The sequence below is a fragment of the Variovorax sp. OK212 genome, from assembly GCF_900112425.1.
Classification (GTDB): Bacteria; Pseudomonadota; Gammaproteobacteria; order Burkholderiales; family Burkholderiaceae_C; genus Variovorax.
This window is the reverse complement of the sequence record NZ_FOLP01000026.1, coordinates 1-55429: the sequence shown is the minus strand read 5'-3', so window position 1 is coordinate 55429 and position 55429 is coordinate 1. Positions and strand designations below refer to the sequence as shown.

59 protein-coding genes (1 of these 59 cut by a window edge) are annotated in these 55429 nt (G+C 68.1%); 32 read left to right on the top strand and 27 right to left on the bottom strand.

From position 1 onward, the window contains the following. Both BM004_RS36170 and BM004_RS36165 read right to left on the bottom strand, forming a co-directional pair. Positions 1–29: the beginning of a UxaA family hydrolase gene (locus BM004_RS36170; RefSeq protein ID WP_093221008.1), read on the bottom strand. It extends 1147 nt beyond the left edge of the window; only the first 29 of its 1176 coding nucleotides appear in the window; it begins with the start codon at positions 27–29; the stop codon falls past the left edge of the window. Between the two features lie 53 nt (positions 30–82). Then, positions 83–364, bottom strand: a complete 282-nt coding sequence (locus tag BM004_RS36165) for a UxaA family hydrolase (RefSeq protein ID WP_093135268.1) — start codon at positions 362–364, stop codon at positions 83–85. 126 nt (positions 365–490) lie between these two features. On the opposite strand from BM004_RS36165, the gene BM004_RS36160 reads away from it, so the two are divergent. Continuing rightward, on the top strand, positions 491–1270 hold the full coding sequence (locus BM004_RS36160) for a GntR family transcriptional regulator (RefSeq protein ID WP_093135271.1): 780 nt from the start codon (positions 491–493) through the stop codon (positions 1268–1270). Positions 1271–1302: 32 nt separating this feature from the next. Here the strand turns inward: BM004_RS36160 and BM004_RS36155 are convergent, their stop codons facing one another. Next, positions 1303–2235 (bottom strand): LysR family transcriptional regulator, encoded by a 933-nt coding sequence (locus tag BM004_RS36155; protein ID WP_093221006.1) that lies wholly within the window; start codon positions 2233–2235, stop codon positions 1303–1305. An 82-nt stretch (positions 2236–2317) separates the two neighbouring features. Here BM004_RS36155 and BM004_RS36150 point away from each other — a divergent pair, with 82 nt between their 5' ends. Genes BM004_RS36150 through BM004_RS36140 form a run of 3 tightly spaced genes read left to right on the top strand, consistent with a single transcriptional unit; the run spans position 2318 to position 7051 of the window. Further along, positions 2318–5272 (top strand): molybdopterin oxidoreductase family protein, encoded by a 2955-nt coding sequence (locus BM004_RS36150; protein WP_093221003.1) that lies wholly within the window; start codon positions 2318–2320, stop codon positions 5270–5272. Then, a complete protein-coding gene (locus BM004_RS36145) occupies positions 5269–6114 on the top strand; it encodes a 4Fe-4S dicluster domain-containing protein (RefSeq protein WP_371271198.1) in 846 nt (281 codons plus the stop codon). The genes BM004_RS36150 and BM004_RS36145 overlap by 4 nt, the downstream gene beginning before the upstream one ends. A 4-nt stretch (positions 6115–6118) precedes the next feature. Continuing rightward, positions 6119–7051, top strand: a complete 933-nt coding sequence (locus BM004_RS36140; RefSeq protein WP_093221001.1) for a dimethyl sulfoxide reductase anchor subunit family protein — start codon at positions 6119–6121, stop codon at positions 7049–7051. Between the two features lie 22 nt (positions 7052–7073). Here the strand turns inward: BM004_RS36140 and BM004_RS36135 are convergent, their stop codons facing one another. From BM004_RS36135 to BM004_RS36125, 3 genes are all read right to left on the bottom strand, one after another. Continuing rightward, positions 7074–8408 carry an MFS transporter gene (locus BM004_RS36135; RefSeq protein ID WP_093135280.1) on the bottom strand — a complete coding sequence of 445 codons (1335 nt, stop codon included), beginning with the start codon at positions 8406–8408 and terminating at the stop codon, positions 7074–7076. Positions 8409–8507: 99 nt separating this feature from the next. Further along, positions 8508–9629, bottom strand: a complete 1122-nt coding sequence (locus BM004_RS36130; RefSeq protein WP_256220217.1) for a M14 family metallopeptidase — start codon at positions 9627–9629, stop codon at positions 8508–8510. Between the two features lie 23 nt (positions 9630–9652). After that, entirely contained in the window at positions 9653–10450 is a 798-nt protein-coding gene (locus BM004_RS36125; protein ID WP_093220994.1) for a gamma-glutamyl-gamma-aminobutyrate hydrolase family protein, read from the bottom strand. Between the two features lie 101 nt (positions 10451–10551). Between BM004_RS36125 and BM004_RS36120 the strand changes: the two genes are divergently transcribed. The 15 genes from BM004_RS36120 to BM004_RS36055 all read left to right on the top strand — a co-directional run bounded on the left by BM004_RS36120 (position 10552) and on the right by BM004_RS36055 (position 22648). Then, positions 10552–11517: a LysR family transcriptional regulator gene (locus tag BM004_RS36120; RefSeq protein WP_093220991.1), complete on the top strand. Its 966-nt coding sequence runs from the start codon at positions 10552–10554 to the stop codon at positions 11515–11517. A 267-nt stretch (positions 11518–11784) separates the two neighbouring features. Continuing rightward, positions 11785–11931: a hypothetical protein gene (locus BM004_RS41685; protein ID WP_177206726.1), complete on the top strand. Its 147-nt coding sequence runs from the start codon at positions 11785–11787 to the stop codon at positions 11929–11931. A 16-nt stretch (positions 11932–11947) separates the two neighbouring features. Further along, positions 11948–12532 (top strand): A24 family peptidase, encoded by a 585-nt coding sequence (locus BM004_RS36115; RefSeq protein ID WP_093220989.1) that lies wholly within the window; start codon positions 11948–11950, stop codon positions 12530–12532. 39 nt (positions 12533–12571) lie between these two features. Then, a complete protein-coding gene (gene cpaB, locus BM004_RS36110) occupies positions 12572–13414 on the top strand; it encodes a Flp pilus assembly protein CpaB (RefSeq protein ID WP_093220986.1) in 843 nt (280 codons plus the stop codon). Positions 13415–13440: 26 nt separating this feature from the next. Next, entirely contained in the window at positions 13441–14970 is a 1530-nt protein-coding gene (locus BM004_RS36105) for a type II and III secretion system protein family protein (RefSeq protein WP_093220984.1), read from the top strand. 11 nt (positions 14971–14981) lie between these two features. Beyond that, positions 14982–15278 (top strand): hypothetical protein, encoded by a 297-nt coding sequence (locus BM004_RS36100; RefSeq protein WP_093220981.1) that lies wholly within the window; start codon positions 14982–14984, stop codon positions 15276–15278. A gap of 140 nt (positions 15279–15418) precedes the next feature. Then, positions 15419–15628, top strand: a complete 210-nt coding sequence (locus BM004_RS36095; protein WP_093220978.1) for a Flp family type IVb pilin — start codon at positions 15419–15421, stop codon at positions 15626–15628. Between the two features lie 106 nt (positions 15629–15734). Then, entirely contained in the window at positions 15735–15914 is a 180-nt protein-coding gene (locus BM004_RS36090) for a Flp family type IVb pilin (RefSeq protein ID WP_093221062.1), read from the top strand. A 73-nt stretch (positions 15915–15987) separates the two neighbouring features. Then, a complete protein-coding gene (locus tag BM004_RS36085) occupies positions 15988–17256 on the top strand; it encodes a pilus assembly protein TadG-related protein (RefSeq protein WP_093220976.1) in 1269 nt (422 codons plus the stop codon). 10 nt (positions 17257–17266) lie between these two features. Continuing rightward, positions 17267–17725 (top strand): TadE/TadG family type IV pilus assembly protein, encoded by a 459-nt coding sequence (locus BM004_RS36080; RefSeq protein ID WP_093220973.1) that lies wholly within the window; start codon positions 17267–17269, stop codon positions 17723–17725. Then, complete coding sequence (locus BM004_RS36075) at positions 17722–18150, top strand: TadE/TadG family type IV pilus assembly protein (RefSeq protein WP_093220971.1); 429 nt, start codon at positions 17722–17724, stop codon at positions 18148–18150. Before BM004_RS36080 ends, BM004_RS36075 begins: the two co-directional genes overlap by 4 nt. A gap of 19 nt (positions 18151–18169) precedes the next feature. Next, positions 18170–19321, top strand: coding sequence for a CpaE/TadZ family protein (locus BM004_RS36070; protein ID WP_093220969.1), 1152 nt, complete (start codon positions 18170–18172; stop codon positions 19319–19321). 36 nt (positions 19322–19357) lie between these two features. Continuing rightward, positions 19358–20728, top strand: a complete 1371-nt coding sequence (locus BM004_RS36065; RefSeq protein ID WP_093220967.1) for a TadA family conjugal transfer-associated ATPase — start codon at positions 19358–19360, stop codon at positions 20726–20728. Between the two features lie 9 nt (positions 20729–20737). Next, positions 20738–21730, top strand: coding sequence for a type II secretion system F family protein (locus tag BM004_RS36060; protein ID WP_093220964.1), 993 nt, complete (start codon positions 20738–20740; stop codon positions 21728–21730). 12 nt (positions 21731–21742) lie between these two features. After that, positions 21743–22648: a type II secretion system F family protein gene (locus BM004_RS36055; RefSeq protein ID WP_093220962.1), complete on the top strand. Its 906-nt coding sequence runs from the start codon at positions 21743–21745 to the stop codon at positions 22646–22648. A gap of 30 nt (positions 22649–22678) precedes the next feature. Here the strand turns inward: BM004_RS36055 and BM004_RS36050 are convergent, their stop codons facing one another. The 7 genes from BM004_RS36050 to BM004_RS36020 form a co-directional block, all read right to left on the bottom strand. Beyond that, positions 22679–23362, bottom strand: coding sequence for a response regulator transcription factor (locus BM004_RS36050; protein ID WP_093220960.1), 684 nt, complete (start codon positions 23360–23362; stop codon positions 22679–22681). Positions 23363–23429: 67 nt separating this feature from the next. Continuing rightward, entirely contained in the window at positions 23430–25130 is a 1701-nt protein-coding gene (locus tag BM004_RS36045; protein ID WP_093220958.1) for a sensor histidine kinase, read from the bottom strand. A gap of 338 nt (positions 25131–25468) precedes the next feature. After that, the gene (locus BM004_RS36040; protein WP_093220955.1) at positions 25469–25915 is read right to left on the bottom strand and encodes a hypothetical protein; all 447 of its coding nucleotides are present in this window, start codon (positions 25913–25915) and stop codon (positions 25469–25471) included. A gap of 62 nt (positions 25916–25977) precedes the next feature. Next, positions 25978–26457 carry a hypothetical protein gene (locus BM004_RS36035; protein ID WP_093220952.1) on the bottom strand — a complete coding sequence of 160 codons (480 nt, stop codon included), beginning with the start codon at positions 26455–26457 and terminating at the stop codon, positions 25978–25980. A gap of 261 nt (positions 26458–26718) precedes the next feature. Further along, positions 26719–28077 carry a DUF5666 domain-containing protein gene (locus tag BM004_RS36030; RefSeq protein ID WP_256220216.1) on the bottom strand — a complete coding sequence of 453 codons (1359 nt, stop codon included), beginning with the start codon at positions 28075–28077 and terminating at the stop codon, positions 26719–26721. A 5-nt stretch (positions 28078–28082) separates the two neighbouring features. Beyond that, positions 28083–28916: a DUF6502 family protein gene (locus BM004_RS36025; RefSeq protein WP_093220947.1), complete on the bottom strand. Its 834-nt coding sequence runs from the start codon at positions 28914–28916 to the stop codon at positions 28083–28085. 248 nt (positions 28917–29164) lie between these two features. Continuing rightward, positions 29165–30094, bottom strand: coding sequence for an SMP-30/gluconolactonase/LRE family protein (locus tag BM004_RS36020; protein ID WP_093220945.1), 930 nt, complete (start codon positions 30092–30094; stop codon positions 29165–29167). Between the two features lie 150 nt (positions 30095–30244). Here BM004_RS36020 and BM004_RS36015 point away from each other — a divergent pair, with 150 nt between their 5' ends. Continuing rightward, positions 30245–30685 (top strand): hypothetical protein, encoded by a 441-nt coding sequence (locus tag BM004_RS36015; protein WP_143072622.1) that lies wholly within the window; start codon positions 30245–30247, stop codon positions 30683–30685. Between the two features lie 30 nt (positions 30686–30715). Here the strand turns inward: BM004_RS36015 and BM004_RS36010 are convergent, their stop codons facing one another. After that, positions 30716–30937, bottom strand: a complete 222-nt coding sequence (locus tag BM004_RS36010; RefSeq protein ID WP_093135298.1) for a hypothetical protein — start codon at positions 30935–30937, stop codon at positions 30716–30718. Positions 30938–31352: 415 nt separating this feature from the next. Between BM004_RS36010 and BM004_RS36005 the strand changes: the two genes are divergently transcribed. The 7 genes from BM004_RS36005 (at position 31353) to fetB (ending at position 40336) form a co-directional block, all read left to right on the top strand. Continuing rightward, a complete protein-coding gene (locus BM004_RS36005; RefSeq protein WP_093221061.1) occupies positions 31353–31859 on the top strand; it encodes a sigma-70 family RNA polymerase sigma factor in 507 nt (168 codons plus the stop codon). Then, positions 31856–32863 (top strand): FecR domain-containing protein, encoded by a 1008-nt coding sequence (locus BM004_RS36000; protein ID WP_256220215.1) that lies wholly within the window; start codon positions 31856–31858, stop codon positions 32861–32863. The genes BM004_RS36005 and BM004_RS36000 overlap by 4 nt, the downstream gene beginning before the upstream one ends. A gap of 163 nt (positions 32864–33026) precedes the next feature. Next, the gene (locus BM004_RS35995) at positions 33027–35543 is read left to right on the top strand and encodes a TonB-dependent siderophore receptor (protein ID WP_371271195.1); all 2517 of its coding nucleotides are present in this window, start codon (positions 33027–33029) and stop codon (positions 35541–35543) included. Between the two features lies 1 nt (position 35544). Beyond that, positions 35545–36294 (top strand): hypothetical protein, encoded by a 750-nt coding sequence (locus BM004_RS35990; RefSeq protein WP_256220214.1) that lies wholly within the window; start codon positions 35545–35547, stop codon positions 36292–36294. 13 nt (positions 36295–36307) lie between these two features. Then, a complete protein-coding gene (locus BM004_RS35985) occupies positions 36308–38821 on the top strand; it encodes a PepSY domain-containing protein (RefSeq protein WP_093220933.1) in 2514 nt (837 codons plus the stop codon). 112 nt (positions 38822–38933) lie between these two features. Beyond that, on the top strand, positions 38934–39548 hold the full coding sequence (locus BM004_RS35980; RefSeq protein ID WP_093220931.1) for an ABC transporter ATP-binding protein: 615 nt from the start codon (positions 38934–38936) through the stop codon (positions 39546–39548). Then, positions 39545–40336, top strand: coding sequence for an ABC transporter permease (gene fetB, locus BM004_RS35975; protein ID WP_093220929.1), 792 nt, complete (start codon positions 39545–39547; stop codon positions 40334–40336). Before BM004_RS35980 ends, fetB begins: the two co-directional genes overlap by 4 nt. Before the next feature lie 32 nt (positions 40337–40368). On the opposite strand, the gene BM004_RS35970 is transcribed toward fetB, so the two are convergent. Continuing rightward, positions 40369–40611, bottom strand: a complete 243-nt coding sequence (locus BM004_RS35970) for a hypothetical protein (protein WP_093220926.1) — start codon at positions 40609–40611, stop codon at positions 40369–40371. Between the two features lie 180 nt (positions 40612–40791). Between BM004_RS35970 and BM004_RS35965 the strand changes: the two genes are divergently transcribed. Then, positions 40792–41997: a PDDEXK nuclease domain-containing protein gene (locus BM004_RS35965; RefSeq protein WP_093220924.1), complete on the top strand. Its 1206-nt coding sequence runs from the start codon at positions 40792–40794 to the stop codon at positions 41995–41997. A 30-nt stretch (positions 41998–42027) separates the two neighbouring features. On the opposite strand, the gene BM004_RS35960 is transcribed toward BM004_RS35965, so the two are convergent. The 4 genes from BM004_RS35960 to BM004_RS35945 all read right to left on the bottom strand — a co-directional run bounded on the left by BM004_RS35960 (position 42028) and on the right by BM004_RS35945 (position 44475). Further along, entirely contained in the window at positions 42028–42297 is a 270-nt protein-coding gene (locus tag BM004_RS35960; protein WP_093220922.1) for a hypothetical protein, read from the bottom strand. 68 nt (positions 42298–42365) lie between these two features. Beyond that, positions 42366–42803 carry a hypothetical protein gene (locus tag BM004_RS35955; protein WP_256220213.1) on the bottom strand — a complete coding sequence of 146 codons (438 nt, stop codon included), beginning with the start codon at positions 42801–42803 and terminating at the stop codon, positions 42366–42368. Positions 42804–42959: 156 nt separating this feature from the next. Next, the gene (locus tag BM004_RS35950) at positions 42960–43985 is read right to left on the bottom strand and encodes a tyrosine-type recombinase/integrase (RefSeq protein ID WP_093220917.1); all 1026 of its coding nucleotides are present in this window, start codon (positions 43983–43985) and stop codon (positions 42960–42962) included. A 109-nt stretch (positions 43986–44094) separates the two neighbouring features. Continuing rightward, on the bottom strand, positions 44095–44475 hold the full coding sequence (locus BM004_RS35945; RefSeq protein WP_093220914.1) for a polyketide cyclase: 381 nt from the start codon (positions 44473–44475) through the stop codon (positions 44095–44097). Between the two features lie 134 nt (positions 44476–44609). On the opposite strand from BM004_RS35945, the gene BM004_RS42205 reads away from it, so the two are divergent. Continuing rightward, positions 44610–44864 (top strand): helix-turn-helix domain-containing protein, encoded by a 255-nt coding sequence (locus BM004_RS42205; RefSeq protein WP_256220212.1) that lies wholly within the window; start codon positions 44610–44612, stop codon positions 44862–44864. 30 nt (positions 44865–44894) lie between these two features. Continuing rightward, a complete protein-coding gene (locus tag BM004_RS35940) occupies positions 44895–45431 on the top strand; it encodes an MmyB family transcriptional regulator (protein WP_256220211.1) in 537 nt (178 codons plus the stop codon). On the opposite strand, the gene BM004_RS35935 is transcribed toward BM004_RS35940, so the two are convergent. From BM004_RS35935 to BM004_RS35900, 8 genes are all read right to left on the bottom strand, one after another. Further along, complete coding sequence (locus BM004_RS35935) at positions 45415–45903, bottom strand: RidA family protein (protein ID WP_256220210.1); 489 nt, start codon at positions 45901–45903, stop codon at positions 45415–45417. The genes BM004_RS35940 and BM004_RS35935 overlap by 17 nt on opposite strands. Then, positions 45900–46808 (bottom strand): PhzF family phenazine biosynthesis protein, encoded by a 909-nt coding sequence (locus BM004_RS35930; protein ID WP_093220909.1) that lies wholly within the window; start codon positions 46806–46808, stop codon positions 45900–45902. The genes BM004_RS35935 and BM004_RS35930 overlap by 4 nt, the downstream gene beginning before the upstream one ends. Next, positions 46808–47800 carry a Bug family tripartite tricarboxylate transporter substrate binding protein gene (locus BM004_RS35925; protein ID WP_256220209.1) on the bottom strand — a complete coding sequence of 331 codons (993 nt, stop codon included), beginning with the start codon at positions 47798–47800 and terminating at the stop codon, positions 46808–46810. The genes BM004_RS35930 and BM004_RS35925 overlap by 1 nt, the downstream gene beginning before the upstream one ends. A 99-nt stretch (positions 47801–47899) precedes the next feature. Further along, a complete protein-coding gene (locus BM004_RS35920) occupies positions 47900–48676 on the bottom strand; it encodes a helix-turn-helix domain-containing protein (RefSeq protein WP_093135337.1) in 777 nt (258 codons plus the stop codon). A gap of 405 nt (positions 48677–49081) precedes the next feature. Beyond that, positions 49082–49558, bottom strand: coding sequence for a MarR family winged helix-turn-helix transcriptional regulator (locus BM004_RS35915; RefSeq protein ID WP_177206725.1), 477 nt, complete (start codon positions 49556–49558; stop codon positions 49082–49084). A gap of 25 nt (positions 49559–49583) precedes the next feature. After that, the gene (locus tag BM004_RS35910; protein WP_093220904.1) at positions 49584–50384 is read right to left on the bottom strand and encodes an SDR family NAD(P)-dependent oxidoreductase; all 801 of its coding nucleotides are present in this window, start codon (positions 50382–50384) and stop codon (positions 49584–49586) included. A gap of 41 nt (positions 50385–50425) precedes the next feature. After that, positions 50426–52309 (bottom strand): TRAP transporter large permease, encoded by a 1884-nt coding sequence (locus BM004_RS35905; protein WP_256220208.1) that lies wholly within the window; start codon positions 52307–52309, stop codon positions 50426–50428. Positions 52310–52324: 15 nt separating this feature from the next. After that, positions 52325–53359 (bottom strand): TRAP transporter substrate-binding protein, encoded by a 1035-nt coding sequence (locus tag BM004_RS35900; protein WP_218152770.1) that lies wholly within the window; start codon positions 53357–53359, stop codon positions 52325–52327. 110 nt (positions 53360–53469) lie between these two features. Here BM004_RS35900 and BM004_RS35895 point away from each other — a divergent pair, with 110 nt between their 5' ends. Next, a complete protein-coding gene (locus BM004_RS35895) occupies positions 53470–54267 on the top strand; it encodes a cupin domain-containing protein (protein WP_093220896.1) in 798 nt (265 codons plus the stop codon). Between the two features lie 11 nt (positions 54268–54278). Continuing rightward, on the top strand, positions 54279–55034 hold the full coding sequence (locus BM004_RS35890) for an SDR family NAD(P)-dependent oxidoreductase (RefSeq protein WP_093135387.1): 756 nt from the start codon (positions 54279–54281) through the stop codon (positions 55032–55034). The last annotated feature ends 395 nt before the right edge of the window (positions 55035–55429 follow it).

Here is a 55429-nt window from a genome sequence, read left to right as displayed (position 1 = left end):
AAGGTGGTGTCTTTGGAAATGATGGACATGCGGTGCTTTCGGGTTCGTGGGGAATGGACCTGGTGGTGCGCAGCGGGGGCGCCTACCAGCGCTTGGTCTTGATGTTCTGCACGTGCGCGTGTTCGCCCGCCTTGATCGGCGCGACCACCTTGCCCATGTCGATGCCGTACTTCCACACCGTGTCGCCGGGCGCCATGTCGCGCAGCGCGACCTTGTGGCCGATCGGGATGTCCTGGCGCGCGTCGACGCTGGTCATCCGGTCCTCGTCCATGATCCAGCCGCTGAGCGACATGCCGGCTTTCACGCCTTCCACCACCACCACCGCGACCGTGTCCTTCGCGTCGTGCAGAACGAAATGAATCATCGTTGTCTCCTGTTCGGACTCGCTGAAAATTTGCAGCGAGGGCAGTGTCCGAGCGCGTGTCTCCGAGTGTCAAACAGGTCATATGAATGACTTGTATGAATCGCGAGGCGGGCTCAACATCGCGGCATGCGCCGATCGAACACCCTGTCTTCGCTGTCAGCCTTCGAGCCGATTCCGGCCGACGCGGCCGGTGCGCCGCTCTACCGGCTGGTGCGTCGCTCGCTGTTGCGCGCCATCGAGTCGGGGCGTTGCGCGGCGGGCAGCGCGCTGCCCAGCGAGCGCGCGCTGGCGGGTGCGCTGGGCGTGTCGATCGGCACGCTGCGCCACGCCACCGACGACCTGGTGGCCGAGCACATCCTCGTGCGGCGGCAGGGGCGCGGCACCTTCGTTGCAGTGCACAACGCCGACCGCTTCATGTTCCAGTTCTTCCATGTGGAGCGCAGCGACGGCTTGCGCCAGGCGCCGCAGGTGGAGCTGGTGGCTTTCGAGCGCGTGCGCATGGACGAGGAGCCCGCGCAGGCGTTGGGCCTGAAGACCGGCGAACCCGCGATCCAGATCGACAACCGCCTGCTGCTGCAGGGCCGCGCGGTGATCCACGACCGGCTGACGCTGCCGGCGATGCTCTTCAAGGGCCTGACCGAGAAGCGCTTTCGCGAGCGGCCGAGCACCATCTACCACCTCTACCAGACCGAGTTCGGCATCACCGTGACGCTGGCGCGCGAACGCGCCCGCGCGATGACGGCCGACCGCAGCGTGGTGCGCATCCTGGGCGTGGCCGCGGGCTCGCCGGTGATGGAGGTGCGGCGCACCGCGCTGACCTTCGGCGACAAGCCGGTGGAGTACCGCGTGTCGACCATTCACACGGCGCACTACGAGTACGTGCACCAGCTGTCGCGGCCGGCTTAGGCGGCTGATGCACCGGCGGCGATGACGGGAGGCTAGCGGGGTGCAACCCCGCGCGGCACGCTCACGCCGCAATGGCGCAGGAAGTCCGCCGTGGCGCCGCCCAGCAGCTTGTCGCGGTGCATCACGGTCGCGAGCTTGCGCACGCCCGCGGGCAGCCGCGTGCGCAGTTCGACCAGGTGGCCGTCTTCCAGCGCCTGCGCCACCGTGTAGCGCGACAGGCAGGCCAGCCCGGTGCCCGCGGCCACCACGCGCTTGATGGCCTCGGTGCTGCCCAGCTCGAAGCCCACCTTCACCTGCTCCAGGTTCTGGATCAGCCAGGCATCGGTGACCTGGCGCGTGCCCGAGCCGTGCTCGCGCAGCACCCAGGTGGCTTGCGACAGCTGCCTGTGCGTGGCCACGCGTCCCGCCAGCGCATGGCCGGGCGCGGCCACGATCACCAGCTCGTCGCTGCGCCAGGCGCGCACCACCAGGTCGGGGTGCGTCTGCGGCCCTTCGATGAAGCCCACGTCGACGTCGAAGCCCGCCACCGCCTGGATCACGTCGTGCGTGTTGGCAATGTGCAGGTGCACCTGGCTCTGCGGGTGCAGCGCGGTCCATTGCGACACGCGCTCGGGCAGCAGGTACTCGCCGATGGTGAAGCTCGCCGCCACGCGCAGCGGCGCCGCATGCTCGCCGCTGAAGAGCGTCTGCACCTCGCTGGCCTGGTCGAGCAGCGCCTGTGCCTTGGGCAACAGGGCGCGGCCGTTCTCGTTGAGCACCAGCCGGCGGCCGATGCGGTCGAACAGCAGCACGCCGACCGACTCCTCGAGGTCGGCCAGCGCGCTGCTGGCGGCCGACTGCGAGCGCGCGATGCGGTCGGCCGCCGCGCGGGTGCTGCCGCCGCGCGCGGTGGCCACGAACACCTCGAGCTGGCGCAGGTTCAGGCGCAGGCGCTGGCTGGAGAGTTGATCTGTTTTTCCGGTCATGGTGAGCGATATTCTCCGCTTTTCCGATTGATCCAGGCTCCCTACCATCGACGCTGCCACGCATGAAAACAAAGGACCGCCAGTGTTCAGTTTCCTGTCCCGCGAGCCGGTGCACGACCCCCTCCGCGCGCCCACCCCCACGGTCGATACCACGGTCAAGACCACCACCTGCTACATGTGCGCCTGCCGCTGCGGCATTCGCGTGCATTTGCGCGAGGGCGAGGGCAAGGACGCCCGCCCCGAGGTGCGCTACATCGACGGCAACCCCGACCATCCGCTGAACAAGGGCGTGATCTGCGCCAAGGGTTCGTCGGGGATCATGAAGCAGGTGTCGCCCGCGCGCATCACGCAGCCGCTGCTGCGCAAGGCCGGCAGCGAGCGCGGCGCCGGCGAGTTCGAGCCCATCAGCTGGGAGCGCGCCTACGACATGCTGACCGAGCGGCTCGGCAAGATCCGCGCGACCGACCCGAAGAAGTTCGCGCTGTTCACCGGGCGCGACCAGATGCAGGCGCTCACCGGCCTGTTCGCGCGGCAGTTCGGCACGCCCAACTACGCGGCGCACGGCGGCTTCTGTTCGGTGAACATGGCCGCGGGAATGATCTACACCATCGGCGGCAGCTTCTGGGAGTTCGGCGGCCCCGACCTGGAGCGCGCCAAGCTGTTCGTGATGATCGGCACCGCCGAGGACCACCACAGCAACCCGATGAAGATCGCCATCAGCAAGTTCAAGCGCGATGGCGGGCGCTTCATCTCGATCAACCCGGTGCGCACGGGCTACTCGGCCATTGCGGACGAGTGGATCCCGATCAAGCCCGGCACCGACGGCGCGCTGTTCATGGCGCTGCTGCACGAACTCATTGCGAGCGACCTGGTCGACCATGCGTTCATGAAGCGCTTCACCAACGCACCGCAACTCGTGGTGCTGGACGACTGCGAGCGGCAGGGCCTGTTCGCCTTCGACCCGGACCCCGAGCGCGGCCCGCCCGGCGACGGCCGCAACCCGCACAACAAGCTGGTGTGGGACTTGAGCGACGGCAGCGTGAAGAACGCCTACCCCGAAGGCATTGCCGACGGCTGCGACCCGGCGCTCGAAGGCCACTACACGCTGGCCGACGGCACGCGCGTGGCGCCGTCGTTCCAGCTGCTGCGCGAACGCGTGGCGAGCTGCACGCCCGAGTGGGCGCAGGCCATCACCGGCATCGACGCGCAGCGCATCCGCAAGCTCGCGCGCGAGATGGGCGAGACGGCGCTGAAGCAGGCCTTCGAGCTGCCCATCCCGTGGACCGACGCGTGGGGCAAGAAGCACCCGGCCACGCAGGCGCGCCCCGTGGCCTTCCACGCGATGCGCGGGCTGGCGGCGCACTCCAACGGCTTCCAGACGGTGCGTGCGCTGGCCATTCTCATGAGCGTGCTGGGCACCATCGACGCGCCGGGGGGCTTCAGGCACAAGGCGCCGTACCCGCGCCACATCGTGCCGAACTACCGCGCCTTCAACGACCCCGGCATGATCCAGCCGAACACGCCGCTCAATGCGGCGCCGCTGGGTTTTCCGGCCAGCCCCGACGAGCTGGCGATCAACCCCGACGGCTCGCCGATCCGCATCGACCATGCGTTCTCGTGGGAGCACCCGCTGTCGGCGCACGGGCTCATGCACAACGTGATCACCAACGCGGTGAAGGGCGACCCGTACCGCATCGACACGCTGCTGATCTTCATGGCCAACATGGCGTGGAACTCGAGCATGAACACGATGGCGGTGCGCGAGATGCTCAACCGCAAGGACGAGAAGGGCGAGCACATGATCCCCTTCCTGGTGGTGTGCGACGCGTTCCAGAGCGAGACCGTGGCCTTTGCCGACCTGGTGCTGCCCGACACCACGTACCTGGAGCGCCACGACGTGATGGGCATGCTCGACCGGCCGATCTCGGAGTTCGACGGGCCGGTGGATTCGGTGCGCGTGCCCGTGGTGCCGCCCACCGGCGAGTGCCGGCCCTTCCAGGAGGTGCTGATCGAGCTGGCCTCGCGGCTGAAGTTTCCGGCCTTCACCACGCCGGAGGGCGCTCGCAAGTACAGCGGGTACCCGGACTTCGTCGTCAACTTCGAGCCGCAGCCGGGCATCGGTTTTCTCATGGGCTGGCGCGGCAAGGACGGCACCGAGCACCTGCGCGGCGCGCCGAACCCGAAGCAGTGGGAGGCCTACGCGCAGAACAACTGCGTGTTCCAGTACCACATGCCCGAGACCATGCACTACATGCGCAACTGGAACCGGGAGTACCTGGACTTCGCGAAAGACAAGGGCTGGCGCCAGCGCAACGACCCGGTGCAGCTGGCGCTGTACTCCGACACGCTGCAGAGTTTCAGGCTCGCCGCGCAGGGCAAGAGCGCGGGGCGGCAGCCGCCCGACGCGCTGCGCGAGCGCATCGACACGTACTTCGATCCGTTGCCGTTCTGGTATGCGCCGCTGGAAGAGGCCGCGACCGACCTGGAGGCCTATCCGCTCAACGCGCTCACGCAGCGGCCGATGGCCATGTACCACTCGTGGGACTCGCAGAACGCGTGGCTGCGGCAGATCCACAGCCACAACTACCTGCACGTGAACCCGTTGACGGCGCAGGCCGCTGGCATCGCGGACGGCGGCTGGTGCTGGGTCGAGAGCCGCTGGGGGCAGGTGCGCTGCATGCTGCGCTACAGCGAGGCGGTGGAACCCGGCACGGTGTGGACCTGGAACGCCATCGGCAAGGCCGACGGCGCGTGGCAGCTCGCGCCCGGTGCGGACGAGGCGCGCAAGGGTTTCCTGCTGAACCACCTGATCAGCGAGGAGCTGCCGTTTGCCGGCACCGCGAGCGGAACCATCAGCAACTCGGACCCCATCACCGGACAGGCCGGCTGGTACGACGTGCGCGTGCGGATACGGCCGGCCGAGCCCGGCGAACCCGAGGAGAGCTTTCCGCAGATGGCGAGCATGCCGGTGGTGCCGGGCGTGCTGGGGAAGGCGGCGAGCGTGTTGACGTACTTTGCGGGGAGGGGCAAGAAATGATGCAGTGGCTGAAGGACCTGATGGCGGTGGCGGCCCCGTCCCCGGCTTCGCTCCCTCCCCTTCCGGGGGAGGGCTGGGGTGGGGGCGGCGGCGTTGGAACTGCGAGCCTTGCTTCAATGAAGGCCGTCGTGCCCCCACCCCAACCCTCCCCCGGGAGGGGAGGGAGCCCTGCGACGAAGCGCGCCGAGCCCGGCGAAACGCTGGCCAAGCAACTCGCCCTCGTCATCGACCTGAACGTCTGCGTCGGCTGCCATGCCTGCGTGACCTCGTGCAAGCAATGGAACACCTCGGGCAGCGCCGGCCCGCTCGCCGACGAGCGGCCCTACGCGGCCAGCCCCACCGGCACCTTTTTCAACCGGGTGCAGACCTACGAGGCCGGCGCCTTTCCGGTCACCGAGACCATCCACTTCCCCAAGAGCTGCCTGCACTGCGAAGACCCGCCCTGCGTGCCCGTGTGCCCCACGGGCGCAAGCTACAAGCGCAAGGAAGACGGCATCGTGCTGGTCGACTACGACAAGTGCATCGGCTGCAAGTACTGCGCGTGGGCCTGCCCCTACGGTGCGCGCGAGCTCGACGAGGAGCGCCAGGTCATGACCAAGTGCACCCTGTGCGTGGACCGCATCTACGACGAACAGCTGCCGAAGGAAGACCGCAAGCCCGCCTGCGTGAAGGCCTGCCCGACCGGCGCGCGCATCTTCGGCGACGTGAAGGACCCGGACTCCGAGGTGTCGAGGGCGATCCGCGAACGCGGCGGCTACCAGCTGATGCCCGAATGGGAGACGCAGCCGGCCAACCAGTATCTGCCGCGGCACATCACGCAGCCGGCGGACGCACGGGAGTAGCCGCATGCATCCTGCTTTCTCGATCCTTTTCTTCACCACGCTGGCCGGTGCCGCGCAGGGGCTGGTGTTCACGCTGGCGCTGGCCGCGCTCTTCGGCCTGGAGCTGGCGCCGGGGTTCATGGGCATCGCGCTGGGCCTGGCCGAGGTGATGCTCGTGGCCGGCCTGGCCGCGTCGTTCCTGCACCTGGGCCGCAAGATGCGCGCATGGCGCGCGGTGCTGATGTGGCGCACCTCGTGGATGTCGCGCGAGGTCATCGTGCTGCCCGCCTTCATCGCGCTGGTGGCGCTGTGGGCGGTGTCGTTGCAGATGGGCATCGGCACGCCATGGTCGTGGCTGTTGCCGTTGCTGGTGCTGTATGGCGCGGTGCTGCTCTGGTACTGCACCGCGATGATCTACGCCTGCCTGCGCTTCATCGAGGAATGGGCGCATCCGCTGACGGTGGTGAACTTCACGCTGATCGGGCTGTCGTCGGGGCTGGTGCTGGCGTGTGCGTTGGCGGCGTTGTGGGGCGAGAGCCGCTTCGTGCAGCTGTTCGGGCCGTGGGCGCTGGCTGCCACGCTGGCCGCGTGGATTGCGCGCGGCACTGCGCTCAGGCGCAACGCGCGGCTGCGCCACAAGTCCACGCTGCAATCGGCCACCGGCATCCGCACGCAGAAGCTGGTGCAGAAGTCGATGGGCATGTCGGGCGGGTCGTTCAACACGCGCGAGTTCTTTCATGGGGCGTCGCTGGCGGCGCTCAGGAACATGAAGCTCGGGTTCCTGGTGTTCGCCTTCGCGTTGCCCGCGGCGCTGGCGCTGTGGGGCGTGGTCGGCGCGGCGGCGTGGCCCTGGCTGCTCGCGGTGCTGGTGCAGGCGCCGGGGCTGCTGGCCGAGCGCTGGTTCTTCTTCGCGCAGGCCAAGCATCCGCAGAACCTGTATTACCAGGTGGTGTCCTGAGCCAGCCGGCACGGCCGGAACATCAGCGGGTCACATCGACGTCTCTCGATTCGGGCAGCATCCACATCGCCCAGACGCTGAGCGCGCTCATCACCATGACGTAGTAGGCCGGCGCGAGCGGATTGTGGGTCACGGCCAGCAGCCAGGTGACGACGAACTGCGTGGTGCCGCCGAACAGCGAGGTGCTGATCGCATAGACCAAAGACAGGCCCGTGCTACGGATGGCGATCGGCATCAGCTCCGGGATGGTCACGAGGCCGGCGGCACCGAAGACGGCGGTCAGCGCGGCCAGCACAGCTGAGACGCCCAGCAAGGTGACGGCGCTCGGCGCACCGGACAGCCACAGGAACATCGGCACGATCAGCACCACGAGCGCGATGCGCGGCAGCGTGTTGATGACCTTGCGGCCGTGGCGGTCGCACAGCCAGCCGCCGAGCAGGGCGAACAGGAAGGTCATGACGCCCCCCGTCAGGACCGAGCCCTGCGCCAGCGCCGGTGGCAGCTTGAGCACCTGGACCGCATAGGTGACCATGTAGTTGCCCACCTGCGATGCAACCGCCGTGGAAGCCGAGATCAGAATGCCCAGCACGAGGATGCGGCGGTGCTTGCCGAAGACCGAGCCGACGATCTGTGCGCCGGTCCGGTCGCGCGAACCTTCGTGCGTCTCCGGCAGGCTGCGGCGGATGTAGAAGGCGATCGGAATCAGGACCAGGCTGAACAGGAAGGGCACGCGCCAGCCCCAGGAGGCGAGCTGGTCCGGCGGCAGCATCAGTGAAAGGGTCACGCCGAAAACTCCGCCCACCGCAACCGCGATGCCTTGGCTCGCGATCTGCCAGCTGGCGTACAGGCCGCGCCGTCCGGGCGGCGCCGCTTCGATGAGCAGCGCGGTGGCGGGGCCGACCTCGCCGCCGAGCGCCAGGCCCTGCAGCAGGCGACAGAACACGACGATGACCGGCGCCGCGATGCCGATGCTCGCGTAGCTCGGCGTGGCCGCCATGCCCAGCGTGCCGAAGGTGATGAGCGCCACCGTGAGCAGCATGGCGGGCTTGCGCCCCGCCTTGTCGGCAAAGGCGCCGATCAGCACGCCGCCCAGCGGGCGCGTGAAGAAGCCGACACCGAAGGTCGCCAGGGAGAGCATGAGGCTGCCGAACTCTCCGCCGACCGGGAAGAAGGTGCGGCCGATGTAGACCGCGAAGTAGGCGTAGATGACGAAGTCATAGAACTCGAGGGCATTGCCCGCCACGGCGGCTGCGACCGCCTTGCGGCTGATCGCGGTGCCGGCTGCGTGCGCGCCAGCTGCGGTGGTGGCCGGGCGTGTCTCGTCGCCCGGGCGTGCGTCGACTGTGGTGGTGCTCATGAAGCGGCCTCTTTGTCTCGTTGTTGTGTGGGGTGTTGTGTGGGGTGTGGCGTGGGGTGCGGCGTGTGGTGTGGCGCGGGGTGCGATGCGGCGCGCGGATCAGGCCGCGAGCTTCGCCGCGGCGTCTTCCTCGAGTCCGCGCAGGGCTTGCTGGCAGGCTTGCAAGCCCTGTTGCCAGGCCGCGAGCTTCCAGTCTTCGGCATCGGGGAAGAAGGCGTCCTTCATTTCCTGCCGGATCGCGGTTGCCTTTGCCGCGTCGGCACAGCCGTGGCGATGCAGCCAGTGCTCGGCGCGCATGGCCGCGGAGACCCGGGCCATGGGCCAGGTGCCGTACTCCAGGCAGATGCCCACATGCAGGGCCTGGGGGCATTCCTCGGCCAATGCGGTCTGGATCGGACCGGTCAGCGGGATGCTGGTGGAGGTGCCGGTGGTCACGGAGGTGAGCTCGCCCCACCAGCGCGTTGCGCGCTCGAGCACGGCCTCGTCGAAGCTGGCGAAGATGCGCTCTCCCACGCCGTACGGGCCGAGACCGGTGTGGATGTCGATCGAGGCGAGTTCGCGAACCTTGGGGGCGTATCGCTTCAGGATTTCCCGAAAGGTCCGGTTGCTCCAGGCCGGCTCGGTGCCCCCGTAGTGGAGCCCGTCGGCGTGCACGTGCTGGCCGAGCGAGGTGGCCCGCTGCAGGCCGCGGGCGCCATGGCGCTCGCGATAGGCGTCCAGGAGGCCTTCCGTGCGCGGCTGCGGCGGCCATTCGGGCGGCAGCAGCAGCTCGTGGATTTCGGCATAGCCGGCGTTGACCGGCAGCGGTTTCGAGAAGTCGACGAAGTTGCGGTTGAGGTCGATGTTTTCCTGCGTGGCGCGGCGCAGGTGGGAGAAACCGTAGGGGTTGACCGCATGAACGTACAGGACCGCTGTGTCGTGCGCGCCCTGCGGCCGTGCCTGGGCCTGTGCCGGGGCGCCGAGATCGAGCATGCCGGTCTGGATCGCCGATCCGCAAAAGCCCTCCACGCCGTGCACGCCGCTGATGACGACGAGCATCTTCGACGCATCGGCCGGGCCGTCGAGCACGACGTCGGTGGCCAGCACCTCGCCCTGCGCGCCGGCGAGCGCGAGTTCGTGCGATTCGACGGCAAGGCCGCGCCGCGCCGCGGCGCGCAGGAACTTGTCGCGTGCCTCGGCATAGTTGGCGCTGAAGAGCGCGGCGATCTGGTGGTTTTCCAAGGGGATGTCTCCGTGGGGGTTGTTCAATTCGGTTCGGGGGCGCGCAGGCGCTCTTGCCGGCGCATGCGGCACGCGTCGCCGAAGGCCGTGAACAGCGCGCGCGCGAACGCGTTGTCGTCGATGCGCATTTCGGGATGCCATTGCACGGCCAGCGCGAACCGCGGCGCCGACTCGATCGAGAACGATTCGATCAGTCCGTCGGGCGCCGTCGCTTCCACGCGCAGGCCCTTGCCGAGCCGCTCGATGCCCTGGTGATGCAGCGAATTCACGACCGCGCGCGTGCCACCCGCCAGCTGCGCGAGCAGGCCGCCTTCGACGATGTGCAGCGCGTGGCTGTCGTCGTACCAGCGCTGGACCGGGCGGCCATGGTCGCCCTCGCGATGGTCGAGGCGGCCCGGCTGCTCGTGCACGGCGGGCTCCAGGCAGCCGCCGTAGAGGACGTTGAGTTCCTGGAAGCCGCGACACACGGCAAGCACCGGTACGCCGGCGGCGATGAGCCGGGGCAGCAGCGGCAGGATCGTCGCGTCACGCGCGAGGTCGAGCTGCATTTCGGGGTACGGCTCGCTTGCGCCATAGCGTGAGGGATGCACGTTGGACGGGCTGCCCGTGAGCACGATGCCGTCGATCGCATGGATCAGGCTGTCGGCGTCGATCGCGTCGCCGGCGGCCGGCAGTGCGAGCGGAAGTGCCCTGGACACCTCGCTGACGGCGCGCACGTAGCCGTCGAGCGCCGCGTGCGCCGCATGGCCGTGGCGCTCGATGCGATCGGACGCGATGACCACGACGGGCCGCAGGGTTGGAGGGGGAATGTGGGGATTCATCGACGCGATCTGGTGGGTTCGATCGCAGTCTAAGAATCGACTACAGTTTAGTAAATTGCAATTTAGCTGCGAATAACTTGCAGAATGTGCAAGTAAAAATCATGAACACGCGACAGCTCAGACACTTCCTTGCCGTGATGGACCTGGGCTCGCTCAGTGCAGCGGCGGAACGCGTGCACCTCAGCTTGCCGGCCCTGTCGCGCAGCCTGAGTGCGCTGGAAGAGGCCTTGGGCGTGCCGCTCTTCGACCGGCAGGGGCGGCGCCTGCGGCCCACGCCCTATGCCGACGCCTATGTCGAACGCGCTCGGCGCATGGTCTTCGACGAGAAGGAAGGCGCCCGGTCTCTGTCGCTCATGCGCGCCGGCGAATCGGGGACGCTGTCTTTCGGCATGGGCTCGTCCATCGCCCGCTCCCTGCTGGGGCCGATGATGCTGAAGCTCGTGGCAGAGGCCCCCGGCCTCAGGCTCAGCGCGATGGTGCAGAGCTCGGACGTGCTGTTCGATGCGCTGCGCAAGGAGCGGCTCGATTTCTTCGTTGGCGATGTGCGCATTGCGGCGCACGAGCCGGACATGGTGGCGGAGCCCGCGTACGTGAGCACCTTCGGCTGGTTCGCACGCGCGGGTCACCCGCTGGCCGGGCGCAAGCGCATCGGCATGCCCGAACTTTCCGCCCATCCGATGGTGATGGCGGGGTATGCCGACCGGTCGGTCATCCGCCGCATTGCGGAGCTCTACGGTCTGTCGATGCCGCTCGAAAACCACTTCGCCCTGAACACCGACGACGTGAACACGATCCACACCCTGGTTGCGTCGAGCGACGCCATCGCCCCGTCCACCGACATCGCCGTGATCTCGGCCTTGCGCGCAGGAACGATGGTGGCCCTCGATGTGGAGCCGAAGCTGGACCTGGACATGACGCTGGGCATCGTCAGGCACGTCGGGCGAACGTTGGTGCCCGCCGCGGAGCGTGCATTCGCCATCGTGCGGGCGTACTTTGCCGATGTCGCGCAGGAGGTCGTCAGGCAGCGTGGCCGTGTGCCGGCGAAGAAGAAGGGCGCCGTTCGCTAGCCGCGGTGCCTCGCGAAGCCGAGGTTCGAGGGCGCGCCATCGCGGCCTGAAGAAGCTCCGTGCCGCCACCGGCGGGCACGGGCAACCACCCAGGCGGTTTGTCATGCCTCCCGCCAGCCGGGGCAGGGCAATCGACTCCCCCACAAAGGGGCGCCTCGCTCATGTGCGAAGGCAGCGCGGTTCCTAAAGTCATCCCCAGGCCGAACGCTTCTGCCCACACCGGGCAGGCAGGCGATCCAGGCCGGCCACGACAACCGGGGAACACGCATGGAACCGCTCGAACTTCTGCCGAGAACCTTCATGAACCTGCTGCGCGAAGACGCAGGGATGTCGTTCATGGAGTTCGCGCTGATCGGCTCGCTCGTGATGGTCGTGTGCCTGCTCCTGCTGCTCGCCATCCGGCGCAGCGCCTGAACACCGGGAGCCCACCATGCGGGAACTCGACGCTCTCCTCGAACTGCTGGCGATGCTGGCCACCGACGTGCGCACGCTCGCGCTGTTCGCATTGCTCGGCGTGGCCGCCGTCAGCGACTGGCGCTCCTACCGCATTCCCAACTGGCTGACCTTCGGCGGCGCGCTCTTCGCGCTGGTCTACGGAACGCTTGCGGCGCGCACGCCGGCCGCGGGCGCGGCGAGCGCCTTCGGTGGACTCGCCGTGGGCTTCGCATCGATGCTGGTCTTCTACGCGGTCGGGATCATGGGCGCGGGCGACGTCAAGCTGATGGCCATGGCGGGCGCCTTTCTCGGCCCGCAGCAGACGCTGATGGCGGTGCTCTTCACCTTCATTGCGGGCGGCGTCGCGGCGCTGGCATTCGCCATTCACCGCCGCCGCCTCGGACACATGCTCGACAACGTCAAGACGGCGGCGCAGGGCATGGCCATTTCCACCATGGCGGGCATTCGCCCCGACGGGAGCCTGCACGTCAATCAGTCCGTGGGAAAGCTGCCCTACGGCCTGTGCATCGGCGCGGGCACGGCGGTCGAAGTGCTTGCACACCAGTTGGGCTACGTCTAGCCCTGTCCCTTTCATTCCTTACCCACGGCGGAGGTTTACATGAAGAACATCAAGGCGATCGGGCTGCTGCTGCTGGCCCTTCTGACGGGGCTGGCGGCCGCCGTGTATGCGACGGGATGGGTCTCGCGGCAAGGCGGGATCGCGTCCAACAAGGTGGTGGTGGCCGCGGTCGACATCGAGCTGGGAAGCCGCGTCAACGCGCAGATGCTCTCCACGGTCGACTGGCCGAGCGGCTCGGTGCCGACCGGCGCCTTCAGCGACACCAAGGCGCTGGCCGACCGCGTGGTCAAGGTCGGCGTGCTGCGCGGCGAAGCGCTGATGGAAGGCAAGCTGGCGCCCGTCGGTACGCAGGGCGGGCTGTCGGCTGTGATCGCCAGCGGCAAGCGGGCCATGACGGTGCGCGTGAACGACGTGGTCGGTGTCGCGGGCTTCGCGCTGCCGGGCAACTACGTGGACGTGATGGTCAACGCCCAGCAGGACAAGGGCCGCGGCGAAGACGCGCTGCAGATCAGCAAGACGGTGCTCGAGAAGGTGCTGGTGCTCGCGGTGGCCCAGGAGGCCAACCGCGACGACACCAAGCCCAAGGTCGTGAGCGCCGTGACGCTGGAACTGTCGCTCGAGGATTCTGAAAAGCTCGACCTGGCGCGCAGCGTGGGAACGCTCTCGCTGGTGCTGCGCAACCAGATGGACAAGACCACGGTGGCCACGGGCGGCATCACCAAGGGCCAGCTGTTCGGCGAAAAGAACATCGTGCCGGTCTCCGCCGTGGTGGCGCCGCCGCCGACGGCGCGCCCGCAGCCGCGCCGCGCCGCTCCCGCCATGGCGCCGAGCAACTGCGTCGAGGTGATCCAGAACGCGGCCCGCTCGCTCACCTGCTTCTGATCCGATCCAACAAGGAGGAACACCAAGTGCGACATCTCTCTTCCACCATCGCCCGGTTGCTGGCGACATTCGCGACGGCGGCCGGTCCGGCCCTGGCCGCGGACGTCGTGGCAACCGCCCCGGCCTCGGCCGCGATGCCCGGTGCCGCTCCCGCGGCGCCCCAGGCCTCGGGCGGCGCACCGGCCAGCCGCCGCTGCTCCGCGATCATTCCGGACGACCAGCCGACCCAGGCCGTGCTCGGCAAGTCGGTGGTCATTCCGCTGCGGGCGCGGGTCGTGCGCATCGTGCTCAGCGGCCAGCCGCAAGGCCGCGCTGCCGCACCGGCCCCGGCGGGCGGGCAGCCGGCGCCGGGCATGGCCCCGAATGCCAACGCGGGCGACGGCGTGGCCGATGTCGACGTCACGCTGCTGAGCCCGACCGACCTGTTCTTTCGCGGGCGCCAGGCCGGCTCGATGAACGTGGTGCTGCAAAGCGCCGACGGCACCTGCTACATCAAGGACGTGATCGTCACCATCGACCCGATGGCGCTGCAATCCAAGCTCGCCGAGCTGATGCCCGAGGAGCGCGGCATCCGCGTGCGCAGCGCGGAGCGCTCCATCGTGCTCACCGGCGAGATCAGCGACGCGCTCAAGCTCGACGACGTGATGAGCCTGGCGGGGGCCTACGGCGCCGACGGAAAGAAGGTGGTGAACCTGATGCGTGTCGCCCGGCCGCAGCAGGTGATGCTCGAGGTGAAGATCGCCGAGGTCAGCAAGACGCTGCTCGACCGGCTCGGCGCGCGCGTCGGACTCGCGCGCGCCAGCAGCGGCGGGCTCAACAGCTATTCGCTGGTCTCCAACTTCCTCAGCTCCGGCGCGGGGCTGTTCGAGGCCATGCGGATAGGGCGCGGAACGATCGCCATCGACGGCCAGAAGGACGACGGCCTGGTGCGCATCCTCGCGGAGCCCAACATCATGGCCATCAGCGGCCAGCAGGCGAGCTTCCTGTCGGGCGGCAAGATCTTCATTCCGGTCGCGCAGAACTCCAGCGCCGGCGGCGGACAGAACATCACGCTGGAAGAGAAGGAGTTCGGCATCGGGGTCAAGTTCACTCCCACGGTGCTCAACGGCGACCGGATCAACCTCAAGATGGTGTCCGAGGTGTCGGACCTGTCGCAGACCGGCTCTCCCTTCACCACGGTCTCGGGCGTGACCTCGGTGCTGCCTTCGCTCACGGTGCGCCGCGCCGACACGACGGTCCAGCTGAACGATGGGCAGAGCTTCGTCATCGCCGGGCTCATCAAGAGCAACGTGACCGAGACCATCAAGCGCTATCCGGGGCTGGGCGAGGTGCCGGTGATGGGCGCGCTGTTTCGCAGCACCGAGTTCCAGAACGACCAGACCGAGCTGATGTTCGTCATCACGCCGCGCCTGGTGCGCCCGCTCGCCGACACGCCCCGGGTGCCGACGGACAACCACGTGGTGCCCAGCCGCGCCGAGATCTACCTGAACGGCGCCCTCGAAAGCGCCACCCCGGCACCGGCCGCACCGGCCGCACCGGCCAGCGAACCCCAGTGAGGAGCACTGCCATGTTCATCAAGTCGACCACCGTCGCGCTCGCATGCCTTCTCGCCACCGGCTGCTCGCATGTCACGCCCAACTACGACGCGCACTTCGGCGAGGCGGTGCGCGACGCCAAGAAAAAGATGACGCTGAACCCGGACGCCGGCAAGAACGGCGACCCCGTGGCGGGCATGGACGGCCGCGCGGCGCGCGAGTCGATGAACCAGTACCACGAGTCCTACAAGACGCCGCCGCCGGCCGTCAACGTCATCAACATCGGCGGCGGCATCGGTGGTGGCCAGGGCGGCGGGTCTTCCAAGTAACGCTCCGCATTACGCGGGTTTGTTCCACGCCAGTCTTCACATGGAAAGGAGAGCGCCACGAACGCAACGACATTTTTCCAACCCTTCGTTTCCTGCAAGTTGATTTTCCAACCCCGTTCAACCCTTCAAAGGACAGAACCATGAAGAACTTTCTCCAGGCCATCGGCCAATCCTCCCTCGGTTTCCTGCGCGACGAAGAGGGCGCACAGGTCGTCGAGTACGCGCTGATCATCGCCGTCGTCTCGATTGCGCTGGTCGTCGCGCTGAAGGCGCTCACCACCGGTGGCAGCTTCACGAGCTTCATCAACCGCGTCACGGTCTGCTTGACCGGATCGGCTGCTTGCGTGTAAGCGGGCTTCGTGGAGAGAAGAGGGTCAGTTCCTCCGGCCCACTTCATTCCACGCTTTCATCCGCTTCCATGCGAATCCTCCTCCACAACGAACCGAGGTCATGACCATGTTCAAGTCATTCCTGAAAGACGAAAGCGGTGCCCAGGTTGTCGAGTACGCGCTGATCATCGCCGTCGTCTCTATTGCGCTGGTTGTCGCGCTGCAGGCACTCACCGCGAACAACGGCGGCTTCACGAGCTTTATCGACCGCGTCACCAAGTGCCTGACCCTGACGACGTGCAGCTGAACGGCTTTCTGCGGAGGAAGGCAGGTCGCTGGATTCGCCCTGTCTTCCGCTGCAGATTCAAGAAAGACTGATCATGAAAGCCTCGCACTCCCATCGCCGCCAGCGTGGCGCGATGATCGTCACCGCCGCGCTGTCTCTGTTGTTCCTGCTGGGCTTCATGGGCATCGCGCTCGACTTCGGCCATCTGTTTGTCGTCAGGACCGAACTGCAGACGGCAGTGGACAGCTGCGCGCTGGCCGCCGCGCGTGAACTCGACAAACAGGGCACGGCGATCACGCGGGCGCAGAGCGCCGGGCGCACGGCCGGCAATGCGAACCGGGTGAACATGCAGTCGGCCACCTGGAGCGGGCAGGGCCAGATCGTCACCACCGAAATCACCTTCCGCGACGCGGCCTATGCGGCCACGACCAATCCCGCGGTGGCCGTCTACGCGCAGTGCATGCACAGCCAGCCCAACATCAGGATATGGCTCATGCAGGCCATGGGGGCCTTCTCGGGCGATACCGCCGGGAACCCCGCGACACGCAGCGTGACGGCAAACGCGGTCGCCACCCGCGCCAGCGCGCAGACCACATGCCCCATTCCTATCGCGATGAAGCCCAAGGCGGGCGGCACCGCACCGAACTACGGCTTCGCCGTCGGCGAATGGGCGACGCTGATCCAGGCGCAGAACGCGTCCGCCGGCGGCCAGATCGGCTGGGCCAACCTGGACGGCAGCAACAGCGCCTCGGAAACCGAATCCGAACTCGAGAACCATTGCGGCACCAAGGTGGGCGACACGCTGGGCACCCCCGGCGTGCAGACCTCGGTGGCCGACGTCTGGAACGAGCGCTTCGGCATCTACAAGAACAGCGGCGATCCGAGCTCGGGGCGGCCCGACTACAGCGGCTACGCGTACACCGCGCTCAACTGGCCCGCGCAGTTCAATGCCTACAACGGACCGGCCCCCGGCTCACCCGCAAGCGCCCAGAATTTCGTGACCAAGCGCGCCGCCTTCGCATCCTGCGCCGACACCGGCACCAAGGTGAAGGGCGCGAACAGCTGCGAATCGATCACCGGGCTGTCGCTCAACAGCTTCCAGAAGCTGGCCGTCCCGGGCAACGTGACCGGCGGCCACATGCAGTACGGCCTGGACCGCCGCATCGTGACGGTGCCGGTGATCGACGGAGGCAACCACGTGATCGACTACGCCTGCATGCTGATGCTGCAGCCGCTGAGCATTCCGATGACCGACACGCAGCTGGAATTCCGCGGCAACGCGGGTGCCGCCGGCAGCCCCTGCACCAGCAGCGGGCTGGCCGGCGGATCGGCGGGGCCGCTGGTTCCGGTGCTGGTGAGATGAGGAGCACATCATGAAGACCTCTCCCCGCTTGCAGCATGGCACCGCGCTGATCGAGCTGGCGCTGATCACGCCGCTGCTGCTGCTGTTGACCTTCATGGCCACCGAGTTCGGACGTGCGATGTACGAGTACAACGCGGTCGTCAAGTCGACCCGCGACGCGGTGCGCTACCTGTCGGTGCAGACGCCCGGCACGCGCGTCACCGAGGCGCGCAACCTGATCGTGTACGGCAACACCGCCGGCACGGGGGCGCGGCTGGCGCGCGGCCTCACGCTGTCGAACGTGCCTTCGGGCAGTTGCTGCACCTGGCAGTCGAGCGGGGCGAACCCGATCATCACCACGGTCACGGTTCGGGTCAGCAGCTACACCTTCCATTCGCTGTTTCCTTCGGTGATCGGCGTGGTCTTCGCCAACGCGAACGGCGACATCGTCTTCAGCGAGATCAGCGCCACCATGAGGGCTCCGTCATGAAATACCACGTCAGAGGCGCGACCACGGTCGAGTTTGCGCTGGGTCTGCTGATTTTCCTGATGCTCTTCCTGGGCGTCGTGGACTTCTCCCGGATGCTGTTCACCTGGAGCGCGGCCGGCGAGGCCACGCGCGCCGGCGCGCGCTACGCCGTGGTGTGCGACGACACCGCCCAGCAGGCGCTGGTGCTCGCGCGCATGAAGGCGCTGCTGCCGCAGATCAACACCGTGTCGGTGGCCTGGGAGCCGTCGGGCTGCACGGCGGCCACCTGCCAGGGCGTCACCGTGAGCATCACTGGCCTCAACTACCAGTGGATTTCTCCCATCGTGGGCGCCGCCGCGCCGCTGATTCCCATGCCCGGCTTTTCGACCTTCCTGCCGCGCGAAGTGATGCGCAAGGACCCGAACAGCGCGGCCATCTGCTCCTAGCAACGTACCGGACACGACCATGAAGATCGCCATCATCTCCCCCAATCCGAACCATCTCCAGGACATGCGCAAGGTGCTCGAGGGGCGCTCCCATGCGGTGTCGCTGTTCGAGGGCGGCAAGAGCCGGATGCAGTGGGTGGTCGAGAAGGCTGCGCCCGAGCTGCTGCTGGTCGACGGCATGTGCTGCGACCCGCAGGAGCTCTCGCTGGTGGAGAAGCTCACGCTGCAGCATCCGTCGGTCGCGGTGGTGCTGCTGTGCGCGATGCAGACGCCCGAGTTCCTGATCCATGCCATGCGCGCCGGCGTGCGCGAGGTGCTTCCGTCGCCGGCCGACGCGCTGGCGCTCGAAGCCGCCGTGGAGCGCATCGCGCTCAAGCTGGCGGGCACGCAGGCGCGAAGCCCCGGCCAGGTCGTCGCGTTCATGCCCTGCAAGGGCGGCAGCGGCGCGACCTTTCTCGCGACCAACATCGCGCACCAGCTCTCGCGCGAGCGCTCGGTGCTGCTGATCGACCTGAACCTGCAGTTCGGCGATGCGCTGTCGTATGTGAGCGATGTGCGCCCGACCTCCACCATGGCGGACGTCTCGCGCGACATCGGGCGGCTCGACGCCTCGCTGCTCGCGGCCAGCGTGGTGCGGGTGGCGCCGGGTTTCAGCATCCTGCCCGCGCCCGAGGACCTCTCGCGTGCGATGGACGTCAAGGCCGAGCACATCGACGCGATCCTGCAGGTGGCGACGACGCAGTACGACTTCGTGCTGTTCGACCTCGGGCCGCGCATCGACACGCTCACCATTCGCGTGCTGGACCGCGCGGACCGCATCTTTCCCGTGCTGCAGCCGAGCCTGCCGCACATCCGCAACGTGACGCGGCTCATGCAGGTGTTCAAGTCGCTCGGCTACGCGCCCGGCAAGGTCGAGCTGCTGGTGAACCGCAGTGCCGGTGGCGGGGAGATCGGGCTGTCGGACATGCGCCGTTCGCTCGTCGGGGCGACGCTCACGATCGTGCCGGACGGCGGCAAGGACGTCGATGCGTCCATCAACCGCGGCATTCCGCTGGCCGAGATGTCGCGCGGCAGCACGCTCGCCAGGCGGCTCGGCGAGATCGCACACACGCTCAGCCCGCGCCAGGAGGCCGCACCCGGGTTCATCGGGCGGCTCTTTCGCCGGGCCTGAGCGCCGATCCATTCTTCAACAGCAAGGCAGGTTCCCATGTCATTCAGAGAACAGCTCAATGCGGTCGAGGCAGATCCCGACCATGCGGCGGCGGGCCACGCCGCCGACCTGACCACCTCGGCCTTCGCGTCGGACGCGTACAAGCTGCTGAAGGAGCGCATGCACCTGAAGCTGCTGGACCGCTTCGACCTGGCCGCGCTCGAAACGCTGAAGCCCGACGTGCTGCGCCAGGAGATCTCGACCATGGTCGGGCGGCTGCTGCAGGAGGAGCCCGAGGCGCTCAACGACATCGAGCGCCGCACGCTGATCCGCGACATCCAGCACGAGATGCTCGGCTTCGGCCCGATCGAGCTGCTGATGGCCGACCCCACGGTCTCGGACATCCTGGTCAATTCGCACGAGCGGATCTACGTGGAGCGGCGCGGCCGGCTGGAGCTGACCAACGTGAGCTTCACCGACGAGAAGCACCTGCTGCGCATCATCGACAAGATCGTTTCGCTGGTGGGCCGGCGCATCGACGAGTCCAGCCCGATGGTCGATGCGCGGCTGCCCGACGGCTCGCGCGTGAACGCGGTGATCGCGCCGGTGGCGCTCGACGGCCCGATGATGTCCATCCGGCGTTTCGCGAAGATCCCGCTGCGCATGGAGAACCTCGTGAACGACCTCAAGTCGCTCACGCCGCAGATGGCGCAGCTGCTGGAAGGGCTCGCCGAGGCGAAGGTCAACATGCTGATCTCCGGCGGCACGGGCGCGGGGAAGACCACGCTGCTGAACATCCTCTCGGGGTTCATTCCGGCGACCGAGCGGATCATCACCATCGAGGACGCCGCGGAGCTGCAGCTGCAGCAGCCGCACGTGGCGCGCATGGAGACGCGGCCGATGAACATCGAGGGCAAGGGCGAGATCACGCAGCGCGCGCTGGTGCGCAACGCGCTGCGCATGCGGCCCGACCGCATCGTGATCGGCGAGGTGCGCGGGGCCGAGGCGGTCGACATGCTGCAGGCCATGAACACCGGCCACGAAGGCTCGCTCACCACCATCCACGCCAACACGCCGCGCGATGCGCTGTCGAGGCTGGAAAACATGATCGGCATGGCGAACCTGAACCTGCCGCACCGCACCGTGCGCCAGCAGATCGCGTCGGCCATCACGGTGGTGGTGCAGGTGCTGCGCATGGTGGACGGGCGGCGCAAGGTGACCAGCATCCAGGAGATCACCGGCATGGAAGGCGAGGTGGTCACGATGCAGGAGATCTTTGCCTTTCACCAGACCGGCATGGGTCCCGACGGCCAGGTGCGCGGGCATTTCCATGCGACCGGCGTCAGGCCGAAGTTCGTCGAGCGGCTGCATGCCTATGGCGTGTCGCTGCCCGACACCATGTTCGAGCCCGACCGGCACTACGAATAGGAGGCGGCCATGTTCGACAACCTGGGGGGTAACACCCTCGTGACCATGACGGTGCTGGTCTTCGTGACCGTGCTGCTGATGATCGAAGGCCTGTATCTGGTGTGGCGCTCCTACAAGGGGCCTCAGGCGCGGAAGATCGAGAAGCGGCTGCAGGCGTTCTCCGCGGCCAGCGACCGGACGCAGCAGGCCCACCTGGCCAAGGAGCGCATGCTGAGCGACGTGCCGTGGCTGCAGCGCATGCTGCTGACGCTGCCGCGCGCGCACCGGCTGGACCGGGTGATCCTGCAGGCCGGGCTGGAGTGGACGGTCTCCAGCCTCCTGCTGGCGTGCGCGGTGCTCGGCGTGCTCGCGTTCGTCGTCATGGGATGGCTGCTGCGCCAGCCGCTGGTGCTGACGCTGGTGGCCACGGCCGTGGCGGCGCTGCTGCCGATGCTCTACCTTCAGCGCCAGCGCAGCCGGCGGCTCGCGCGCATGGAAAAGCAGTTGCCGGACGCGCTGGACCTGGTGACGCGCGCGCTGCGCGCGGGGCACTCCTTTGCAAGCGGCGTGCAGATGATCGGCGACGAGATGGCGGACCCGATCGCCAGCGAGTTCCGCATGGTGGCCGACGAGGTCAATTTCGGCGTGTCGCTGCAGCAGGCGCTGACCAATCTCAGCGAGCGCGTGCCGCTCACCGACCTGCGCTACTTCGTGGTGGCGGTGCTGATCCAGCGCGATTCGGGCGGCAACCTGACCGAGGTGCTGGGCAACCTGAGCCGGCTGATCCGCGAACGGCTCAAGCTGCTCGCGCGGGTGCGCGTGCTGTCGTCCGAGGGGCGGCTGTCGGCGTGGATCCTCGGGCTCATGCCGTTCGCGCTGGCGGGGCTCATGAATTTGTTCAACCCCGAGTTCATGTCGCCGCTGTGGGAAGACCCGGCCGGGCAGGTGGTCGTGAAGTACATGCTCATCCTGATGCTGGTGGGCGTGGTGATCCTGCGCAAGATCGTGAAGATTCGAGTCTGAAGGAGAAGAACCATGCTGTTTCCCATCCTCGTTTTCCTGGCCGTGGCGCTCACCATCGGCGGCCTGTCGGTGTGGCTGATGCCCACGCGCACCGAGCAGCGGCTGCAGGCCGTGTCGCAAACCGCGGGCCCCTCGCCCTGGACCGAGACCGCGGTGAAGATCGTCGGCCCCTTCGCGCAGCTGTCCTCGCCGACCAGCGATGCCCAGCTGTCGCCGCTGCGCGTACGTTTCCTGAACGCCGGCATCCGTCACCCCGATGCCTACCTCGTCTATTTCGGCTTGAAGACGCTGTTGCCGCTGGGCCTGGCCGCCGTGGCCTACCTCGGCCTGCGCGCCACGGGCTCGGAGGGCATGGTGATGCTGCTGTGGCTGGCCGTGGCCGCGCTGGTCGGCTGCTACCTGCCCAACCTGGTGCTGTTCATGCACATCCGCCGGCGCCGCAGGGAGATCTTCGAGAACTTTCCCGATGCCGCCGACCTGATGCTGGTCTGCGTGGAGGCCGGACTCGGGCTGGACGCGGGGCTGGCCAAGGTGACCGAGGAGATCCAGGTCAAGAGCGTGGCGCTGGCGCAGGAGCTGCACTGGACCAACCTCGAGATGCGCGCGGGCGGCACGCGGGAGAAGTCGCTGCGCAACCTGGCGGTGCGCACGGGCGTGGAGGAAATCGGTGTCTTCGCCACCATGCTGACCCAGGCGGACCGCTTCGGCACCAGCATCGGCGAGTCGCTGCGCGTGTTTTCCGAGGACCTGCGCCACAAGCGCCAGATTCGCGCCGAAGAGCTGGCCGCCAAGGTGCCCACCAAGATGCTGCTGCCGCTGGTGCTGTGCATCTTCCCGTGCATCTCGCTGGTGATCCTGGCGCCGGCGGCGATCCGCATCGTGCGGATGATCATGCCGATGCTCAGCGGGCAGCAGTGAGTGCCCCGATGGGGCAGGCGGCGCCTGTGGTCAGTGCGCCGCCGCGTCCAGGTGGTGCTTGACCGCGTGGATGTACAGCTCCAGCCGGTTCGCCACGCCCAGCTTCTGGTAGATCGACGTGAGGTGGTTGCGCAGCGTGTGCTCGGTGACGAAGATCTGCGCGGCCAGGGCCTTGTTGGAGGCCCCGCTGCCGCGCACCACGGTGCGGATGATGTCGCGCTCCTTCTGGGTCAGGCTCGCCTGCCGGGCCGCCTCGGGGTCGGCCTTCGGCTTCTTAACCGAGGTGAGCTCCGAGAAGACGCGGCCCATGGTCTGGGCGTCGACGCAGAGCTCGCCGCCGTGCACGCGTTCGATCGCGTCGATCACCTGCTCGGCCGAGGCGTCCTTGCGCAGCACGCCGCGCGCGCCGCGCAGCACCGCGAGGTCCAGGGTGCGCTGCTCGCGCTCGCCGGTCAAGACGACGACGCGCGAGGCCTCGTTCGACAGCAGCGGCGGCAGGATGTCCAGCGCGCAATGGCCGCCCAGGTCGAGGTCCAGCACGATGATGTCGGGGGCCAGGCGCTGCGCCTGCGCCACGGCTTCGTCGCAGCAACCGGCGGTGCCGACCACCTTCATGCGGGGCTGCTCCCCGTCGATGAGCCTGGACAGGCCCCACAGCATGGTCTGGTGATCGTCCACGAGCAGGACGCCGATAGGGTGTGCGACTGGTTGCATGGCGGGCTCCTCGTTGTGTCGGCTTGAGCTTGTCTCGGGGTTGCGTGGTCTCGGGACCGGACTGTCTTCAGATGGGAATGTCGACCTGCACCGCGGTGCCCCCGCTGTCGCACTGGCTGACCTGGGCGCGCCCGCCGAGGGCCGCGGCGCGCTCGGTGATGGACCGCGGCTTGAATTTCGTGAAATGCGCCTCGCATGCTTCGTTCTCGATGCGCAGCAGCAGCCGGCCGTTGCTGCAGCCCAGGTGAACGCTGCCGTGGCGCGCCTGGGTGTGCTTGCAGATGTTGCTCAGGCCCTCGCCGGCCATCTGCAGGATTTCCGCGGTCATCCGGTCGTCGAGCTGGACGGTGCCGTCGACGTCGATCGTGATCTCGATGCCGTAGAGGCCCTTGATCCGCTCCGCCTGGCGATGCAGCTGGGGCAGCACGAGCCCGCGCGGGCTGTCCGTGCCGTGCCTGACCTCGCCGGCATAGCGGCGCAGGTCGGCAATCACGCCGTCGGCGACGCTCGCGAGCGCGTCGAGGTCGGCGCGCAGCGGGTGGTCGGCCGCGACCTTCTTGCGCAGCGCGCACAGGCCCATGCGCAAGCCGATGTACGGCTGCACGGCGGTGTCGTGCAGGTCCAGCGCGATCTTCAGGCGCTCGGCCGACGCCGCTTCGGAGGCCATCCGGTCGAGCACCTCGATGGTCTCGATGACCGGAAAAATCTGCTCCATGAGGTGGGTGAGAAACAGCGCATCCGACTTGTTGAACAGGCCGTCGCGCGACGACACGAAGACCCGGCCTTCACCCAGGCGCAGCGGCAGCGGCGCGCTGATGAAGCCGCGGGCCTCCAGCATCGCCGCCACGGCGGCGCTGCGCTGTGCGCCTTCCTCGTCCTCGGCGCGCCAGCCAGGAGTGCCCGATTCGAAAAGGTGGCTCGGTGCGCACAGCCGGTTCAGCGGCCAGGGCAGGCGGTTGAACAGCACGGTGCGATCGGGTGCCAGGGCCATCAGCGCCATCAGCGCGGTGAGTGGCGATTCGGCGATGCGGCCGATCGTCTCCACGCTCACGTGCTCGCACGCGTCGTCCTTGCGCAGCGTGCGCAGGATCCAGTTGCCGGTGGCGGTGTCGTGCGTCAGGAGGATGCAATGGCTGGCCCGGAAGAAGGCCAGCGTCTTGTCCATCGTGCGAGCGATGGTGCGGCCGGCGCCGAAGCGCGGGTTCGACAACTGGCTGACGTCGCCCAGCAGGCCCAGGCGCCGCTGCAGGTTGAGCTTGGAGCCGCCCCAGTGCACGATCATGTGGCCAAGCGCGAGAAGGAACGTGGTGCGCATCAGCAACTGCGGCGCGTCGCCGCCGGTGCTCGTGCCCAGGCCGCAGGCGGCGAACGATGCGACCGAGGCCACCGTCACGCGGGCGCCTTCCTCGAAGCCCCAGCGGAACGACGAGGTCAGGATCGCGAAGAAATAGAAGAGGAAGAAGAGGCTCTGCACGCCGTCGGTCACGAAGATGATCAGCGTGAACCACAGCACGTCGGTCCAGTGGATGGCCTTGCCCTGGAAGTACGGGCGGCCCATGCGCGTGCACACGTACACCAGCAGGCTGTGCAGGATGTAGCCGGAGAAGGCGAGCCAGACGGCGCTGTCGACCTGTTGCCGGTTGTCACCCGCGTCGACGGTGACAGCCAGCAGTGCCGAGACCGAGAGCACGAGCCGCATGCGCGCGACCATGAGGGCCTCCGCTGCCGTGCTGGCGTCGATGCTGGAGGCGGTGGCACGGGCTTGCATGGAAGGGCATCCTTTGCGCGAGTCCGTTCACGTGCCGCCTGGAATGCGGGCAGAAGTGACACAACTCGCCGGTGACAGTTTGGAATCCATTTTTCTCGGCGGAAATCACTGTATGTGAAGGTTTCACATTACTACTTTGGTAGTCCAAAACAATGAGGGGTTTGCGCATTGCATCGACTTGCTGCATTTGTTTCTTCTGGTTGCAAACAAGCCGCGGCGCTGGCTTTTTCACTGGCTGTCGAGGAAGCCCGCGGCGCCAGTCTTCGAAAGGCGCATGCCCTTCGGGTAACCGGCCGGTGCGTTTTTTGAGAAGCAGCATGGTCCGTTTCGGCAGCGCATCAGACCGGCGCGAACTGCAAGACGAGTTCCTGGAGCATCGCGTGGACGAACTGGGGCGCCCACGAAGGATCCACGGTGTGGTCCCCGTGAAAGCGCAGGCCGTTCCTGCGGCACTGCCAGGTGGCGTGGATCTGCCCCGTCTCGACGCTCCCGGCGAAGACCAGCGAGTTCAGCGGCCCGCCCTGGATGCCCCATCGGAAGCCGATGCAGGGCGGCGTATCGGTATCGAAGCCGTCGTGCCGGTCCACATAGCATTCGACGCGCTCCCCGAGCCGGGCGTTGAGGTAGTCCTCGAACTCGACGAAGACCGTGGCGGCCAACCCTTCCAGGCGATGCCGCAGCCTGTGCAGCCGGCGCGCGCGGTCTTCGGCGTGGTCTGGCTGCGCGGGCTTGATCTGCCTGGCCTCGAAGTACCCATCCAGCAGTTCGAAGTTGGATGCTTTCATGGCGTGCCTCCTGACGGTGACTGGCGGGTGCCGGCGTACGAAGCGATGCAGCCCTTTGCGGCTCAGCGCCGGCGAGCCACCACCGCGGTCCGTCCCAGTGGCGTGATGTGCAGCACCACCGCCCGCCTGAGCTTCTGCGAGGTCACGGAAGCGCGGCATGGCGAGGGCAGCGTGGCTTTCACCATGCCCGCCGCGTTCAGCACGGCGACGGAGTTGATCTCCGCGGGGTCGTCCGTGCACACGGGGAATACGGCGTCCGCTATCTTGCGCAGGTAGTCGAGCGGCATCACGGGCCACTGCTGGCTGGCGCTGTCCGCTTCGGCCTGGCAGGTGCGCAGTGCGGTGATTTCGGCGTACCCGGCTTCCGTGATGGAGAACACCAATGCGCTCTCGTAGCGCTGGTAGCCCAGGTTGTCCACGTGGAACTCGGCGTCCACGAGTCCGGTGGCCAGGAGCACCGACGCGTGCCTGATGTCGCGCTCGGTGGTGAGAGGGACCGGGAACCTCTCGTGCAGCAGTCGAAGAAGGAGAGTGATCGGCATGCAAGTGCTCCTGTCTGCACGTTCGGAGCACGCCGGGCCATGGCATTCAAAAAGACAAGAAAGGCACTCAAGGCCGCGGATGCACCAAATGTGAAAATTTCACTTTAGTTATTTGGTTGTACATCAACGCGGTGGTCTTGTCGATGACTGCGGCGCGCGAACGGTGAGCAAGCGGGCGCACGGCGGGTGGCGCACGGGCGAGGCCGAGCGACCGTGCGGGGCCGGAATCGGAAAACGCCGCCCCGCGGGCGCGCCGCGCGCTCAGGGCGTGAACGTGACGCGCTGCGCGATCAGCACGCCGTCGATCACCTGGTCGCCCACGATCGTCACGCGCTGGCCGTTGCCCAGGTTGGCGACCGTGCCGTTCTCGAAGACGACGCCGCCGCCGCTGGCGTCCACCGGCTGGCCGCGCACGCGGAAGCTGGCGGGCGACTGGTACGCACCGATGGCGCCGATCACCGTGAACGAAGCCGGGCCGCCGGTGCCCGGCACGTGGCGGATGCGCAGCTTCTTCACCATCAGCACGCCGCCGGACATGAAGCCGTCGACCTCGACCTTCACGCCGTTGCCGAGCGAACCCGCGGGCCCGCCGGTGATCTGCGCATTGCCCGCATCGACGGGCGTGCCAAGCACCTTGAACGCGCTGCGCGAGGCGAAGCTGGTGATGACGCCGGCCAGTTGCAGCGCGGTGCCGTCGCTCACCGGGATGGCGTACCAGCCCTGCACCTTGGTGGCCGCCAGCACACCGGCCATCGGCGGCACGGTACCGCGGGCGCGCACGATGACGCCGTTGGCCAGGGTCGATGCATCGATGCCGGAGAAGGCCGCCGCGTTGTAGTCGATCGTCAGTTGGCCGAGCATGAAGGTCTTGTGCGTTGCGTCCAGGTTCTGCACGGTGCCGGTGACCAGCGGATCCGTCAGGCTCGGCGTGACCTGAACGCGGGTGGCGCGCAGGGTGCCGGGCGCGCCGGGCAGGCCCCAGACCTGGACGACGTGTCCGGCCGTGACATCCGCAAGGCCGTTGGCATCGCCCCAGACGGTGGCCGAATCGATGCTCACGCTGGTGCCCATCACGGTGAACGTGCCTGCCGCCGTGTCGATGCCCGAGGCCGCGCCGCGCAATTCGGCCGCCGACATGACCTGGCTGGCGACACCGCTCGTGAAGTTGGCGTCGACCTTGCCCGCGATGCGCGCACTCATGCCGATCTGCAGTTCGGGGGCATCTTCGATGGTGAAGGTGGCGGTGTCGGTGTCGTAGCGCAGCCCGTTCAGGATGACGCTGCCCAGGCCGTCGACCGAGCCGATGCCGGCGGCGTCCGCCGTGACGCCGGTCCCGCCCGAGCCCACGCCGGACCCGTCGGTGCCGCCGTTGCCGGCGGTGCTGGAATCGCCGCCCGCGCCGGTACCCGTGCCCGTTCCAGCGGCGCCCGTTCCTGTCCCGTTGCCTGTCGGCGAATCTCCCCCGGCGGTTGCCGGCGTGGTCCCGCCCGTCCCTGTGCCTATGCCCAGTCCGGTGATGGCGCTCCCACTGCCGCCGCCGCCTCCACCACCGCAGGACAACAGCAGCGCGATGGCGCCGGCGGACAGCAGGCCGAGCATGAGCCGGCGGAGTCGCGTCATCTGGCTCATTTTCGGGGCTCGCTTTCTGGAGGACGCATCGGCGGCGGCGTGCCTTCGTCCTCGTAGTAGGTGTAGATGCCGACCCGGATGCGACCGTTGGCGTCGGCCGGGGCTCGCCCGACCGCCTGCGCCATTTCCTGCGCCAGCTCATGGTGCAGCGCCAGCCAGCGCTCGCGCACCAGCTGGTGGACCTGCTCGCAGTCCTGCAGCGCGAGGCCGCGCGCATAGACCGCGCGCTCGAGCATGCGGGGCTGCTCACCCAAGGTGTTGGCAACGGCCGCGAGCAGGTGGTCGCGGCCGTTGTCGCCCAGGAACGCGAGCATCGACTGCAGGTCTTCCACCGGCACGAAGCCGTCGGTCGTGAGTTCCGCCACCCCGTCGGCCTCGGTCACCATGTTCAGGCGGATCAGCTCGTCGAGGATGGTGCGGTGATGGACATTGCCGCGGCTGCTCATGCGCGCCACGTTCTCGAACGACGGCGCGGTATGGCCTGCCGTGACGGGCAGGCGCCGGAAGGAGGCGTCCTGGGTCAGCATCTGCAACCACAACGTGAAAGTCTTGGCGGCCGCCGACAACTCGGTGTGGGGCAGGGGGTCGGCGGTGGCCCGGACCTTGGCGGTCACGGCCTTGCGATTGAGCCCGGTCGTCACCGACAACTGGCTCAGATTGGGACTGGGTACGCCCTGGGCACGCCATGAGCGTTGCGCTTCCTCGAGCAGCAGGTCGCGCAGCAACTCTTCCAGGTGGGGGTGTTTGACCCCCATGGCGAGGGCCAGCCTGACCACAGGCCGAAGAATGCGTGCACAGGCGGCAAGAGCCCAATCCAGCCGTTGTTCCATGAAGGCGAGTGTCTATTCCTGAAGCTACGTTGCAAAAAGGTTGGCGGCGGTTGCCGCGGATCACAGCCTGAGAACCATTGTCATCTGCAATGCGGCGCGCATGCGGCTCGCATGAAAGCTTTGGACTACTGTTTACCCTGTAACGGGCGAAGGGTCCATCGGCTGTACGCCCGATCGGCAGGCCAGATGTCGGACATCGCGGCTCGTGCCCGCGGCGAGCGGGGCGCTTGCCGCGGGCGCCGGATGTCCTACGCCTCGCAGTTCAATGCAAGCCCCGGCGTCGGCCAGTCGTCGATGGCGATCAGCCGGCCGCTGCCCGAGAGCGTGACGTAGGCCGTGCGCCGGTCGCGTCCGCCGAAGCAGATGTTGGTGGTGTAGCGGTCGGGCAAGGGCACGTGCTCGACCGTGCCACCGTTGGGCGCGACGATGCTGATGCCGCCGTGCAGCAGCGTTGCCACGCAGAGGTTGCCGAGCGCGTCGACGGCCATCGAATCGAAGCGCTGGTAGTGGCCGCCGGGCGAGGCGCAGAGCATGCGGCCGCCGTGCGGCGACGGCCAGCCGTCCTTGCGCACGCGGCCCGGCGCGGTGATGTCGAAGGCCCAGACGCGGGCGCCCTCGGTCTCGGCGTAGTAGAGCGTGTTGCCGTCCGGCGAGAGGGCGATGCCGTTGGGCGTCATCACGGGCCGCGCGATGGCGCTTGCGGCGGCACCACCGGCGTGGCCGTAGAAGAGGCCGCCGCGGTCCATGTCGCGCTCGCGCACCTTGCCCAGGTCGGTGAAGTAGAAGCCGCCGTGCGCGTCGAACACGATGTCGTTGGGGCCGCACAGCGCATGGCCTTCCACCGTGTCGTACAGGCGTTCGGCGCGGCCGGTGGCAAGGTTCACGCGCTCGATGCGGCCGCCCGAATAGTCGTCGGCCTGGCCCACCGGGCGCACGCAGCCGTCGGCCTCGGTGTGCCACTTGAAGCCGCCGTTGTTGCACACGTAGACCGCGCCGTCGGGCCCGATGGCCGCGCCGTTCGGTCCGCCGCCGAGGTCGGCCACCACCTGCACCAGCCCGTCGGCGCGCACGCGCGTGAGCGTGCCGCGTGCGATCTCCACGAGCAGCACGGAGCCGTCGTTCATGGCGATCGGGCCTTCGGGAAACTGCAGACCCGTGGCGAGTTCTCGGATGCGCATCGGAGCTCCTTCAATGAGCGCAGGCGGGGAAGCGCCTGGAGGGGAGGCGCCAGTTTGCACCGGGCGTGCCGGCGTGGGGCGCATCGCGCGCCTTTTCTGCTTCAAGTCCTACGCCTGCGCCACGGCGAGCCGCCGTCAGATGGTCGAACCATGCAAGACAGCTTTCTCGACCGGGCGCTTCTCCTCCTCCAGCAGCATGCCTACGCCCGGGTGCTGTGCGAATTCCATCGAATGGAAGACACGCGGTGCCGGGTGATCGATGTCGGCACGCACCGCAGCGCCGACGCGCGCGAACGGCTCGCGCGATGCGAGCGGCAGTTGCTGGCTTGCCGTGATGCACTGGAAGACCCCGAGAGGGCTGCGGCGGTTCGCATCGCGCGGGCGCTGTACCTGCGGTTCCTGCTGAGCAGCGCGACTGCGAGGCTGCAGCCCTGGTGCGACGGGGAAGACCTGGCGCACATGCCGCGCTCGCACATGTTCGAGTGGATCGCGCATGACTTCGAGCGTGTCGAGCTTGCGGCGCTCGAAGATGCGATGACGCCGGCCGAGGCGGCGCTGTATGCGCGGTCGCTCGAAGGCGTCGACGACTGACGAGAGAGGGAAAGAGAAGAGGGCGCCGGCCTACCAGCGCTTCCACCAAGGGCGGGGAGCCTCGCGCAACGCGAGGTGGCGGGTGTCGAGCTCATGCACGGGCGCGGGCCGCGCACCGGTGATGCGCCGCACCTCTACCTCGAGCGCATGCGCGATGCCGCGGGCGTTCTCGTCGCCGCGCAATGCGCGCCGGCGCCATTCGGCGGCCAGGGCCGAGAGGCCGTTCGGGTCCAGGTTTTGTGTCTCCACCATGGGCGTCGAGTTTTCCACGTGGGCAAGCGCTTTCTTGTAGGCGCAAGGGTCATGCGTGTGTGCGAAGAAATTACACGACGCTACATCTCGCGCTGTTTTGAGCCGACCGGCGCGGGCACAGGTCAGCTCCTCGGGGGCGCACGGAAACACGTGCATGGATGGCCAACGGAGCCCTGGAATCGCGGTTGACCGCCGCGAGCCCCGCCGGCCGCAACGACCCTTCCCGGTTGCGACGTTTTTCACGATTGTCAAAACAAGTCACTGTTGTGGCTCGTTCGCCGCACGCCGGATGTAACGGACGCGGCGCCTTCGGCCGTGGGCAAAACGCGACGGCAGGGTTTCTGCTGATTCGCCTAGAATTGAGAACCATTCTTATTAAGTGAAAGCGCAGCGCCCGCCGCTGCGTGGAGAACCCATGCCGGCCGCCGATGTCGTGTTGCAGCACCAGGTGCAATCGCTTTACAGCACTCACCACGGGTGGCTGCACGGCTGGCTGCGCAAGAAGCTCGGGTGCTCGCACAACGCGGCCGACCTGGCGCACGACACCTTCGTTCGCGTCCTGAGCAAGCCGCAGCCGGTGACCGCGGCCGAGCCGCGTGCGTACCTTGCGACCATCGCGCATGGGCTGGTGGTCGACTTCCACCGGCGCAGGGCGCTCGAACGTGCCTACCTCGACACGCTCGCCGCGCTGCCCGAACCGCTCACGCCCTCGCCCGAGGAGCGCGCGCTGGTGCTGGAGGCGCTGGGCGCCATCGACGCGATGCTCGACGGCATGAAGCCGCCGGTGCGCCAGGCCTTCCTCCTGTCGCAACTCGACGGGCTGACGTACAAGGAAATCGCCGCGCAGTTGAAGGTGTCGGTGCGCACGGTCAACAACTACATGCTCAAGGCGCTCGAGCATTGCTACCTGATCGCGCCGTGAAGTCCGCCCTCCCCATCGCGCTGAAAGCGCCGGAAGAGGCCGAGGTGCGCCGCCACGCGATCGCCTGGTATGCGCGCCTGTGCTCCGGCGAGGCGACCGACATCGACCGCGACGACTGGAACCGCTGGCACCGCGCCCACCCCGCGCACCAGCGCGCCTGGCAGCGGCTCGCCGCGATGCAGGCGACCTTGCAGCGCGTGCCGGGCCACATCGCCGCGCCCACGCTGCGTGCCGCGCAGCCCGAGCGGCGCCGCATGCTGCGCGGCATCGCGATGCTGGCCTCGGGCGGTTCGCTGGCCTGCCTGTCGTGGCAGGTGGCGGGCAACGACGGCGGCTGGCGCACGTGGCTGGCCGACTACCGCACCGGCACCGGCGAGCAACGCGCGGTCACGCTGGCCGACGGCTCGCGGCTGATGCTGAACACGCGCACTTCGGCGGACGTGTCGATGGACGCTTCGCGCCGGCTGGTCACGCTGCGCGAGGGCGAGATCCTCGTCGAGACCGCCAAGCCGCGCGCCGGCATCGCCCATGGCGTGAAGGACGCGCGCCCCTTCATGGTCGAGACGGCGCAGGGCCGCATCCTCGCGCTGGGCACGCGCTTCACCGTGCGCACGCTGGGCGAGCGCACGGCCGTGACGGTGCTGGAAGACGCGGTCGAGATCCGCGCCGCGCAACGCCCCGGCCAGGTCGTGACGCTGCGCGCGGGCCAGCAGGTGTTCTTCGGCGGCGACGGCGTCGGCGAGCCGCGCGAGGCCGACGCCGGCGCGGCCGACTGGGCGCAGGGCAGCCTGGTGGTCAACGACCGGCGGCTCGCGGACGTGCTGGCCGAGCTGTCGCGCTACCGGCGCGGCCACCTCGGCTGCGACCCGGCGGTGGCGGACATCCGGGTGTCGGGCGCGTTCCCGCTGGACGACACCGACAAGGCGCTGGCCGTGCTCACGCGGGCGTTCCCGGTGCGCCGCGTGGGCATGACGCGCTACTGGGTGTCGCTGGTGCCGGCCTGAGCGCGGCGCCGTTTGCTACCTGCCGCCTTCCATTCGTTGTTCCCATCGCGTTTCTTCGCGCCCGGCCATTTTTTTCATTCTTTCTTTCACCGCTTCCTTCATCTTTTCCGGTTTCGTTCGGCCTACCCCATAGAGCCATGGCAAACGCCGTGGCCAGCCATCCATGCCGAAGGAACCTCGAATGCACGTGCCGCCGTCCCCCGCTTCCCTCACCCCTGTTCGCAAGGCGCTGTGCCTGCTGGCGGCCATGCTCGCGATGCCGCTCGCGGCGACGGCCGCTGAGCCTGCCGCAGTGGCTTCAGCAGCCTCCGCGCAGACCACGGCCCCGCGCGCCTACCGCATCGACGCCGGCCCGCTGGCCGCGGTGCTCGGGCGCTTCGCCGCGGCCGCGGGCGTGGCGCTGTCGTTCGACCCCGCGAGCACGAAGGACCTGAAGTCGACCGGCCTGCAAGGCAGCTACACGGTGCGCGCCGGCTTCGCCGCGCTGCTGTCGGGCACGGGGCTGGAGGCGGTGGAGGGCGGCGCGGGCGAGTTCACGCTGCGCAAGGCGGGCCCGGGCCCAGTTGCGGCCGCGGCCGCCGCCGACATGGACGATGCCGACGGCACGCTGCCCGCGGTGCGCGTGGTGGCCCGCGCGGCCCCGGCGCCCGCCGATGCCGACGACCGCTACCAGCCCACGCCCGACGCCTCGACGCTGCGCACCACGGCGCCGGTGCTGGAGATCCCGCAGGTGGTGAACGTGGTGCCGGCGCAGGTCATTCGCGACCAGCGCCCGCGCAACATCGACGACGCGCTCGCCAACGTCAGCGGCATCAACCAGGGCAACACCCTGGCCAGCACGCAGGACACCATCATGAAGCGCGGCTTCGGCGGCAACCGCGACGGCTCGATCATGCACAACGGCATGCCGCTGGTGCAGGGCCGCGGCATGAACGCGGCGGCCGAGAGCGTGGAAGTGCTCAAGGGCCCGTCGTCGCTGCTCTACGGACTGATGGACCCGGGCGGCGTGATCAACGTGGTCAGCAAGAAGCCGCAGCTGCGCCAGCGCACCTCGCTGTCGCTGCTGGGCTCGGGCTATGCGGGCGGACGCGACGGCGGCGGCGCCACGCTCGACACCACCGGTCCGATCGGCGAGAACGGCCTGGCCTACCGGCTGATCGTCGACCACGTGAACGAGGACTACTGGCGCAACTTCGGCACGCACCGCGAGACGCTGGTGGCGCCGTCGCTCGCCTGGTACGGCGACGACACGCAGGCCGTGCTCTGGTACGAGTACCGCAAATACACCACGCCCTTCGACCGTGGCACCGCGCTCGACCCGCGCACCCAGCGCCCGCTCGCGCTGCCCAAGACGCAGCGCCTGGACGAACCCTTCAACGAGATGCGCGGCGAGACCCACCTGGGCCAGCTGTCGGTCGACCACCAGTTCGGCGGCGGCTGGGCCGGCCACGTGAACCTCAGCTACAACCGCGAGACCTACGACGCCAACCAGCTGCGCGTGAACGGCATCAACACCACGCGCGGCACCCTCACGCGCAGCAACGACGCCACGCACGGCGCGCTGAGCACCGACAGCTACGCCACCGCCTACATGGACGGCACGCTCGAGCTGGGCGGCATGCGTCACGACCTGCAGTTCGGCTGGGACGCCGAGTACCGCAAGATCTACCGCGCCGACCTGCTGCGCCAGGCCACCACGCGCACCTTCAGCTACCTGCTGCCGGTGTACGGCCTCGAGGCGCCGTCGGGCACCGTGTCGGCCAGCGACAGCGACCAGACCGACCGGCTGCACAACCAGTCGCTGTTCTTCCAGGACTCCATTCACCTGAGCGACCGTTGGATCGCGGTGGCCGCATTGCGCTACCAGGCCTGGACGCAGCTGGCGGGACGCGGGCGCCCGTTCAAGGTCAACACCGACACCGACGGTTCCAAGGTGCTGCCGCGCGTGGGGCTGATCTACAAGCTGAGCGACACCGTGTCGTTCTACGGCAGCTACACCCAGTCGCTGAAGCCCGCCTCGACCATTGCGCCGCTGTCCAGCGGCTACGTGCTCGATGCGTCGGTGAAGCCCGAGGAGGCCAAGTCGTGGGAAGTCGGCGCCAAGCTCGACATGCCCGGCGGGCTGACCGGCACCGTGGCGCTGTTCGACATCCACAAGAAGAACGTGCTGGTCTCGCAGTTCAACGACACGACCAAGCTCACCGACTGGCGCACCTCGGGCGCGGCGCGTTCGCGCGGCCTCGAGGTGGACGTGGCGGGCCAGCTGAGCAAGAACTGGAGCGCCATTGCGAGCTACGCCTACATCGACGCCAAGACCACCGAGGACCCGCTGTACGCGGGCAACCGGCTGTGGAACGTGGCGCGCCAGACGGCGTCGCTTTCGGCCGTGTACGACTTCGGCCAGGTGTTCGGTGGGGAGGGCCGGCTGCGCCTGGGCGCGGGCGCGCACCACGTGGGCAAGCGCGCGGGCGATTCGGCCAACAGCTTCGTGCTGCCGGGCTACACCACGGTCGATGCCTTCGCCACCTACGACACGCGCCTGTACGGCAAGAAGGTGAAGTTCCAGCTGAACGTGAAGAACCTGTTCGACAAGACCTACTACCCGTCTGCCGTGAACAGCTACTTCATCTCGGTGGGCGACGCGCGGCAGGTTTCCGTCCTCACCACCTTCGAGTTCTAGGATGAGCAAGTTCCTCGAATCCAGGCAACTCACGCGCCGCGCCGCCGTCCTGCTGGCCGCGGGTACTCTGGCCTTCGCCAGCCAGGCCGCCGAGCTGCCGGGGCAGGGCCGCAAGGTCGTGCTGCTGGTGCAGCGCGACGGCCCCAGCCTGCCGGTCGACGAGAAGGTCAAGGCGCACCTGGAGTCGCGCGGCTTCGCGGTGACGCTGCAGGACCAGTCGGCCACACCTGCCGTCGCGGCCGGTGCTGCCGGCGCTGCCGGCGCTGCCGGCGCGGACCTGGTCGTCATCTCTTCCACCGTCGCCGCCAAGGACGTGAGCGCCGCGTGGCGCCAGCTGCCGGTGCCGCTGCTGACCTGGGAGAACGACCTGTTCGACGACCTCGCCATGACCGGCAAGCGCCACGACAGCGATTTCGGCGAGGCCGCCAAGGAGCGCTACGTGTGGCTCGTCAATGCGCCGCACCCCATGGCCGCGGGCCTGCCGGCCGGTGTGGCCAACGTCTACGTGAAGCAGGCAGGCATGAGCTGGGGCAAGCCCGGGCTGGGCGCGACGACCATCGCCACGCTGTACGGCCAGCCCGAGAAGGCGGCGATCTTCGGCTACGAGAAGGGCGCCACCATGGACTACGAGTCGCTCGCGCCCGCGCGCCGCGTGATGTTCTTCCTCGGCAACGAGGGCTTCACCAACCTTTCGCCGGCGGGCCGGCTGCTGTTCGATGCAGCGGTCGACTGGGCCGCCGGCATCCGCTGAAAACAATCGATCGATGAAATTTCCCTCGCTGCGTCAGTTCTGGTTCCAGCTGCACTGGTTTTTCGGCATCACGGCCGGCACGGTGCTGATCGTCATCGGCCTGAGCGGTGCGGTGCTGTCGTTTCGCGAGGAGATCATCGATGCGATCAACCCGCACGGGCGCCATGTGCCTGTGCAGGCATCGGAAGGCACGCGGGTCCTGAGCCCGCCGCAGTTGCTCGCGGCCGTGCGGCAAGCCTGGCCCGAGCGCCAGGTCGGCACGCTCGCGCTGTTCGCCGAGCCCGGCGCGGCCGCGCGCGTGATCTTCGCGCCGCCCAAGGGCCAGCGGCGCGGCGAGGCCGTGTACCTCGACCCGTACACCGGCGCGGCCCTGCCGCCGCTGGAGGGCGCGGAGTTCTTCGAATGGGTGGAGTCGCTGCACCGCTGGCTGCTGCTGCCGCGCGAACCCGGGCGCGTGGCGGCCGGCGTGCTGGCCATCGGGCTGCTCTTCCTGTCGCTGTCGGGCCTGTACCTGCGGTGGCCGCGCCGCGCGCTCGACTGGCGCGCGTGGCTCACCTTCGACCCGGCACTCAAGGGGCGCTCGTTCCTGTGGGGCCTGCACTCGGTGGCGGGCACCGTGGCGCTGGTGATGTACGTGGTGTTCACCACCACCGGGGTCTACTGGTCCTTCGATGCGTTGCGCGACCGCGTGGACGCGATGGCGGGGTATCCGCGCGTGCCCGCGCAGCAAGCGCAACAAGGGCCGCAAGCACGCCCGGCGCCGCGCGAGCGCAACATGGCGCGCGACGATGCCGCCGCGGTCGACGTCGCGCCCGCCTGGGCCGCCTTCGAGCGGCGGGCACAGGAGACCGGCGGCTGGAGCGAAGTGATCCTGCGCGTGCCCACGGGCGCCGCGCCGTCGGTGCTGTTCACCTGGCTCGACACCGTGCCCGCGCACGAACGCGCGCGCAACCGCATGACAGTGCGCCTGCCCGGCGGCGAAGTCGCGCAGGACGAGCGCCACGCGGCCAAGTCGGCCGGCGGGCTGTTCCTGGGCGCGATCTATCCGCTGCACATGGGCACCTACTTCGGGCTGCCGGGGCGCATCGTGATGACGCTGGCCGCGCTGATGCTGCCGGTGTTCGCCGTCACGGGCTGGATGCTGTACCTGGACCGCCGCCGCAAGAAGCGGGCGGTGCGCGCCGCACGCGCGGCGCTCGAAGGCAACGCGCGGCCGGCGGACCCCGCTGCGCCCTTGCCGGAACGCGTGCTGGTCGCTTTCGCCAGCCAGTCGGGCACGGCCGAGGGCATTGCGATGCGCAGCGCCGCCGCGCTCGAATCGGCCGGCCTGCCCGTGACCGTCGCGTCGATGGCGCGGCTCGACCCCGAGCAGTTGCGCGAGCACCAGCGCCTGCTGATCGTTGCCAGCAGCTTCGGCGAAGGCGGCCCACCCGACGCCGCGCGGCGCTTCGCGCAGCGGCTGGCCCAGGTGGGCGGCGAGGCGCTGTCGCACCTGCGTTATGGAATGCTCGCGCTGGGCGACCGGCACTACGAACGCTTCTGCGGCTTCGGCCACACGCTGGACCATGCGCTGGTGGCGGCCGGCGCGCAGTCGCTGTTCCCGATGGTCGAGGTGGACGACGGCGATGCCGGTGCGCTGGCGCTGTGGCGCAAGCAGCTGGGTGGGCTGCGCGGCGCCGGCGCGAGTGCGGGTGCGGGTGCGGGTGCGGGTGCGGACGGTGTGGCGTTCGCGGAGCCTGCCGATGCGGACGCGTTCGATGTGTGGACGCTTTGCGCGCGCAAGCTGCTCAACCCGGGCAGCCTGGGCCACCCGCTGTACGAGATCGAACTCGCCGCGAAGCAGGGCCAGCTGCCGAGCTGGCACCCGGGTGCGCTGGTCGAGCTGCGGCCGGGCCCCGAGCTCGCGGCCCGGCGCTATTCGATTGCCTCGGTGCAGACCGAGGGACACCTGCGGCTGCTGGTGCGGCAGGCGCGCCATGCGTCGGGCGTGGCGGGCTTGGGTGGCCTGACGGGCTTGGGTGTTGTGTCGGGCTGGCTCACCGCGCATGCGCCGCTGGGGGCCGACGTGCAACTGCGGCTGCTTGCCAACCCGACCTTCGAACCCGTGGCGGACGCGCGGCCGTGCATCTTCATCGGCAACGGCTCGGGCTACGCGGGCCTGCGCGGCCACCTGCGCGCGCGCGTGGAGCGCGGGCATTACCGCAACTGGCTGCTCTTCGGCGAGCGGCAGCGCGCGCACGACGCCTTCTTCGCGCAAGAGGTCGCGCAGTGGCAGGCGCAAGGCCGCATCGAGCGCACGGACCTCGCGTTCTCGCGCGACCAGCCCGAACGCGTCTATGTGCAGGACCTGCTGCATCAAGCTTCCGACGACGTGCGCCGCTGGCTCGGCGAAGGCGCCGTGCTCTTCGTCTGCGGCAGCCTGAGCGGCATGGCGGGCGGCGTGGACGCCGCGCTCGAGCGCATGCTGGGGCGCGCCGCGCTCGACGACCTGATCGCCGAGGGCCGCTACCGCCGGGACGTGTACTAGGCGGTACTGGAGTAGCCCGCTCGGATTGGCGGGGTTGGGTAGCATCGGGCCCTTGTCCAGCTACAGCAGCCAGCCGCAACCGCCAGCCTTCCAGGCTGCCAGGTGCCCCCCGATGACCGAACAGCGGCCCTTTCTCGACATTCACCAACTCCGCACGCGCGACCGGCCTCCGGTCGACCTGCAGGCGCAGCGCGGCGAGTGCATCTGCATCCTTGGAAAGTCCGGCTCGGGCAAGAGCGTGCTGCTGCGGCTGGTGGCCGATCTCGACCCCGGCGAGGGCACCGTGCGGCTCGACGGCGCCGACCGCAACAGCTGGCCGGGCCCCGAATGGCGCAAGCGCGTCGTCTACCAGGCGGCCGAGCCCGCATGGTGGGGCGCCACCGCCGCGGAGCACTTTCCAGCAGATGCACGCGAGCCGCTGCGAGGCTGGCTGCGTGACGTGGGGCTGGACGGCAACGTCCTGGACACGGACATCGCGCGCCTGTCCACCGGCGAGCGCCAGCGCCTTGCGCTGCTGCGTTCGCTGGCGCGCAAGCCGGCGGTGCTGCTGCTCGACGAACCCACCGCTTCACTCGACCACGCCACCACGCTCGCGGTCGAGGCGCTGCTGTCGCGCCAGTTGGCGGCGGGGCTGGCGATCCTGATGGTCACGCACTCGCAAGAGCAGGCGCAGCGCATCGCGCACCGCTGCTTCCACATGGCCGAAGGCCGGCTGCAACCCGCATGAGCACCATTCACCTCGATGCCACCGACCTGGTGCTGGCCACCTTGCTGGTGCTGCTCAACGCCGGCGCATCGCTGGCGCTGCATCTGCAGTTGCATCGGCAGGTGCTGTGGGCGGCGACGCGCATGGTGGTGCAGCTGTTGCTGGTCGGCCTGGTGCTGCGCTACGTCTTCGCGGCGGCCTCGCCGGCAGCGACGCTGACCATCGTGATCCTGATGATCCTCGCGGCGGCGCGCGAGGTGGCCGTGCGGCCCGCGCACCACCTGAAGGGGCGCGGCAACTTCCGCATCGGCGCGGCGGCGGTGGGTGTGTCCAGCGTTGCCACGGTGGTGCTGGCGCTGATGACCGCGATCCGGCCCGACCCCTGGTACGACCCGCGCTACGCCATTCCGCTCATGGGCATCGTGCTGGGCAGCGTGCTCAATTCGGCCAGCCTCGGGCTCGACAGCTTCTTCGAAGGCGTGACCACCGGACGTGCGCGCATCGAGGCACGGCTGGCGCTCGGCGACACCGTCCACCAGGCCATGGCGGAGCTCACGCGCTCGTCGATTCGCCGGGGGATGATCCCGATCATCAACCAGATGTCGGCGGCCGGCGTCATCACCTTGCCGGGCATCATGACCGGCCAGTTGCTGGCCGGCATGGACCCGATCGAGGCGGCGAAGTACCAGATCCTGCTGCTGTTCCTGCTGACGGGTGCGGGCGGGCTGGCCGGCGCCGGGGCGGTCTACATGGCCGCGCGTTCGATGACCGACGAACGCCAGCGCCTGCGCTTCGACCGGCTGGACTGAACCGCTGATTTGCTCACTCGGTTGCCTGTTCCTCAGCTGTAGGCCTCGACCGGGCCCCATTCCCGCGAGAGTTCCTCGCGGCCCTGCGCGGTGATGCCCGAGACCACCGCCAGCCGGTAGTCGCCGAAGCGCGCGCACAGGTCCAGCGGCGGATAGATGTCCGCCTCGAGCAACCCGACCGCCTTCAGGACCGCGATGGACCTGATGGCCTCGGGGTGCTTGACGCGCAAGGGAAATGGCGAGTGCTCGATCTCGAGCAGGTATTCGATAGGCATTTCGGTCGCATGCAGGCCTCGTGGGTTCTTGTGAAAAAACCTTCGGACCCGCGGGCGCCGCCTGGCGTGCGCCGCCACCGCGACGCGACGTGGGACATGGCTGTCGAACGCCGGGCCGGCTGAACGGTGGAACGGTGGAACGGCCTGAACACGGGCCGGGCAATGACCTAAAGTCAGCGGATGACCCGCACCCTGGACGCCTCCGCCGACTACGCCCGCTTCATCGTCGAACTCAAGGACCGCGTCGCGGCCGCGCGCCTGTCGGCGGCACGCTCGGTCAACCGCGAACTCATTGCGCTGTACTGGGACATCGGCAAGGCCATCGTCGGCAAGCAGCAGGCGCTGGGTTGGGGGCAGTCGGTGGTCGAGCAGATCGCGCGCGACCTGCGCGCCTCGTTTCCGGGGGCGCAGGGCTTTTCGGCGCGCAACGTGTGGGACATGCGCCGCCTCTACGAGGCGTACACGAGCCCGGAGGTTCTGCGGCAGCTTGTCGCAGAAAGCGGCAAGCCCGCGCCGCGGCGCCGCACGGGGCGGGAGCTTGCGGTGCCTTCTTCCTCTGCGGAAACGGGCGAAGGCGGTGACGGCCTCGAAGTTCTGCGACAAGCTGTCGCAGAAGTGCCGTGGGGCCACCACCTGCTGATCTTGAGCAAGCTGGAAGCGCCGGCGCCGCGGCTCTACTACCTGCGCGCCTGCGCCGCCTTCGGCTGGAGCCGCAACGTGCTGCTCAACCAGGTCAAGGCCGGGGCGTGGGAGCGCTCGCTGGCGGACGGAAAGACCCACAACTTTCCGCTGGCGTTGCCCGGGCACCTGGCCGAGCAGGCCGAAGAGGCGCTCAAGAGCAGCTACAACCTGGAGTTCCTGGGGATTCGACAGGCGGTGAAGGAGCGCGAACTCGAAGACCAGCTGATCGACAAGCTGCGCGATTTCATCCTCGAACTCGGCTACGGCTTCTGCTTCATCGGCCGGCAGCATCGGCTGACGCTGGGGCGCAACGAGTACTTCATCGACCTGCTGTTCTATCACCGCTTCCTGAAGTCGCTGGTGGCCATCGAACTGAAGATCGGCAAGTTCGAACCGGAGTACGCGGGCAAGATGGACTTCTACCTGAACCTGCTCAACGAGAAGGAGCGCGCGCCCGACGACGCGCCGTCGATCGGCATCATCCTGTGCGCCGAGAAGGACAACCTGGAGGTGGAGTTCGCGCTGAAGAGCAAATCGAACCCGATCGGCGTGGCCGAGTACCAGCTGCAGGACAAGCTGCCGGCCGAAATGAAAGGCAAGCTGCCCACGCCACGGCAACTGCAGGGCATCGTGCGCCCGGGGCTTCTGGCGCCACTTGCCAAGGTAGCCAAGCTAGCCAAGGCAGTCAGGTCACCGAAGGACTGACCGCTCGGCACGGCCACATGGCGCCTTCGCTCAGGCGCGCAGTGTTCGAAGCCTGGGAGCGCCGCTCGCCATCTGGCGAAGCAGCTCCAACTGGGCTTTTTCCTGCGCGTCGCGCAGGCTCTTCGCGGCACGGGCCGCGGCGTAGCTGGCAAAAAGTGCTTCGATCGCGCGGTGCCACGCCTGCATGGCCAGCCCCGATTCCGGCGGCTGGACCGGCGTCACGGGTGGTGCTGCGGGCGCGTCCGGCACCGCGAAGCCGTTCTTGCGAAGGATGGTGGCTTTCTGGTCGGATGTGAGCATGAAGAGGGCAATGCGATCTTCATGCCAGCTTCCGCCCTGGCCCTGGCCCTGGGGCCGCCGTCAACGCATCAGCTGCAGGAGAGCTTCATTGCCTCGATGCGTCCGCCGAAGCCCAGCTTGCGCACCAGGCCGCCTTCGCGGCTGTTGGCCGGGAAGCTCACGGTGCGGTCCTTGAACATGGCGTGTTCGTACACCTCGAGCTTGGCGCGCGGGCCGACGCTCACGCTGTCGATGTCGCGCTTGAGCTGCCGTGCGGTGCCCTTGTCCATGCTCTGCACCTGTGCCGGGCCGACCAGCGTGGCGACGTCGCCCTGGAAGTCGCGCTTCGAATAGAACTGCGCCCAGCAGCCCGAGGCCAGCGCCGGGTCCTGGATGCGCACCGGCACGAGCAGGATCGTGGGCTCGGGCTGGTTGTCGATCCCCGATACGGTGCTCGACGACGGCGCGTTGCTGGCGCATGCACCGAGTGCGACGGTGCCGGCGATCAGGAGGGAGCGGGAAAGCAAGGCGGTAAATTTCATGGATCCGTGCCGCGGGGCAAGCTGTGGTTTCGAAGCCCACGACCCTATCGGGGGGGCACCCACCGCAGGCGTAGGAGGATCACTCGAAGGGCCGTCGCCCGGGGCTGCGTGCGGTTTCCAGCTTGCGCGCGCGACGCGCGTTCAGACCACGTCGGCGGGCCCGACGATCACGCGGCTGTACTTGCCCATGGCCTCGGGGTCGACGCCCAGCCATCGCGCCACCTCGTCGACCGGCGTGCCGCGGCGCAGCTGCCGCAGCGCGAAGGTGTGCCGCAGCTTGAACGAGCCGCCTTCCGCGGCATCGAGCCCGGCCTCTTCGAACACCGCCTTGGCCGCCTTGTAGTGCGCTTCCTTGCTCCACGGCTTGCCGCTGAGGGTCGATGGAAACAGATGCTCCCCGAGGATGCGCACCTCCGTGCGGACCTGCAGCCAGTGCTGGAGCAGCTCGCCGGCCCATGGCGCGATCGGCGTTTCGCGTGGCGGCAGGTTGCCGTTGCCCGGCACCACCACCTTCCACGGCCGGTCGCGGATGCGCCCGCCCGCCGAGACCGGGGCAAGCAGGTTCAAGGCACGCACGTCGCCCGGCGCCAGGCCGCCGCCGAGCTGCAGCGCAACGGCCGAGCGGTTGCGCAGCTGCTGCCAGGTGAACGCGCGGTGGGCGTCGCGTCGCGGTGCGGACAGGCCAGGCCGCGGGCGCGCTTCCGAGAGGAACGTGATCAGCCGGCGGGCCTCGCCCACGGAGAGGAACTCGGGCAGCGGATCGGCCTGCGCGGCCTCCGCGTAGCGGATCTCCGGATGGGCCTGCAGCCAGTCGGCCGCCGCGGTGTTGGGCGGCAAGCCGGCCTCCGCCGCGTAGTGCCGCATGACCCTGTCGATGAGCCGAAGCAGGCGCAATGCATGGCGCGGCGAGAGCGACTGGTCGGCCGCCTTCATGCCGTAGCGCGCGGCCTGGAACGCCTCGAGGTCACTGGTGTTCAGCGTCTCCAGGTCGACCACCGGCGCCTGGCCCAGGCACCACGCGGCAAAGCTGCCCCACATGTCGCGGTAGACCGCCATCGACCCGCTTTGCCGCAACGCGCCCGAGGCCCGTTGGTCCGCAAGCCAGCGGTCGAAAGCCTTGCGATGGGTCTGGTCGGAGGGTGGGGCGAAGAGGGGAAGGGTGTCCATGACAAATACACTAACGGCCTGCGAGTGTATTTGCTGAAGGGAATTCCTGTCCAATAAGAAATGCTTGGCCGTTAGTGGATTTATGCAGCGGCCGTTCAACAGCGACGAATCAACGCTCCGCCCTGTGCGGCGTGCGCTGCGCCGGGTCGTAGAAGAAGGTCTCGGCCAGCAGCCGTTCGCCCTCCCAGTGCTGCCAGGCGACTTCCTCCATGTGGGTGGTGCTGCCGTCGAGCCATTCGAAATCGAACACCCAGCGGATCGCGACGTGGTCGCCATGCACCAGCGCCGGCCGCACGCAGCGCGAGGTCATCGAGCGGGCCTTGGCGTGGATCGCGTGCTCGCGCGCCATGGCCGCGCCGCGCCCGACGCGCGGTTCCGACTGGTTCTCGCGGACCGCGGCCTCAGGCGCATAGAACGCCTCGACCGCTTCGGCGTGGGCATTGGCTTCGACGAGCGAGATGAAGCGCTCGAGCGTTTCGGGTGTGGGCATGGAAGACCTTTTCCAGGAAGACGGGAGAGAAGGGAGGGGCAGGGAAGGGGAGCGGCGACTGTGCCGCTCGATGCGGCGCACGTCGATTACCTGCACGTCATGGCCGTGGCGACGCGCTGTTCTATGCTCCGCCGATGCACAACGACACCGGGAGCCCGGCCTTCCAACTGGGCGAACGGCTGCGCGGCTGGCGTGAGCGCCGGGGGCTGAGCCAGATGGCGCTGGCGCTGCAGGCCGAGGTGTCGACCCGGCACCTGAGCTTCGTGGAAACGGGCCGCGCCCAGCCCGGGCGAGACCTGATCCTGCGGCTCGCCGAAGAGCTCGAGATTCCGCTGCGCGAGCGCAATGTGCTGCTGGCTGCCGCAGGCTTCGCGCCGGTGTTCGAGTAGCGGCCTTTCGACGATCCGTATTTCGACCCGGTGCGCGCCATCATCGGCATCACGCTCGAGCGGCACCGGCCGTTTCCGGCCTTCGTCATCGACCGGCACTGGAACGTGGTGCGCACCAACGGCGGCGCGCCGGAACTCTACGAAGGCATCGATGCGTCGCTGCTCGAGGCGCCAACCAACGTGGTGCGGCTGATGCTGCATCCGCTGGGCATGGCACCGCGCGTGCAGCACCTGGCGGCATGGCGTTCGCACTTCATCGTGCAGATGCGCAGGCAGTTCGACCTGACGGCCGACCCTGGCCTGGGCTCGCTGTTGACGGAAGCGCTGGCCTGGCCCGGCGGCATGGCGCCCATCGACGAGTCGACCGGCGGGCCGGCCATGACGCTGGACATCGACACCCGCATCGGCCGGCTGTCGTTCATCAGCGCCATCACGGTGTTCGGCAGCCCCGTGGACGTGACCTTGCAGGAGATCGCGCTGGAGGTGATGCACCCGGCCAATGCGTTCACCGACGCGACAGTGAGGGCGGCTGCGGCGGCGCGTGCCGAAGTCAGGCCCGCGCGATAGCGATGGCCTCCACCTCGATCTCCACCCAGGCGCCATCCGGCAGGCTGCTCACCCCGACCGCGGTGCGCGCCGGTGGTCTCTGGCCGGCGAACGCCACGGCCAGCACGTTCGATGCGCCGTCGAGCACCGCGCTGTGTCGCGCGAACCCGGGCTCGGCGTTGATGAACCCGCGCACGCGAACGATCTGCTCGACCTTCGAGAGCCCGCCCGCCGCGTTCGCCAATGCCGACAGCGCGTTGAGCACCGCCACCTCCGCGGCGTGCGCGGCTTCGAGCACATCGTTGTCGTCGCGGCAACGTCCTGCCAGGGCGCGGCCGTCGATGCGGCAGGTCTGGCCGCTGATGTGCACCCAAAGCCTTCCGTCGCCGAGCGGCACGACGCACGCGGGCGCGTAGTTGCCTTTCGGTGTGGGCGCCGCGGGCAGCACCAGGCCCGCTGAACGCAGGCGCTCGAGCGGATCCTGCGCGCTCACAGCGCAGCCCATTCGACCTGCCCGCTGAGCCAGCAGCCGACGACTTCGCCATGCTCCCCGAAGCGCGCCTGCAGCTCGATGGCCGATGGGCTGCCCATGGCTTCGCCCTGGCGAACGGTCGTCACCACGGGTGCCGCCGGGGTGCCGACGGGCACGGCATCGGTTTCGCTGAGGTAACCCCACAGCGCGGCGGCCGCGATGCCTGTCGCCGCATCTTCCGGGTAGCCGGAGGAGCGAGGGAATTGACGGGCCGCGACCACCGTCGGGCCGTTGCCGCGCGTCTCCACCGCATAGGGATAGAGGCCCGTCGAATCGATGGCCGCGCATGTCGCCTCCACCTGGCCGAGCGCGGGCTTCAGTGCGTCGAGTGCCGCGATGTCCTGCATCAGCACCAGTGTCTTGACGCGGCTCGTGGCGGCGTTGACGACCGGGGCGTGCCATGCGCCCGACTGATCCGGACGCAGCACGCCGCAGACGCGTTTGCCCAGACGCTCATCGACAGGGGAGAGCCGGACCTTCGGCTGCGAGATCCAGACGCGCCCGCGCTGCGCGTCCCAACGCGCATCGACCACGCCGCTCAGGGTGCGCACCCGCGTCGTCGGCGTGGTCCATTCGCCCCATTCACGCAGGGCCCACAAGGTGCCCACGGTGGCGTGGCCGCACATTTCCATCTCGTGGTTGGGCACGAAGAAGCGGAATGTCCAGTCGATGCCGGGCTCGTTGGGCGCGAAGACGAAGGCCGATTCGTGCCCGTGGCGGCGGGCCACGCCCTGCATGTCGGAGGCTGACATGCCTGCGGCATTTCTCACCAGGGGCACAGGATTGCCGCCGTTCGGTCCGTTGACGAAGACGCGGATGCCCGTGACTTCGCCGTGTTGCTGAGTGGCCATGTTCATGTCGGTCATCAGTCTGCCGTTGCACCCGCTGCCTGGGCAATGCCGCGCCAGTACGGCGCGTCGCGCGCCACGGCGCTTTGCATGGCCGCGGAGGTGCCTGGCGTTGCGTTCACGCCCTTGGCCGCGAGGTCGGCCGCAATCGCCCTGTCGCTCAGCACCGCGCTCAATGCGCGGTTGAACTTCTCCACGATGCGCGGCGGCGTGTCCTTGGGGAATGCGAAGCCGTACCAGAGCGACTGGTCGAATCCGGCAACGCCCGCTTGCGCGAAAGTCGGCACGCCGGGGAGCAGGGCGTTCGGCGCCGTCGTTGCGATCGCCACGAGCTTTCGGCTGTGGATGTAGGGCACCAGGCCGACCGGGTTGTCGAACATGAACTGCACCTGGCCGCCGATCAGGTCGGTGTACGCAGGGGCCGCGCCGCGATAGGGCACGTGCACCAATGGCGCCTTTGCGACATCCTTGAACTTCTCGCCCAGCAGATGCGACACGGTGCCGGCACCGACCGAGGCGAAGCTGGCGCCTTCGGAGCGCGCGCGCAAGGCAGCGACGAAGGTCTTGAGGTCGGTCGCCTTCAGTTCGGGGTTGGCCACCAGCACGTAGGGCGAGGTGCCGATGAAGCCGCCGTAGGCGAAATCCTTGACCGGGTCATAGGACAGCTTCTTGTAGACGCCCGTGCTGACGGCGTGCGTGCTCGTGGTCGCAATGCCGACCGTGTAGCCGTCAGGCGCGGCCCGCGCGACCATGCCGGAGCCGATCGTTCCGCCGGCACCGCCGCGGTTGTCGATCACCAGTTGCTGGCCGAGCGCCTTCTGCAGCGCCACCTGCACCGAGCGCACGACGAGGTCGGTGCCGCCGCCGGCGGGGAAGGGCACGATCACGGTGATCGGCTTGGTGGGCCATTCCTGCGCGAAGGCGGGGAACGCGGAAATGGCCGACAGGGCCGACATGGCAATCGCCAGCGGTGCGATGTAGCGCGTGGCGCGCCGAGGATGTCCAAGCATGAATCAGCTCCAGGGGTGTGTGGGCCGATGCTAGGAAGACGCGGCATCGGGCACGAACCCGGAGGCGACGAAAGCCGATCCAGGATGCGACAGGCGGCGTCAGTGCGCGACCGCGCGCAGCAGCCGGCCGAGATGCCCGCTGCTCGCGAAGCCCAATTGCAGGCTGGTCTGCGCCAACGTTTGCCCTTGCGCCATCAACTCGCGTGCGCGGCTGGCCAGCATGCGGCGCCGAATGTCGATGGGCGACGCGCCGAACTCCTGCAGGCACGCGCGCTGCAGTTGCCGCTGCGACACGCCCAGTTCGCAGGCAACCGCATCGACCAGCGGCACCTGCTGGTCCCACTCGAGCGCGAGGCCGAAGCGGCTCACCATCTTCTGTCCGAGCGACGGCGGCGTGGCCTCAGGCAGCAGCGGCAAGCTGCGGCCCACGGCGATCTGCATCACGATGGCGTCGACCAGCGGCTCGGCGCTGCGCGGATCGAGCGCGGCGGACACCAGCGCATCGAGCATGGCGAGCGTTGCGCCGTCCAGCCGGAAGGCGCCGAAGCTGCCGCGACCCTTGAGGACTTCGGGTGCGAGATAGAGCTCGCCATGGCGTTGCTTCTGCGTGCTGGCCTTGGTGTTGTGCGCGGTTGCGGTGGGCAGCAGGATGGCTGTCGAGCGGGACAGCTGAACGGAACCGGCCTGGCCGGGGTTCTCGCCGGCATGGCCGTTGACCCATGCGGTTTTCAGGCTCCCGGTCTGCGGCCACAGCAGCATCGCGCAGTCGTGCATGTGCCAGTCACGCTGGTAATGCGGCTGGCCGCTGCAGCGCAAATCGAAACCGCGAGGCGCGGTCAGGGCGAGCTTGGGGGAAAGATAGGCATGTGGCGTCACGGAGCAGCCTCCTGGGGCAAGCGCGAAAGGCTTGCCTCCGCAATTATCGGACCGGGCTGTGGTCGGTTGTTAACTACACAAGGTTCGTTATGTTAACTTACTTGCGCTTTGATCTGCCCCTTCATCCTTGCCCGTCCATGTTCAGAAATCTGTTCGCGGATCTATCAGGAAGTGAGCAGACACGAAGTTCAATACTTTTCGGCCTTTTTCAAGCGTGAACTGATCTGGCTCATCCCTCTTGCTCCTTTGCAGGCTTCGGCCCCTCATGCAAGAAACGTGCTCTTGATCAGACCTTCCCTAAGTGCCTCACACCGGACGGAACAATGGCGGCGACGCCATCGCGAAGCTCCAGGTAGATGTCGGCCTACTTGGCGCTCACCCCCTTCGCATCCGCTCGCAGCCCCGTCAGGCCTCGCCCTTCAGGTGAAGAATGATCGTGTCCAACGTGCGCTCCAAACCTCGCACATCGCTTTGGCTCAATTCGCTCGTCATGGCATCCTGGCGCTGTCGTGCAAGCTTTACCACCGCACGATACGTATTGCGGCCGGACGCGGTGAGGCTGTTGATCTGGCGCCGGCCGTCTTGCTCGTCGCGCGAGCGTCCGACCCGGTCATTGCGCCGAAGACGGTCCAGCGCGCGGCTCACGGTCATTGCGTCGAGCCCTGTGAGCTCCGACACCTCGATGTTCGACAGCCCGCCGCGCGCGTGCAGCGCGACCATGGCGCGCCACTCAGGCAGAGTCAGGTCGCGCTCGGGGCCAATCGACTCGTTGAATGGACGGGCCAGAAGGCTGGACGCCACCATTAGCTTGAAGATGGGCGAGTCGAAGAAGTCGGTTTCGGGCGCGGCGACGGGGCTGGGTTCGGTGGCGTTGCGTGTCATGCGTTGCGGATGATAGCCAGCCGCGTCACGACCCCATGCCAAGGCTACAACTCTGGCCACCATCCACCGGCAGGCATACGCCGTTGATGAAGGCCGCTTCGTCCGAGGCCAGGAACACCGCGGCGTTCGCAATGTCCCAGGCTGTACCCATCTTGCCCGTGGGAACGGCGCGGTTGCGCGCGGCACGCATTTCCTCCACGGAGGCGTACTGGCCCGAGATCTCGCGGTAGATGAGCGGTGTGTCGATGGCGCCGGGCAGGATCGCGTTGGCACGGATCCCCTGGCGGGCGTACTGCAGCGCAAGCGCCACTGTGGCCTGGTTGACCGCCGCCTTGGCAGCGTAATAGGCGAAGTACGGATACCCGCCCCAGCGGATGGCAGCCAGTGAAGAGATGTTGATGATCGCCCCTACCCCCTGCTGCAGCATGTGCGGGATCACGGCGCGCGTGGTGCGATAGACGCTGCCCACGTTAATGTCAAGCGAGCGGTTCCACGTTGCCTCGTCCAGATCGGGCGGACCGCCCATCACGGTGATACCGACATTGTTGTGCAGAATGTCGATCCGCCCGAAGGCGGCCAGTGCGCGTTCGACCGAAGCGTCGACCGAGGCGGTATCGGTCACGTCCGCGTGCAGGGCAATAGCCTGCTGCCCCTCGCCTTCGATGATGCCGGCCGTTTCCTGCGCCGCTTCGCCCGACATGTCGATCGCCACCACCCTGGCGCCTTCCCGCGCGTAAGCCACCGCCGCGGCCTTTCCATTGCCCCAGCCCGGGCCCGACGAACCTGCGCCGAACACCAAGGCCACCTTGTCTTGAAGACGTCCCATCGTCACTCCTGAAATCGAGATAAAAAAGCGGACGGCATGGCTCAGCGCGCCTGCGGCAGAAAGCCAATGGAGAACCACGGGAAGATCGCCACAACGACAAGCCCGATCACCAGCGCCACGAGATAACCCACGATGGGCCGCACGCCCTCCTCCGGGTTCACCTGGCCGATGGCGCAGGCCGTGTAGTAGCCGATGCCCAGCGGCGGTGCGAACAGGCCGATGCCCATCGCAAGAATTGCGACCATGGCGTAGTGCACGTCGTGGATGCCCAGCGTGCGCGCAATGGGAAACAGCAGCGGCCCGAACAGCACGATGGCCGGAATGCCCTCGAGCACGCTGCCCAGTACGATGAACACGGCGATCGACACGATCATGAAACCCACCGCGCCGCCGGGCAGATGGCTCATGAACTGAGTGAGGTCGCGTGCAAAGCCCGACTGCGTCAGCGCCCAGGCCATGGCCGTGGCCGTGCCGATGATGAGGATGATGGCGCCCGTGAGGGAGGCTGTGTCCACCAGCATCGAGCCGAGCCGGCGCCAATCGAACTGCCGGTAGACCAGCGCGCCGACCACCACCGTGTAGAGGATGCCGATGGTCGATACCTCAGTGGCCGTGGCCACGCCCTCCACCACCGCTGCGCGGATGATGAAGGGCAGTGCGATGGCTGGCGCCGCGATGACGAACGACCGAGCGACGCGGCCCACCGTGGTGCGTTGCACTCCGCTGAGATCTTCGCCGCGGGCGCGCCACCAAGCGACGGCGCCCAGCGCCAGCGCCATGACGATGGCTGGCACCAGCCCGCCCGCGAACAGCGCCGAGATCGACACGCCCGCCGTTGCGCCCACCGTGATGAGTACCAAGCTCGGCGGAATGGTCTCAGACATCGCGCCAGAGGCCGACAGCAGTGCGGCCAATTCACCCGGCTTGGCGCCGCGCCGCTTCATCTCGGGAAACAGGGAAGGTGCAATGGCCGCCATGTCCGCCGCCTTCGAGCCCGATATGCCCGAAACAAGCACCATCGCGCCGAGCAGTACATAAGACATGCCACCACGCACGCGCCCCAGCAGGCCGGCGAGCGCATCCAGCATCGCACGCGCCATGCCGGTCATCTCGAGCAGCAGGCCCAGGAAGATGAACAGCGGCGCGGACAGCAGGATCAGATGCGACATGCCTTCGTCCATGCGTCCCACCACGATGCTCACCGGTGTACGCGTGGCGAAGGCCACGTAGGCCACCGTGGCCACACCGAACGCGAAGGCGATGGGCACGCCGCAGAGAATCAGCGTGGCCAGCCCGAAACCGAAGAACACCAACAGGTTCCAGTTGCCGAGGCTTTTGAGCACCGGCTGCAGGAAAAAGAGTGCTGCGCTCAACGCAACGCACCCCGCAGCAATGACCAGCATAGCGCGCATGTCGCGCGACTTTGCAAGTTGCATCAGCACCGCAAGAATGATCAGGCCCAGCCCCGCTGGGATGGCCGCCGCGCGCCACGCCGACGAAATTCCAAGTGCAGGCGTCATGACGACCGCTTCGTCTGCTGCGTAGTCCCAGCCCGCGTGCAACAGCACGCCAGCCAGCACGAGCGACACGACGGCCGCTAGCATGTCGAGCCACACGCGCTTGCGCTCGCCGGCGCGCGCAACCAGCGACGTCATGCGCATGTGCGCCCCGCGCCGCATCGCGATGACTGCGCCAAACATGGCCAGCCACAGGAACAGGATCGACGCGAGTTCGTCGTTCCATGTGATCGGCGAATGCAGCGCATAGCGCGCGATCACGCCAGCGCTCAGCAGCGCGATCTCCGCAAGCACCAGCAGAGCGGCCAGCACCTCGACGACGCTGCCCAGAGCGCGGTCGAGGCGCGTGACCACAACGCGCAACGGCGCTGCAGCGACGGCGGATGCGGCCGCTTCAGGGGACGGCATGGACGCGTGCATGGTTCACCCCATGGCGCCGACGGCGGCTTCGAGCGTGTCCCACGCTTCCTTGCCGAGCTTGCTTTTCCACTCCGCATAGAAACCGTTCTTGCGCAGCCGGTCGCGGAAAGCCTCCTTGTCGACCTCGTTGAATCTGAGTCCCAGCTTTTCAAGGTCGGCGCGCGAGCTCATCCCCAACCGTTCGACGTCGCCGCGTTGCGCTACCGCCGCGGCGTCGAGGTTGCGCTGCACGATCTCCCGGATGTCCTTTGGCAATTTCTCGAAGATGCGCTTGTTGGCAAGCATCCAGTAGCCGTCCCACATGTGGTTGCTGAGCGCGCAGTACTTCTGCACTTCGTTGAGCTTGGTGAACTGGATGCCCACGAGGCTGTTTTCCTGCCCGTCGACGATGCCGGTCTGCAGCGCGGAATACAGTTCGGGCGGTGCGATGCCGGTGGGCGCGGCGTCCAGCGCCTTGAACATGGACGTCCACAGAGGGCTGATCGGCACGCGCATCTTCATGCCCTTCAGGTCGTCGACAGATCTGATGGGCCTGGTCGAACTCGTCATCTGGCGAAAGCCGTTGTCCCAGGCCTTGGGCATGGCCATCAGGTTGGCCTTTGCGAGCTCCCCACGCACATAGCCGCCGAGCTTGCCGTCAATGGCCTGCCACACGCTTGCATAGTCCTTGAACGCAAAGCCCATTCCAGTGATGGCGGCGGTGGGCACGAGCGTCGAGGCCACCAGGCCCGACATCGTCAGGAAATCGATGCCGCCCGCACGCAACTGGCTCAGCAGGTCGGCGTCGGCACCGAGCTGGTTGCTCGGGAAGATCAAGAGTTCGACGCGGCCTGCGCTGTCCTTGGCGATCTTGTCCGCGGCCTCCTTGGCGCGAACGTTCATCGGGTGGGTGGGCGGCAGGTTGTTTGCGAACTTGAACTGGAACTCCGCCGCGGCAAAGGCCGATGTCGACACACCCGCCGCACCGATCGCGACAGCGCCCGATGCAACGAGAAGGCGGCGCCGCGTGAGCGGCAATGGGGAACGGAATGCATTCATCGATGTCTCCTGTCAGGGTTTCTTGTGACTTGCCGAAATGATAACGATCGTTATGATCTATTCAAGCTGAAGTTTCACGATTCCACGTAAACCCCTAGGAGACATACCCCATGCAAGCAGTGCTCGACCCCATCATCGAAACCGACGCGAGCGTCTTCGTCCAGGAAAAGGAAGCCATGCGCTGGGTGGATGCTTCGCGCCCCGGACTGCGCTTGGCACCAGTACATGAAGACCGCAGGACGGGCCGCTTCCTCGGCCTGCTGGGGTTCGACACCATGGCTTCGTCGGGCCTTCATCATCACATCGACATCGCCTTCAGCTACATGCTCAGCGGCGGCCTCACCGACTACGCGGGGACCACGGTCGGCGGACAGATGGGCATCAACATGCCTGGCGCAACGCACGACGCCATCGCCTACCTGCCTACGCTGATGGCGTCACGGCTGGACGGCCCTATCCTCTATTCACCCGAGGCCAACCATGCCGACGCACCGCACCTTCACGCGGGTGCACGTGTGCAGAACTTCGAAAACCCGCGGCCCGAGGAGTCGCCAGACGTGAGCATCTTCGTGGAGCGGTTGCCGGCGCACGCCACGTCGGTGGCAGGTCTGTCTCGACGGCTCATCTGCGACTACAAAGGAACGCCGCAAGACTATCGCAACACCGCTCTCACGCTGATCCCGCAAACGCGCGTGCCAGTGTTCATCACTCGCGCACCGGTTGAGATCTTCATGATCGGAGGCGGCATGAAAGTAAACGGACAGCTCGTGCTCGGCGGCGGCTTCTGCATGATCGAAGCAGGTGCGCAGGTGCGCATGTCGAGCGGCTTCGGTGCCTTCTTCCTTGCGTGGTCGGAAGCGCCGATCGAATGGCTTGATGGCGAGCGCGCGGACCTGTTCGGCTTTTGAAGGTGATGACTATGGACGGGAAAGTGGCGCTCATCACAGGCGCGGCCGTGGGCATCGGCGCCGCCATCGCGCAAAGTCTGGCGCATGACGGCCACGCGGTCGTCGTGGCGGACATCGACGCGGCGGCGGCGGATGAAACCGCGCGGCGCCTGTCGGCTGAAGGCTTCGACGCCTGGCCGCTCGCCATGGACGTCGGAAATGCGGACGCGGTGGCAGCGGGTTTCGCTGCAGTCAGAGAGAAGTACGGCCGCTGCGATGTACTCGTTAACAACGCCGGCATCGCGAAGACCTATGCCTTCCTCGACTACCCGATGGACCACTGGGACAAAGTGATGGCCGTCAACGTGACAGGTCCCCTGATCTGCGCGCAGCATGCGGCGCGGTTGATGCGCGCGCGCGGTTGGGGCCGCATCGTCAACATGACGTCGGTATCCGGAATGCGGGCGAGCGCCGGGCGCACGGCTTACGGCACATCCAAGGCGGCGCTCATCGGGCTGACCCGTCAGATGGCCATCGAACTCGCGCCTTTCGGCATCACGGCCAACGGTGTATCGCCGGGCCCAATCGATACACCGCTCACGCTGGCGCATCACTCACAGGCCACTCGAGCGAACTATGCACGCTCGATACCGAGTGCTCGATACGGCACGACCTACGAGGTGGCTGGTGCTGTGAGCTATCTCGTTTCGGATCGCGCCGCGTTCGTAACCGGACACATCCTGCCCGTGGATGGCGGATTTATGGCTGCGGGCTTGCTTGAAATTTAAGGGCTTTGATCGGGTCGAAAAGCTCTTTCAGGATGAGCGCAGGTGTTATCCAGCGGCCCTTTGCAGTCGCTCATTGCCATTGGTCTTCCAATGGGCTGCTCGGCCCGACACTGTCGGACATCGCCGGGCATCCGCGGTGCAACCGCGTCATAGGCCGTCCTCGTGGGGGCAATATGCGCCGAACCCATCGCCATTGCCATCCGCCGTTCGATGCTCGCGGAGCATTGCGGAGAACTTGGCCTTGGCAACACGCCTCTCTGTTGTCCTCACGCCGTGCATTGCCGACGGGAGGCCGGACCTCGTACCACTGTGACAAACTGGGCGCCCCTCCCGGAGCGCCCACGTTGACCCGCCGCATCGATCCCTACAGTGTCCGCCTGTTCGTCGCCGCCGCA

Bases quoted from the DNA above. Each gene is read 5' to 3' on its own strand.
- BM004_RS36095 (WP_093220978.1), top strand. From the start codon at position 15,419: ATGAAGAACTTTCTCCAGGCCATCGGCCAATCCTCCCTCGGTTTCCTG.
- BM004_RS36040 (WP_093220955.1), bottom strand. From the start codon at position 25,915: ATGAAAGCATCCAACTTCGAACTGCTGGATGGGTACTTCGAGGCCAGG.
- BM004_RS42205 (WP_256220212.1), top strand. From the start codon at position 44,610: ATGCACAACGACACCGGGAGCCCGGCCTTCCAACTGGGCGAACGGCTG.
- BM004_RS35970 (WP_093220926.1), bottom strand. From the start codon at position 40,611: ATGCCTATCGAATACCTGCTCGAGATCGAGCACTCGCCATTTCCCTTG.
- BM004_RS36090 (WP_093221062.1), top strand. From the start codon at position 15,735: ATGTTCAAGTCATTCCTGAAAGACGAAAGCGGTGCCCAGGTTGTCGAG.
- BM004_RS35945 (WP_093220914.1), bottom strand. From the start codon at position 44,475: ATGCCCACACCCGAAACGCTCGAGCGCTTCATCTCGCTCGTCGAAGCC.
- BM004_RS35905 (WP_256220208.1), bottom strand. From the start codon at position 52,309: ATGCCGTCCCCTGAAGCGGCCGCATCCGCCGTCGCTGCAGCGCCGTTG.
- BM004_RS36020 (WP_093220945.1), bottom strand. From the start codon at position 30,094: ATGCGCATCCGAGAACTCGCCACGGGTCTGCAGTTTCCCGAAGGCCCG.
- BM004_RS36070 (WP_093220969.1), top strand. From the start codon at position 18,170: ATGAAGATCGCCATCATCTCCCCCAATCCGAACCATCTCCAGGACATG.
- BM004_RS36165 (WP_093135268.1), bottom strand. From the start codon at position 364: ATGATTCATTTCGTTCTGCACGACGCGAAGGACACGGTCGCGGTGGTG.
- BM004_RS35900 (WP_218152770.1), bottom strand. From the start codon at position 53,359: ATGAATGCATTCCGTTCCCCATTGCCGCTCACGCGGCGCCGCCTTCTC.
- fetB (WP_093220929.1), top strand. From the start codon at position 39,545: ATGAGCACCATTCACCTCGATGCCACCGACCTGGTGCTGGCCACCTTG.
- BM004_RS36125 (WP_093220994.1), bottom strand. From the start codon at position 10,450: ATGAATCCCCACATTCCCCCTCCAACCCTGCGGCCCGTCGTGGTCATC.
- BM004_RS35950 (WP_093220917.1), bottom strand. From the start codon at position 43,985: ATGGACACCCTTCCCCTCTTCGCCCCACCCTCCGACCAGACCCATCGC.
- BM004_RS36050 (WP_093220960.1), bottom strand. From the start codon at position 23,362: ATGCAACCAGTCGCACACCCTATCGGCGTCCTGCTCGTGGACGATCAC.
- BM004_RS36015 (WP_143072622.1), top strand. From the start codon at position 30,245: ATGCAAGACAGCTTTCTCGACCGGGCGCTTCTCCTCCTCCAGCAGCAT.
- BM004_RS35890 (WP_093135387.1), top strand. From the start codon at position 54,279: ATGGACGGGAAAGTGGCGCTCATCACAGGCGCGGCCGTGGGCATCGGC.
- BM004_RS35985 (WP_093220933.1), top strand. From the start codon at position 36,308: ATGAAATTTCCCTCGCTGCGTCAGTTCTGGTTCCAGCTGCACTGGTTT.
- BM004_RS36055 (WP_093220962.1), top strand. From the start codon at position 21,743: ATGCTGTTTCCCATCCTCGTTTTCCTGGCCGTGGCGCTCACCATCGGC.
- BM004_RS35995 (WP_371271195.1), top strand. From the start codon at position 33,027: ATGCCGAAGGAACCTCGAATGCACGTGCCGCCGTCCCCCGCTTCCCTC.
- BM004_RS36115 (WP_093220989.1), top strand. From the start codon at position 11,948: ATGCGGGAACTCGACGCTCTCCTCGAACTGCTGGCGATGCTGGCCACC.
- BM004_RS36075 (WP_093220971.1), top strand. From the start codon at position 17,722: ATGAAATACCACGTCAGAGGCGCGACCACGGTCGAGTTTGCGCTGGGT.
- BM004_RS36155 (WP_093221006.1), bottom strand. From the start codon at position 2,235: ATGACCGGAAAAACAGATCAACTCTCCAGCCAGCGCCTGCGCCTGAAC.
- BM004_RS35910 (WP_093220904.1), bottom strand. From the start codon at position 50,384: ATGGGACGTCTTCAAGACAAGGTGGCCTTGGTGTTCGGCGCAGGTTCG.
- cpaB (WP_093220986.1), top strand. From the start codon at position 12,572: ATGAAGAACATCAAGGCGATCGGGCTGCTGCTGCTGGCCCTTCTGACG.
- BM004_RS35980 (WP_093220931.1), top strand. From the start codon at position 38,934: ATGACCGAACAGCGGCCCTTTCTCGACATTCACCAACTCCGCACGCGC.
- BM004_RS36120 (WP_093220991.1), top strand. From the start codon at position 10,552: ATGAACACGCGACAGCTCAGACACTTCCTTGCCGTGATGGACCTGGGC.
- BM004_RS35895 (WP_093220896.1), top strand. From the start codon at position 53,470: ATGCAAGCAGTGCTCGACCCCATCATCGAAACCGACGCGAGCGTCTTC.
- BM004_RS36145 (WP_371271198.1), top strand. From the start codon at position 5,269: ATGATGCAGTGGCTGAAGGACCTGATGGCGGTGGCGGCCCCGTCCCCG.
- BM004_RS36085 (WP_093220976.1), top strand. From the start codon at position 15,988: ATGAAAGCCTCGCACTCCCATCGCCGCCAGCGTGGCGCGATGATCGTC.
- BM004_RS36025 (WP_093220947.1), bottom strand. From the start codon at position 28,916: ATGGAACAACGGCTGGATTGGGCTCTTGCCGCCTGTGCACGCATTCTT.
- BM004_RS36160 (WP_093135271.1), top strand. From the start codon at position 491: ATGCGCCGATCGAACACCCTGTCTTCGCTGTCAGCCTTCGAGCCGATT.
- BM004_RS35925 (WP_256220209.1), bottom strand. From the start codon at position 47,800: ATGCTTGGACATCCTCGGCGCGCCACGCGCTACATCGCACCGCTGGCG.
- BM004_RS35930 (WP_093220909.1), bottom strand. From the start codon at position 46,808: ATGACCGACATGAACATGGCCACTCAGCAACACGGCGAAGTCACGGGC.
- BM004_RS35915 (WP_177206725.1), bottom strand. From the start codon at position 49,558: ATGACACGCAACGCCACCGAACCCAGCCCCGTCGCCGCGCCCGAAACC.
- BM004_RS35965 (WP_093220924.1), top strand. From the start codon at position 40,792: ATGACCCGCACCCTGGACGCCTCCGCCGACTACGCCCGCTTCATCGTC.
- BM004_RS36065 (WP_093220967.1), top strand. From the start codon at position 19,358: ATGTCATTCAGAGAACAGCTCAATGCGGTCGAGGCAGATCCCGACCAT.
- BM004_RS36060 (WP_093220964.1), top strand. From the start codon at position 20,738: ATGTTCGACAACCTGGGGGGTAACACCCTCGTGACCATGACGGTGCTG.
- BM004_RS35960 (WP_093220922.1), bottom strand. From the start codon at position 42,297: ATGCTCACATCCGACCAGAAAGCCACCATCCTTCGCAAGAACGGCTTC.
- BM004_RS36135 (WP_093135280.1), bottom strand. From the start codon at position 8,408: ATGAGCACCACCACAGTCGACGCACGCCCGGGCGACGAGACACGCCCG.
- BM004_RS35990 (WP_256220214.1), top strand. From the start codon at position 35,545: ATGAGCAAGTTCCTCGAATCCAGGCAACTCACGCGCCGCGCCGCCGTC.
- BM004_RS36035 (WP_093220952.1), bottom strand. From the start codon at position 26,457: ATGCCGATCACTCTCCTTCTTCGACTGCTGCACGAGAGGTTCCCGGTC.
- BM004_RS36030 (WP_256220216.1), bottom strand. From the start codon at position 28,077: ATGACGCGACTCCGCCGGCTCATGCTCGGCCTGCTGTCCGCCGGCGCC.
- BM004_RS36010 (WP_093135298.1), bottom strand. From the start codon at position 30,937: ATGGTGGAGACACAAAACCTGGACCCGAACGGCCTCTCGGCCCTGGCC.
- BM004_RS36100 (WP_093220981.1), top strand. From the start codon at position 14,982: ATGTTCATCAAGTCGACCACCGTCGCGCTCGCATGCCTTCTCGCCACC.
- BM004_RS41685 (WP_177206726.1), top strand. From the start codon at position 11,785: ATGGAACCGCTCGAACTTCTGCCGAGAACCTTCATGAACCTGCTGCGC.
- BM004_RS36005 (WP_093221061.1), top strand. From the start codon at position 31,353: ATGCCGGCCGCCGATGTCGTGTTGCAGCACCAGGTGCAATCGCTTTAC.
- BM004_RS36045 (WP_093220958.1), bottom strand. From the start codon at position 25,130: ATGCAAGCCCGTGCCACCGCCTCCAGCATCGACGCCAGCACGGCAGCG.
- BM004_RS36080 (WP_093220973.1), top strand. From the start codon at position 17,267: ATGAAGACCTCTCCCCGCTTGCAGCATGGCACCGCGCTGATCGAGCTG.
- BM004_RS36140 (WP_093221001.1), top strand. From the start codon at position 6,119: ATGCATCCTGCTTTCTCGATCCTTTTCTTCACCACGCTGGCCGGTGCC.